Source organism: Campylobacter gracilis (genome assembly GCF_001190745.1).
GTDB lineage: Bacteria > Campylobacterota > Campylobacteria > Campylobacterales > Campylobacteraceae > Campylobacter_B > Campylobacter_B gracilis.
Map to the genome: position 1 here is coordinate 1136257 of NZ_CP012196.1, position 57671 is coordinate 1193927.

General features: G+C 47.3%; 50 protein-coding genes (1 of these 50 running past the window's edge). 17 read left to right on the forward strand and 33 right to left on the reverse strand.

Annotation, left to right across the window (positions count from 1 at the left end; genetic code table 11):
- Positions 1-105: 105 nt before the first annotated feature.
- Entirely contained in the window at positions 106-1374 is a 1269-nt protein-coding gene (gene murA / locus CGRAC_RS05720; protein ID WP_005870541.1) for a UDP-N-acetylglucosamine 1-carboxyvinyltransferase, read from the reverse strand.
- Positions 1375-1497: 123 nt separating this feature from the next.
- On the opposite strand from murA, the gene CGRAC_RS05725 reads away from it, so the two are divergent.
- The 4 genes from CGRAC_RS05725 to CGRAC_RS05740 all read left to right on the forward strand — a co-directional run bounded on the left by CGRAC_RS05725 (position 1498) and on the right by CGRAC_RS05740 (position 5222).
- Positions 1498-2133 carry an NlpC/P60 family protein gene (locus CGRAC_RS05725; RefSeq protein ID WP_005870540.1) on the forward strand — a complete coding sequence of 212 codons (636 nt, stop codon included), beginning with the start codon at positions 1498-1500 and terminating at the stop codon, positions 2131-2133.
- A gap of 757 nt (positions 2134-2890) precedes the next feature.
- Positions 2891-3448 carry a rhomboid family intramembrane serine protease gene (locus CGRAC_RS05730; RefSeq protein WP_005870539.1) on the forward strand — a complete coding sequence of 186 codons (558 nt, stop codon included), beginning with the start codon at positions 2891-2893 and terminating at the stop codon, positions 3446-3448.
- A gap of 44 nt (positions 3449-3492) precedes the next feature.
- Positions 3493-4167, forward strand: a complete 675-nt coding sequence (locus CGRAC_RS05735; RefSeq protein ID WP_005870538.1) for a SixA phosphatase family protein — start codon at positions 3493-3495, stop codon at positions 4165-4167.
- A 410-nt stretch (positions 4168-4577) separates the two neighbouring features.
- Positions 4578-5222, forward strand: a complete 645-nt coding sequence (locus CGRAC_RS05740) for a ferritin family protein (RefSeq protein ID WP_005870535.1) — start codon at positions 4578-4580, stop codon at positions 5220-5222.
- 803 nt (positions 5223-6025) lie between these two features.
- Here the strand turns inward: CGRAC_RS05740 and CGRAC_RS05750 are convergent.
- Positions 6026-7087, reverse strand: coding sequence for a tyrosine-type recombinase/integrase (locus CGRAC_RS05750; RefSeq protein WP_050346324.1), 1062 nt, complete (start codon positions 7085-7087; stop codon positions 6026-6028).
- Positions 7084-9672 carry a YhdP family protein gene (locus CGRAC_RS05755; protein WP_005870525.1) on the reverse strand — a complete coding sequence of 863 codons (2589 nt, stop codon included), beginning with the start codon at positions 9670-9672 and terminating at the stop codon, positions 7084-7086. Before CGRAC_RS05755 ends, CGRAC_RS05750 begins: the two co-directional genes overlap by 4 nt.
- A 129-nt stretch (positions 9673-9801) precedes the next feature.
- Between CGRAC_RS05755 and mltG the strand changes: the two genes are divergently transcribed.
- Both mltG and CGRAC_RS05765 read left to right on the forward strand, forming a co-directional pair.
- On the forward strand, positions 9802-10752 hold the full coding sequence (gene mltG, locus CGRAC_RS05760) for an endolytic transglycosylase MltG (RefSeq protein WP_005870522.1): 951 nt from the start codon (positions 9802-9804) through the stop codon (positions 10750-10752).
- A 108-nt stretch (positions 10753-10860) separates the two neighbouring features.
- Positions 10861-11742, forward strand: a complete 882-nt coding sequence (locus CGRAC_RS05765) for a lactate/malate family dehydrogenase (protein WP_005870521.1) — start codon at positions 10861-10863, stop codon at positions 11740-11742.
- Between the two features lie 15 nt (positions 11743-11757).
- On the opposite strand, the gene CGRAC_RS11885 is transcribed toward CGRAC_RS05765, so the two are convergent.
- Positions 11758-11895 carry a hypothetical protein gene (locus tag CGRAC_RS11885; protein WP_005870519.1) on the reverse strand — a complete coding sequence of 46 codons (138 nt, stop codon included), beginning with the start codon at positions 11893-11895 and terminating at the stop codon, positions 11758-11760.
- A 246-nt stretch (positions 11896-12141) separates the two neighbouring features.
- Here CGRAC_RS11885 and CGRAC_RS05770 point away from each other — a divergent pair, with 246 nt between their 5' ends.
- From CGRAC_RS05770 to CGRAC_RS05785, 4 genes are read left to right on the forward strand one after another with little or no spacing between them, the layout of a single operon-like run.
- Complete coding sequence (locus CGRAC_RS05770) at positions 12142-12453, forward strand: 4Fe-4S binding protein (RefSeq protein ID WP_005870517.1); 312 nt, start codon at positions 12142-12144, stop codon at positions 12451-12453.
- On the forward strand, positions 12453-13574 hold the full coding sequence (locus CGRAC_RS05775) for a 2-oxoglutarate synthase subunit alpha (RefSeq protein WP_005870516.1): 1122 nt from the start codon (positions 12453-12455) through the stop codon (positions 13572-13574). Before CGRAC_RS05770 ends, CGRAC_RS05775 begins: the two co-directional genes overlap by 1 nt.
- Positions 13575-14420: a 2-oxoglutarate ferredoxin oxidoreductase subunit beta gene (locus tag CGRAC_RS05780; RefSeq protein ID WP_005870515.1), complete on the forward strand. Its 846-nt coding sequence runs from the start codon at positions 13575-13577 to the stop codon at positions 14418-14420.
- Positions 14417-14971: a 2-oxoacid:acceptor oxidoreductase family protein gene (locus CGRAC_RS05785; protein ID WP_005870514.1), complete on the forward strand. Its 555-nt coding sequence runs from the start codon at positions 14417-14419 to the stop codon at positions 14969-14971. The genes CGRAC_RS05780 and CGRAC_RS05785 overlap by 4 nt, the downstream gene beginning before the upstream one ends.
- A 216-nt stretch (positions 14972-15187) precedes the next feature.
- Here CGRAC_RS05785 and CGRAC_RS05790 read toward each other — a convergent pair whose 3' ends face one another.
- The 3 genes from CGRAC_RS05790 to CGRAC_RS05800 form a co-directional block, all read right to left on the reverse strand.
- The gene (locus CGRAC_RS05790) at positions 15188-15688 is read right to left on the reverse strand and encodes a hypothetical protein (RefSeq protein WP_005870513.1); all 501 of its coding nucleotides are present in this window, start codon (positions 15686-15688) and stop codon (positions 15188-15190) included.
- A 2-nt stretch (positions 15689-15690) separates the two neighbouring features.
- Positions 15691-16203 carry a hypothetical protein gene (locus tag CGRAC_RS05795; RefSeq protein WP_005870512.1) on the reverse strand — a complete coding sequence of 171 codons (513 nt, stop codon included), beginning with the start codon at positions 16201-16203 and terminating at the stop codon, positions 15691-15693.
- A 229-nt stretch (positions 16204-16432) separates the two neighbouring features.
- Positions 16433-16930 (reverse strand): hypothetical protein, encoded by a 498-nt coding sequence (locus CGRAC_RS05800; protein WP_005870511.1) that lies wholly within the window; start codon positions 16928-16930, stop codon positions 16433-16435.
- 212 nt (positions 16931-17142) lie between these two features.
- Here CGRAC_RS05800 and CGRAC_RS05805 point away from each other — a divergent pair, with 212 nt between their 5' ends.
- A complete protein-coding gene (locus tag CGRAC_RS05805) occupies positions 17143-17625 on the forward strand; it encodes a flavodoxin domain-containing protein (RefSeq protein WP_005870510.1) in 483 nt (160 codons plus the stop codon).
- 94 nt (positions 17626-17719) lie between these two features.
- On the opposite strand, the gene CGRAC_RS05810 is transcribed toward CGRAC_RS05805, so the two are convergent.
- Positions 17720-17881 carry a hypothetical protein gene (locus CGRAC_RS05810; RefSeq protein WP_156187202.1) on the reverse strand — a complete coding sequence of 54 codons (162 nt, stop codon included), beginning with the start codon at positions 17879-17881 and terminating at the stop codon, positions 17720-17722.
- Between the two features lie 392 nt (positions 17882-18273).
- On the opposite strand from CGRAC_RS05810, the gene CGRAC_RS05815 reads away from it, so the two are divergent.
- The 6 genes from CGRAC_RS05815 to CGRAC_RS05850 all read left to right on the forward strand — a co-directional run bounded on the left by CGRAC_RS05815 (position 18274) and on the right by CGRAC_RS05850 (position 27145).
- Entirely contained in the window at positions 18274-19239 is a 966-nt protein-coding gene (locus tag CGRAC_RS05815) for an HlyD family efflux transporter periplasmic adaptor subunit (protein ID WP_005870508.1), read from the forward strand.
- A gap of 1320 nt (positions 19240-20559) precedes the next feature.
- On the forward strand, positions 20560-22425 hold the full coding sequence (locus CGRAC_RS05830) for an ATP-binding cassette domain-containing protein (RefSeq protein WP_040303698.1): 1866 nt from the start codon (positions 20560-20562) through the stop codon (positions 22423-22425).
- On the forward strand, positions 22412-23230 hold the full coding sequence (locus CGRAC_RS05835) for a hypothetical protein (protein WP_005870499.1): 819 nt from the start codon (positions 22412-22414) through the stop codon (positions 23228-23230). Before CGRAC_RS05830 ends, CGRAC_RS05835 begins: the two co-directional genes overlap by 14 nt.
- Positions 23227-24855, forward strand: coding sequence for an ABC transporter permease (locus CGRAC_RS05840; RefSeq protein ID WP_005870498.1), 1629 nt, complete (start codon positions 23227-23229; stop codon positions 24853-24855). The genes CGRAC_RS05835 and CGRAC_RS05840 overlap by 4 nt, the downstream gene beginning before the upstream one ends.
- The gene (locus CGRAC_RS05845; RefSeq protein ID WP_005870497.1) at positions 24852-26057 is read left to right on the forward strand and encodes a hypothetical protein; all 1206 of its coding nucleotides are present in this window, start codon (positions 24852-24854) and stop codon (positions 26055-26057) included. The genes CGRAC_RS05840 and CGRAC_RS05845 overlap by 4 nt, the downstream gene beginning before the upstream one ends.
- Positions 26054-27145: an ABC transporter permease gene (locus CGRAC_RS05850; RefSeq protein ID WP_005870496.1), complete on the forward strand. Its 1092-nt coding sequence runs from the start codon at positions 26054-26056 to the stop codon at positions 27143-27145. Before CGRAC_RS05845 ends, CGRAC_RS05850 begins: the two co-directional genes overlap by 4 nt.
- Before the next feature lie 266 nt (positions 27146-27411).
- On the opposite strand, the gene CGRAC_RS05855 is transcribed toward CGRAC_RS05850, so the two are convergent.
- The 25 genes from CGRAC_RS05855 to sdhE all read right to left on the reverse strand — a co-directional run.
- A complete protein-coding gene (locus CGRAC_RS05855) occupies positions 27412-28230 on the reverse strand; it encodes a hypothetical protein (RefSeq protein ID WP_005870491.1) in 819 nt (272 codons plus the stop codon).
- A gap of 143 nt (positions 28231-28373) precedes the next feature.
- Positions 28374-29036 carry a hypothetical protein gene (locus CGRAC_RS05860; protein ID WP_005870488.1) on the reverse strand — a complete coding sequence of 221 codons (663 nt, stop codon included), beginning with the start codon at positions 29034-29036 and terminating at the stop codon, positions 28374-28376.
- Between the two features lie 98 nt (positions 29037-29134).
- Positions 29135-29833: a hypothetical protein gene (locus CGRAC_RS05865; RefSeq protein ID WP_040303695.1), complete on the reverse strand. Its 699-nt coding sequence runs from the start codon at positions 29831-29833 to the stop codon at positions 29135-29137.
- Positions 29834-29941: 108 nt separating this feature from the next.
- Positions 29942-30535, reverse strand: coding sequence for a hypothetical protein (locus tag CGRAC_RS05870; protein WP_005870484.1), 594 nt, complete (start codon positions 30533-30535; stop codon positions 29942-29944).
- 491 nt (positions 30536-31026) lie between these two features.
- Complete coding sequence (locus tag CGRAC_RS05875) at positions 31027-31791, reverse strand: ABC transporter ATP-binding protein (protein ID WP_005870478.1); 765 nt, start codon at positions 31789-31791, stop codon at positions 31027-31029.
- Positions 31775-32755 (reverse strand): FecCD family ABC transporter permease, encoded by a 981-nt coding sequence (locus CGRAC_RS05880; RefSeq protein WP_005870476.1) that lies wholly within the window; start codon positions 32753-32755, stop codon positions 31775-31777. Before CGRAC_RS05880 ends, CGRAC_RS05875 begins: the two co-directional genes overlap by 17 nt.
- A complete protein-coding gene (locus tag CGRAC_RS05885) occupies positions 32755-33801 on the reverse strand; it encodes an ABC transporter substrate-binding protein (RefSeq protein WP_040303690.1) in 1047 nt (348 codons plus the stop codon). The genes CGRAC_RS05880 and CGRAC_RS05885 overlap by 1 nt, the downstream gene beginning before the upstream one ends.
- Before the next feature lie 145 nt (positions 33802-33946).
- Positions 33947-34069: a hypothetical protein gene (locus CGRAC_RS12740; RefSeq protein WP_005870471.1), complete on the reverse strand. Its 123-nt coding sequence runs from the start codon at positions 34067-34069 to the stop codon at positions 33947-33949.
- Positions 34066-35100, reverse strand: coding sequence for an ABC transporter substrate-binding protein (locus CGRAC_RS05890; RefSeq protein WP_005870469.1), 1035 nt, complete (start codon positions 35098-35100; stop codon positions 34066-34068). Before CGRAC_RS05890 ends, CGRAC_RS12740 begins: the two co-directional genes overlap by 4 nt.
- 272 nt (positions 35101-35372) lie before the next feature.
- Positions 35373-36140 (reverse strand): hypothetical protein, encoded by a 768-nt coding sequence (locus CGRAC_RS05895; protein WP_005870464.1) that lies wholly within the window; start codon positions 36138-36140, stop codon positions 35373-35375.
- A 384-nt stretch (positions 36141-36524) separates the two neighbouring features.
- Positions 36525-37271, reverse strand: coding sequence for a DUF4198 domain-containing protein (locus CGRAC_RS05900; RefSeq protein WP_005870462.1), 747 nt, complete (start codon positions 37269-37271; stop codon positions 36525-36527).
- 34 nt (positions 37272-37305) lie between these two features.
- Positions 37306-39378: a TonB-dependent receptor gene (locus tag CGRAC_RS05905; RefSeq protein ID WP_005870460.1), complete on the reverse strand. Its 2073-nt coding sequence runs from the start codon at positions 39376-39378 to the stop codon at positions 37306-37308.
- A 691-nt stretch (positions 39379-40069) separates the two neighbouring features.
- On the reverse strand, positions 40070-40627 hold the full coding sequence (locus CGRAC_RS11535; protein ID WP_005870456.1) for a hydrogenase maturation nickel metallochaperone HypA/HybF: 558 nt from the start codon (positions 40625-40627) through the stop codon (positions 40070-40072).
- A 108-nt stretch (positions 40628-40735) separates the two neighbouring features.
- Positions 40736-41923: a hydrogenase expression/formation protein HypE gene (hypE, locus tag CGRAC_RS05915; protein ID WP_005870454.1), complete on the reverse strand. Its 1188-nt coding sequence runs from the start codon at positions 41921-41923 to the stop codon at positions 40736-40738.
- A gap of 184 nt (positions 41924-42107) precedes the next feature.
- Positions 42108-43205 (reverse strand): hydrogenase formation protein HypD, encoded by a 1098-nt coding sequence (gene hypD / locus CGRAC_RS05920; protein ID WP_005870453.1) that lies wholly within the window; start codon positions 43203-43205, stop codon positions 42108-42110.
- A gap of 35 nt (positions 43206-43240) precedes the next feature.
- Complete coding sequence (locus tag CGRAC_RS05925) at positions 43241-43522, reverse strand: HypC/HybG/HupF family hydrogenase formation chaperone (RefSeq protein ID WP_005870452.1); 282 nt, start codon at positions 43520-43522, stop codon at positions 43241-43243.
- Positions 43522-44349: a hydrogenase nickel incorporation protein HypB gene (gene hypB, locus CGRAC_RS05930; protein ID WP_005870451.1), complete on the reverse strand. Its 828-nt coding sequence runs from the start codon at positions 44347-44349 to the stop codon at positions 43522-43524. Before hypB ends, CGRAC_RS05925 begins: the two co-directional genes overlap by 1 nt.
- A gap of 739 nt (positions 44350-45088) precedes the next feature.
- On the reverse strand, positions 45089-45520 hold the full coding sequence (nikR, locus tag CGRAC_RS05945; RefSeq protein ID WP_005870445.1) for a nickel-responsive transcriptional regulator NikR: 432 nt from the start codon (positions 45518-45520) through the stop codon (positions 45089-45091).
- Between the two features lie 591 nt (positions 45521-46111).
- A complete protein-coding gene (locus CGRAC_RS12845; RefSeq protein WP_005870444.1) occupies positions 46112-50560 on the reverse strand; it encodes a Kae1-like domain-containing protein in 4449 nt (1482 codons plus the stop codon).
- Between the two features lie 285 nt (positions 50561-50845).
- Positions 50846-52483 (reverse strand): hypothetical protein, encoded by a 1638-nt coding sequence (locus CGRAC_RS05960; RefSeq protein WP_040303685.1) that lies wholly within the window; start codon positions 52481-52483, stop codon positions 50846-50848.
- Entirely contained in the window at positions 52467-53339 is an 873-nt protein-coding gene (locus CGRAC_RS05965) for a hydrogenase maturation protease (protein WP_407637300.1), read from the reverse strand. The genes CGRAC_RS05960 and CGRAC_RS05965 overlap by 17 nt, the downstream gene beginning before the upstream one ends.
- 2 nt (positions 53340-53341) lie before the next feature.
- On the reverse strand, positions 53342-54016 hold the full coding sequence (cybH, locus tag CGRAC_RS05970) for a Ni/Fe-hydrogenase, b-type cytochrome subunit (RefSeq protein WP_005870440.1): 675 nt from the start codon (positions 54014-54016) through the stop codon (positions 53342-53344).
- A gap of 3 nt (positions 54017-54019) precedes the next feature.
- Positions 54020-55741 (reverse strand): nickel-dependent hydrogenase large subunit, encoded by a 1722-nt coding sequence (locus CGRAC_RS05975; protein ID WP_005870439.1) that lies wholly within the window; start codon positions 55739-55741, stop codon positions 54020-54022.
- A 2-nt stretch (positions 55742-55743) separates the two neighbouring features.
- Complete coding sequence (locus tag CGRAC_RS05980; protein ID WP_005870437.1) at positions 55744-56889, reverse strand: hydrogenase small subunit; 1146 nt, start codon at positions 56887-56889, stop codon at positions 55744-55746.
- A gap of 388 nt (positions 56890-57277) precedes the next feature.
- Positions 57278-57671 carry the 3' portion of an 8-methylmenaquinol:fumarate reductase membrane anchor subunit gene (sdhE, locus tag CGRAC_RS05985; protein ID WP_005870434.1) on the reverse strand. The gene runs 464 nt beyond the window's last position, so only the last 394 of its 858 coding nucleotides appear in the window; its start codon lies beyond the right edge, outside the window; its stop codon occupies positions 57278-57280.

The following is a 57671-nucleotide window of genomic DNA, read 5'->3' on the forward strand; positions in this document are numbered from 1 at the left end:
CTCAAACTTGCCTTATTTTAATGCGAGCGTTGCTTAAAATTTCAGAACGTATCACTAGTAAAATCCCGCATCGCTTGCTCGCACAAGATTTTTATTTCGAAGTCTTCATTCCTCCAGCCTCTGTATGTCCGCACCGAGCGCGCTAAGCTTTTCCTCGAGCTTTTCGTAGCCGCGATCTAGGTGGTAAATTCTATGTATTTTGCTCTCGCCGCGCGCCGCAAGGGCGGCTAAAACGAGTGCCGAACTAGCTCGCAGATCGGTTGCCATAACGTCCGCGCCGTTTAGCTTGCCGCCGCTGATCGTCGCGATATGTCCGTTTAAGCGGATATCTGCGCCCATTCTTGAGAGTTCACTAACGTGCATGAAGCGGTTTTCAAAAAGCCTCTCGTCGATAGTGCTGACGCCCGAGGAGATGCATGCTAGCGCCATAAACTGCGCCTGCATATCGGTAGGAAAGCCCGGATATTCGCTTGTGATAATCTCTACGGGTTTGATCTTTGAAGCGGGCAGGATCGTGATCTCGTCGCCGCCGTTTGAAATTTCAAATTTAAAACCCATATCCTCAAATTTTGCAAGCACGGCGCCAAGATGAGCCGCGCGAGCGTGCGTGATCTTGATACGAGAGCCGGTGATTGCGCCTGCGCACAGATAGGTGCCTGCTTCGATGCGATCGGGAATGATCGAAATTTCGTTCAAGCTTAAAAGCTCGCTGCCGCTTCCTTTGATGAGGATTTCGTTCGTGCCGATACCCTCTATGTCGATGCCTGCGTTTTTTAATGCGTTGCAAACGGCGATGACTTCGGGCTCTTTTGCCGCGTTTATGATATGAGTGGTACCGCTTGCTAAGGCCGCCGCCATTACGATATTTTCGGTGCCTGTGACGGTAATTTTATCAAAATTTATAGTCGCGCCCTTAAGCCCCTTTTTTGCGGTACAAACGACGTAACCTTGCTCGATTTTAACCTCCGCACCCATCTTTTCAAGCGCGCTAAGGTGTAGATCGATCGGTCTTGCGCCGATCGCGCAGCCTCCGGGAAGGCTTACCTCGCAATGCCTAAACCGCGCTAAAAGCGGCCCCAGCACCAAGATCGAAGCGCGCATTTTACGCACTATGTCGTAGATCGCCTTGGTTGAGTTTACATCGCGCGGATCGATTTTGGCGGTGTTGGCGTCGAGAAACTCGTACTTTGCGCCTAAATTTGAAAGCAGCTGAATTAGCGTGTGGATATCGGAAACTGCGGGTAAATTTTTAATTACGACTTCGTTTTTTGAAAGGATAGATAGAGCTATGAGCGGCAGTGCGGCGTTTTTTGCGCCGCTTATTTTGACGCTGCCGCTTAGTTTTTTGCCCCCGTTAATTCGTAGATAATGCATGATTTCTCCGTGTAAAATTTCGGCGATTATACAGAATTTAGCTTTAAAGTTACCATTTTGTTACCGCCAGGCGCTAAAATTGCGCATAAATTTAATCGCTACATAATTTTATAAGGATTTTATATGAAACAACTAATTATTTGCGCTTTGGGTGCGTTTTTGCTGGTCGGTTGCTCCTCAAAAGCCCCGTCTGCCGGCAGCCAGCAAGCGTATGTCTTAAACGATCATGAAGAAGGAATAACTTCGGTGCCGGGAAGCGAGTTTAACCGCCCGCTAATCGCATCGGTGGACGATTACACCGGCACTCGCGCAGGAGGAGACTGCAGCGGATTTATCACCGTGCTAAATGATAAATACGATGATCTGTTTTTTAACTCAAAAGATCTGCCGAAATACTTCACAAACGGACGTAAATCCCAAGCAATATATAATTATTATAGCCGTAAAAATTTACTCAGCAATACGCCGCGAGTGGGGGATTTGGTGTTTTTTCAAAACACCTTACGTTCTAACAAAGGCAAGGTCAATAACGAAATCAGTCATATCGGTATCGTGCGCGAGATATATGCCGATGGTCGCGTGAAATTCGTCCACAATACTCGTGGTAGAAATCAAGCGGACTTCGTAAATTTAAATAAGAAAAACGTCCATGTAGCGGGACAAAAGATGGAAAATAGCTATATCGTACGCTGCGGTAAAGACCGCATAAGCTGCCTAGCATCGAACCGCTTCGCAGGATACGGACGGGTGAATAACTAGAATTTTGAAAATTCTTTCGCCGTATTTTTTGAAAAATTTCTTATAACTTTTGGAATTTAGTTAGATTTTATGAAATTTCGTTAGACCTTTTAAAAATTCGCGGCGGTTTGATTTGTGCTCTAAAATTTCAAGTAAAATTTTGCAGATAATTTAGCTTGGAATTCTAGCTGCAACCTAGCTTTGCAGAATTTAATTGGATTCCTGGATTTCTAATCAAATTTTAAAATTTTTATGGCTTTTAAACTCCTGTAGCAAAAACTTATGAATAAAAACTCACTTTGATACTGTTATGACAAATAAAATTAGCATTTTTAACGCGCAATATAATAAGGATTTAAAATATTTACTCTAAAATTTATTTTGGAATTAATTTAAACTCAAATTTTTATTATTCTTAGTGGAATCATACATATAATTATACATAAAATTCTACGAAATAGCTTCATATAACTGAAATTTTATCGTTATTAATTTTAAAGCGTGCTTGTTTTTTAATTGATATCAGATAGACTTTATAAATTACATAAAACTTTCAAAAAAATTTATAACCTAAATTCTTATCGTAAAAATTTTACTTTAAAGCTATATATCTAAATTTTAGTTGCAAGCCCTTTTATTAAGGCACTTGCAACTAAAACTATTGCCAAAATTTTGATGCTAGCTTATTTATGAAATTTATCTCGAGCCTATAAAATCACACTACGCCTTTAATTTAATAAAAATTTTGCTACTATGCGTGAAAAATTTAAGGAGCTTCATGCAATCAGGCAAATTTACTCTCGCGATCATCGCGGTGAATATCCTATTTTTCGTGATTTCATTCGCATTGGAATATTTTTTCGGCTTTAAGTCCTACCTGTTTTTTGGGCTCAATCCATATTTTTTCGAGGGGATGCCGTGGCAGCTACTAAGTTCATTTTTTATGCATGGCGGAGTGATGCATCTAGCGATGAATATGGCAGTTTTGTATCAATTTGGTGGGATTTTAGAGCGAGCGTTCGGTGGGATAAAATTTACGCTGCTTTACATCGTAGGCGGGCTGCTGAGCGGCGCTTTGTGTCTGATTTATATCCGTTATGCCATGAGTATGGGAGAAATCGTCAATATCGTAGGCGCTAGTGGCGCTATTTGCGTGCTTTTAGGCGTGATTGCTTATTTTGATGAACGCAATGCGGGCGGAATTTTTGTCGCGATTTTGATAATGAGCTTTGCGCCGATGTTAATGGGCGTAAATGTGGCATGGTATGCGCACATAGCGGGATTTGTGGTTGGTTATGGCTTTGGAATGATCCAGAAAAAATTTAGAATTTTGTAGAATTTAACGCTGAATTATACATAAAATTTTATGAAAGGATGCAGATGAAACGGATATATTTTATAAGACATGCCGAGGCGCAAAGCGGCGGCAAAAGCGATTTTGAGCGGGCATTAAGCCGTGTGGGCGAACTTTGCGCAATTAAACTCGGAGAAAAGCTGCGTAGCTTGGGGCTTGCGCCTGATTTAATTATTACAAGCTCGGCTATGCGTGCACTCCATACGGCGCAAATTATCGCTAATGCGCTGGGCGCGACAAAAAGGGTAGTGCCATTGCGAGAGTTATACGACATAAGCTTATGGGATTTAGCAAAGTTTGTTCGCAGCTTGGATGAGAAACGATTTTTTGGGTGCGGTGTGAATGTGGAAAAATACAATGCGGTTGGTCTGAGTAGCGAAAAACATCGCGACGCAAACGCTGAAAATTCTGCTTTTAAGGGCACTAAAATTCCCGCTAGCATTGGCGAAAATAATGCGATATCTTGCAACAATGTGGAAATTTCTAGCACAGATGTTATGCAAAATTTTAATGCAGCTAGCGCAGAATGCGTATTTATTGTTGGACATAATCCAGCAATAGGCGGAATTTGCTCGCTTTTAGGCGAGAAGGAAGTCGATAAATTTCCTCCTTGCTCGATTTGTGGCTTAGAATTTGACGTTCATAAATTCTCATATATTACCGATCATAGCGGCAAAATAGTAATGCTACAAAGCTTTTAATTACGCTTTTAACGCTTTATAATTACAATCGGGCGGCTCGTTGGTGCATTTAAAGCTGCTTTTGCCGAGCATTGTTATATACTCGTAAACAAGACTGCGCGGCAAAATTAGCAAGTTATTTTTGTGATAACTTTAAATTCTAAAAAATTTCCAATGATGTGGCTCGCCTTGAAAATTGTAGATTAAATAAGTCAGAAAAGTAAATTCCATATTTTTAGATAATCGAGCGTTAGCGCTTTTGCTTCAAATTTCATTTGCTTTGAAAAATCTTAAGTTTAGATTTTGCGGATGGAAATTCCGTGCCAAAATTTTCTCAAAAACATAAATTTATTGAGAAGAATAAAATTTATTAAGTAAAATTTAATAGTAGCCGTGGTATCATTCCCCAAAAATTTTGATAGGGAATTAAAATGAGACAGTACGAAACTTACAGATGCGACAAATGCGGCGCGGAGGTCGAGGTGCAAAAAGTAGGCGGCGGCGCGCTTAGCTGCTGCGGCGAGCCGATGAAATGTATAACCGAGGATCTGACGCAGGTAAATTTGATGAAGGCGTTCGCAGGCGAGTCCCAGGCGCGCAATAAATACGATCTTTACGGCGATTTAGCCAAAGAAGCTGGCTTTCACGCCATTGCACGACATTTTTACGAGGCTGCCGAAAACGAAAAATGGCATGCCAGAGCCGAGCTAAAGGCACATCATGCGGCCGCAGGTATTCCGCTTGATAAAATGGATAAAAATCTGTTTGACGCTGCCGCCGGCGAGCGCTACGAGCACGAGAGCATGTATCCGAGCTTCGCTAAAATCGCGACCGAAGAGGGTAAAAAAGAAGTAGCGCGCCTTTTTAACGCTATCGGCAAGGTCGAGGAGGAGCACGAGCGCGAATACAACGAGCTTCAAAAGATCTTGCTAGAGGAGGGCTTTTTCGAGAGTTTCGACGAGGAAGTTTGGGTGTGCGAGGTCTGCGGGCATGTTCATCGCGGAAAGAAAGCTCCTGGCGCCTGTCCGCTCTGCAAGGCTCCACGTGAGTATTTCAAAAAACAAAGGCTTGTTTAATTTTGATGCTTGCGGCACGGCGTTTTTGCGATAGCTTTTGAGGCCGTCGCAAATTTCGTTTATTGTCGCGAGCCGATCGCTTAAATCTTGGCTTAAAATTTTGCGCGAGATTTCGTCTTTTTGCTCCTTTTTGCCGCGGGACTCCGTGGCTAGACGAAATCTCGGGCTAAATTTATTTAGCCTAAACTCCTTTTCTTATCCCCTAAGAAATGAAATCCTGCTCGCAAGAGCGGGATTTCTGTCGTAAAATAAATCTAAAAGTAGGTATGCCGATGATTTTATCTCTTTAAATTTTTAGTATAAATTCCTATATGATTCCTATGCTGTTTACGAAGCAAACTTCGCGTCGGTAAATTTTTGCAGCAAACTTTGGTGGCAAATCTTTTGCGTCTTTAAATTTTTAAGGCGCATTCGATGCGATGAGAATTTGGAAGCAAATCAAACTATAAATTTTGAGGGTTTAAATTTTAAATCAGAAATTCCATTCTTACGGAATTTGCAGATAAATTTTATATCCGCTACACCATTACCTTTTGCTTATAAAATCATTGGATGAAATCCCGTATCGTAAAAATTTAAATGAAATTTTATACTAAATTTATCTGGAATTTTAGGCAAAATCACAAGGTAAAATTTTAGGTTTTGTTATGCGAGTATGAAAAACAAATTTTAAGATTTTTCAAAATAAAATTCTAAACCTCTTGTAAAATAAATTCCATAAAAAACGATTTTAAAGCCGCCTCAAAACTAAATTCAAAAAATCTCGCTCAAGCAAGCCTCGCACCGCTGCAAATTTTAAAATTTCACTCCTCGAATTCCTCCGCGACCTTCGCCGCAAGGCGCAGTTTGTCGCTGTCAAAGTGGGTGTAGATGCGCGAAGTATTTAGGCTCGCGTGGCCGAGGGCTTCTTGGACGAGTACGAGGTCCTTTTGCTTTTTGTAAAGCATCGTTGCGAAGGTGTGGCGCAGCATGTGGGCGCCGTTTTTTTCCTTGCGTATGCCCGCGCTCATTAAAATTTTCTCCACGATGCCGCTGACGTATGCTTGCGTAAGCGGCGCGCCGTTTTTGGTGACGAAAAGATAGCCCTCTTTGTTGGCAAAGTTCGTCTCCAGCGCGTTTAGATGCTCCTCGATCAGGTGGCGTTTGATCATTACGATGCGATATTTGTTGCCCTTGCCGCGGATTCGGATGACGAAAAGATCGCCCTCGGGCGCGATATCTTTGCGCTTGAGATTTATCGCTTCGCCCACGCGGATGCCGGTGTAGACGATGATTTTTACGATCAGGCGGTTGCGATGCGCAAAGGAGCGAAACTCGCTTAGATTTATCGCGTCCAAAAATCGCTTCAGCTCCTCTTCGCTCATAAACTCCGGAAGCTTCGTGCCGCGGCTGCCGCTAACGCCGCCCCAGTGTTTAAGCTCGATGCCGAAGTTGTGCGAGGTGCCGTCCTGCTCATTTTGTCGGTCGATGAAGCCGAAAAAATTTATTAGCGCGATTCGGTAGTTTTTTTTGCTCGCATCGCTCAGCCCGCCCGTAATCGAGGCTAAAATTTCGCTCAAAAGCTCCTCGTCGATATTTCTCATGCTCTCGAGGTTGTATTCTACGATCGCTTCGTAAAATTTTTTAAGTGGATTAAAATAGGTGTTAATGCCGGTAAGGCCTGCATTTCGCGCGTCTTTTGCGAGCCGCTCGAGTTCATTGATATTTGCCACCTCGTGATTTAGCGCCAGGCTCGCGCGGCGAAATAACGCATCGTTTTTCAGCTCCTTATTCGATAGCGCGCTTAGCTTGTAGCGTACGAATTTTACGAGCCAAAACAGCAGCGATTTTTCAAAGCTATCCTTATAATCGAGCGGGAATTTCATTTGCTCTCCTCGTTGTCGCCAAAGATCACAAAAGGCAGCATCAGCGTGTTTTTGATGAGATTATACGGCGTTTTTAGCACGTCGGTCGCAACGGCGGTCGAGTAGGTGGGCTTTTTCGTCGTGCCGCGAATCTCGATGATCGTGGAGATTGTGTTGTTTTCGCCCAAGATGATATGATTTAGCAGCGGGATTTTTGAGATTATCGAGCTTGCGTCTTTGAGGTATTTAAGCTCCAGATCGATATTCAGTGCGCCGCTTTTCATATCCACTTCGCCGTTGCCCGCGATATCTGCGCTACTGCCGGTAAAATTCATCGCGTTTATGTAAATTTTATCGCCGCTGCGGCGAAAGTAAATTTTACCCTTCTGCACGCTAAAGCCGCGATCATTGAAATCGGGCGTCTTAAACGTAAGCAGCGACGGCACAGAGTTTATAAAGCTAAGCAGCCTTTGATAGATGATGTAGTCCTTCAGATAGGTGTTTTGCACGTTGATCTCGCCGCGATAGTTGCGCGGATCGATGCCGCTTGCTTTTAGCGTAAATACCCCTCCGTCGAAGCTCTGCGAGCCCAGAAATTGATTAAGCGCCTCGCCGCTGATGTTTTGCGCAAAAATTTGAAGCAAGCTCTTTTTAAAGATCAACTTCACGTCGCCGCGTTTAAAGCTTGCGTTTAAATTCATATTTTTGCCGTCCAGCACGCCGTTAAAGTGCGTAAATTTCAGCGTCTTATTAAGATCGGATAGCACGATGGAAGAGTTTTGCCCGCTGAAATTTATCGGCGAGCGCTCCTTTGTGCCGCTATTAAACTCGCTGGTTTGCACGCTCGTATTGATCGCGACGTCCACGTCTTTTAGAGCGACGAAGTTACCGCCTTTGTTGATTTTGAGAGAAATTTTACCGCTTCCGCTAGAGCCGTCCAGATCGCCGCCGCGCACTCGAAGCGCGAAAGAGTCGTTTTTATAATGGCTTCCGTCCTTGTTTAGCAGACCGAAATCAAAGATGAGATTGTTACTGCTGATATCTAAGTTTGTAAAATCGCTGGTTAAAATTTTAAGATCTCCGCCGCCAATGCCCGCGTTTTTAAGCGTCTTAGAAAAGGGCAAAATTCCGCTAATATCGGGCGAGCTGATCTCGATCCGCTCGCCGAAGCTCATCTTCGCGCCTAAAAATTGCGAGCTCAGCACTGGCGCTTTGCCGCTAAAATCAAGGCTTATATTATCTCGCGCGTCGCCAAATTTTAAAATTTCTTTGCCGTTCGGGGAGAGATTAAAGCTATGGATTATGCCGTTAAATTTGGCCTTGCGCGTGGCGATATCGATACTGCTGCTTGCCGTGGCGTTAAAAATTTCATTTTGCAGATTCGCGTCTTTGATGTCGATCTTTTTTTCTGTGATATGCACCCGCGCGGCTTTGGAGTGAAATTTCGCTTTAGAGATCATCAGATCGGCGTCTTTTAGCGTCACGTTCGCATCCACCTTGGCGCTTTCCTTTTCGACGTCTACGTCTATCAGCACGCGCGCATCGATCCCGCCGCTCAGCGGATATACGGGCTCGTCTATGCCGTAGCTTTGTAAAATATCCACAAGGTCCTTGCCCAAGCTCTCCTTGGTCCGCAGATCCAGATATACGACCGGCCTCTCTTCAAAGAGCCCGCCGATACGCACGCCGCTTCCCTCCAGGCTTTTGCCTTTAAATTTAGGCTCATTTAGCGTGAAGCTTAGAAAATCGTTTTTAAGCGTGATGTTGGCGTCTTTTACCGTTACGGCTTCGATTTGCGGTTGAAATTTTATCGTAAGATCCTGCGCGTAAGCCGTGGCGCTGACATTTTCGGCGATCGGGCGCGGATCTTTCAGATCGACTTTGGCATGCAGATTTTCGATATAGTAGTTTTGCGCGACCGCCTTGCCGTAGATCCACTCGTTCGCAAGAGGATTTAGCCCCGTAAGTGCGCCTAGCTCATTCATAAAATTTTTCAGACTCAAGGCCGAGGCGCGGTTTATCTCGATATTTAGCTCCGAGCCGATATTGTGCACGTCAAGCTCGCCCGCGATCTCGTGTGAAGCGAAGGTGCCGTTAAAATCATACGTATCGGCTCTGAAATTTGCCCGTGCCGTGCCGTGCAGAGTGAGATTAAAATCATTTAGTTCAAGCTCGATCGGATCGAAGTTCAGTCCGTTTGCGCTCGGCGTGATCTTCGAGTTTAGCCTAAAAAACCGCGTGTCGGCGTAAAAAACGTCGCTTTTATATTTTAGCTTTAGACTTTCGCCCTTGATCTTTAAATTTTGCACGTCGATCTCTTCGAAAAAGGAGTTGATGAGCGAGATTTTTTTGCTAAATTCCAAAATTTTCTCGCTTTGCGTGCGCAGATCGGTGGAATTTTGCTCTAAATTTTGTGTATTATTTTGCGTAATTTCAAGATTTTTGATACGCAGCACGAGACCTTTATTTAGCTTGAGATAAAACCCCTCAAGCTTTGCAAAGCCCACGTCCAGCTGCGAAATCGCAATACCGTGCTTTAGGCCTACCGCGCAGATTATAAAAAGTATAGTAAGAGTAAGAAAAAATCTAGCTAAAAATTTATACATCATTGTCCCATTAAAAAGCTACGCTCAAAATCAAATCGAGCGTGCCGAAAAACTGCGCTTATAATATGAAATTTATTCAAAATTTTGGCTTATTTGCCTATAATTTCAGTTAAATTTTGAAAGGAACGCATGAAATTTTTTATAAAGCTCATCAAAGCGGCGTGCGTTTGTATCGAGCTTGCGGCTATCGTTCTTTTGGCCGTGGGCTTTGATCTACACGAGCGCGTCGGCAACGCGAAAACCGTGCAGATAGGCCAGGGCAGCTCAACGAAAATTTTATCCGAACTCTCAAAGAGTTATCCTAAATTTAGCAAATTCGACGCGAGACTGCTTTCTTTTTACGGCGGCGCAAAAACCGGCGAGCTGGAGCTTAGCGGCGAAAATTTGCCCAAATATCAGTTTTTATATGAGCTAAGCATCGCAAAGCCCGTGATGAACGAGATTAAGCTGATCCCGGGCGAAACTACGATCGTGTTTTTAAAACAGCTTGCGAAAGATCGCGGACTAAGCTTTAGCGAACTTGAGCGCGAATACAACGCTACGGCGCCGTTTTACGAGGGCTTTTTGGTTCCCGAAACCTATAAAATAGGCAAAAACGAAAGCGAAAAAAATATCATCGACCACCTCATCTCAAGCGCGCAAAAATTCCACGAAGGATTGTCGCACGAGCTTATCGGCGAATATAACGCCACGGCGTGGAAGCAGGTGCTGATCAAAGCCTCAGTCATTCAAAAAGAGGCTGCAAACGCCGATGAAATGCCCCTCGTAGCCTCCGTCATCGACAACCGCTTAGCCAAAAATATGCGCCTTCAGATGGACGGCACGCTGAATTACGGCGAGTTTTCGCACGTCAAAATCACTCCGCAGCGCATCCGCACCGATACCAGCCACTACAATACCTACCTTAACGACGGACTTCCCAAAGAGCCCGTGTGTGTGGTCTCTCGCGATGCAATACGCGCAGCTTTGGCGCCTGCAAAGAGCGAGTATCTGTATTTTATGCGAAATAAAAAAACGGGGCTTCACGATTTTGCGCGCACGCAAGCCGAGCACGAGCGCAACGTAAAGGCGCAGAGGTAAAATTTAAGGTCGCTTCTGCTTAAATTTTAAAACGAAATTTCGTCTTTAAATTTTAAAATTTAAACTCCCGCAGTTATAAAAATGCGGGCTGATATTTGGGAGATAACAATGAAAATAGCGATATTCGGCGCAGGAAACATCGGCGCAGCGGTAGCGAACGATCTTATCGTAAGCGATTCTTTGAGCCAAAAGATAGATAGCATCGCGCTTGTGGATACGGTAGAGCAGATCGCGCGCGGCAAGGCGCTCGATCTTGCCCATGCGGCGGCGGTTTATGAGCGAGACCTGCGCATAAGCGGCAGCACGGAGCCTAGCGACATAGCGGATGCAGGCATTGTCGTGATCACGGCAGGGCGCGCAAGAAAGGCAGGACAGAGCAGGGAGGAGCTGTTTGGCAGCAACGCCGCCATCGTCGCGCAATGCGCGCGAGATGCCGCAAAATACGCGCCTAGCTCCATCATCATCGTCGTTACTAATCCGCTTGATATGATGGTTTATGCGGCGCTTAAAGCTAGCGGGTTTGCAAAAGAGCGCGTCATCGGCATGGCGGGCGAGCTAGACGGCGCGCGGCTTAAATTTGAACTCGCGCGCGAAAGCGGCAAGGAAATTTCATCAATGAGAAGCGCGATCGTGGGTCCGCATAGCGAAGAGATGATCGCGCTTAAAAACGAGCTGGGATTTGAAATTTCGGATGAAATTTTTGGTCGCGCGGTGCAAAATACCAAACGCGCCGGCGCGCAGATCGGCGAGCTACTGGGTACGTCGGCGTATTTGGCGCCCGCTGCGGGGATCGTAAAGATCATGAAATACATTCTTTGCGATACCTGCGGCACGCTTGCCTGCTGCGTTGCGGATAGATCGGGAGTGCCTTTGGGGCGCTTCGTAAGCGTCGGCAAAATGGGCGCGATAGAGAGAAATTTCGCCTACTCGGGCGAGTTTTACGAGCAGCTTGAGCGGATGCGTGAGCGGATAGCAGGGCTGAAGTTTTAGCGGATATAGGGCGAATTAGGCGCGATGCGGAAGCGGGATTCGTAGATTTAAAATTTCAAAGTATATAGAATTCTTGCGATAGAATTTTGCGGCATTAAATTTCACTTCGGCAAGAAATTTAAGCTCGCGGAATTCTGCAGCGTAAAATTTCATTCGCTGCGGAATTTTAAAATTTGCGCAATTTTCCGTTGTGAAATTTCGTAGATTAAAATTTTACTTTGGCTCAGAATTCTGCGCGACGTAAATTTTTGAGAGCCACAAAATTTTAAAATTTAAACTCTGCAAAATTTAAAAATGAGAGAAATTTAATGCGATCAAAGCAGGCTTGCGCCGCAAAATTTCAAATTTTAAATCGCGAAGCGAGATTTAGTGCGGATTTTGATAAATTAAGGAGAAAATATGAGCGAAAATGAGAGCCAGCGCGCTATCTGGACGGATGAGAGCCGCTGTAAGGCGTGCAACATCTGCGTAAGCGTCTGTCCTAGCGGCGCGATCGCGATGAGACAGGACGAGGGCGCCGTGCAAGGCATGATGATCGACGTGGTGGATGAGGGCGCCTGTATCGGCTGTAGGGAGTGCGAGTTGCACTGCCCTGATTTTGCGATTTTCGTTGCGCCCAAAGGCTTTAAATTCGCTCGTCTAAGCTCGCAGGCTAGAGAGATGGCTGAAAAAATCAAAAACAATAATTTTATGAAACCCAAGGACGCATAATGAGAGAAGTAATTTCCACAGGCAACGCCTTAATTGCGCGTGCGGCGATTGATTGCGGCTGTAATTTTTTTGGAGGCTACCCGATCACGCCGAGCAGCGAGATCGCGCACGAGATGAGTCGCTTGCTACCTAAGGTCGGAGGCAAATTTATCCAGATGGAGGATGAAATTTCGGGCATTTCGGTAGCTTTGGGCGCGTCGATGAGCGGTGCAAAGGCGATGACGGCAAGCTCCGGTCCTGGAATTTCGCTAAAATCAGAGCAGATTGGGCTTGGCTTTATCGCTGAAATTCCGCTTTTAATCGTAAACGTTATGCGCGGAGGTCCTAGCACCGGACTTCCTACGCGAGTGGCACAGGGCGATATTTTGCAAGCTCGCAACCCCACTCACGGTGATTTTCAAAGCATCGCGCTGTGCCCGGGCTCGCTAAAGGAGGCTTACACGCAGACCGTGCGCGCCTTCAATCTAGCCGAGCGGTTTATGACGCCAGTATTTTTGCTACTTGATGAGACGCTTGGGCATATGCAGGCTAAGGCGGTGCTGCCTGAAATTTCGGATCTAAAAATCGAGCGCAGGGCGGAATTTAAAGGTAGTCCGAAAGATTATGAGCCTTACGATGCTGCGCCCGATAAGCCTGCGGTGCTAAATCCATTTTTTAGGGGATACCACTATCACATAACGGGGCTTCATCACGGCGGGAAGGGCTTTCCGACCGAAAATGAGCAGATCGTAGATCACTCTATAAAAAGGCTTTTTAATAAAATTTCGGCGCATGAAGATGAGATCGTGCAATATGAGGAATTTATGCTAGATGACGCCGAAATCTGCATCATCGCCTACGGCAGCGTTAGCCTGGCAGCAAAAGACGCGATTTTAAAGCTACGAGGGCAAGGCGTGCGTGTGGGACTTTTTCGCCCGATTACGCTATGGCCAAGCCCTGAGCGCAAGCTAAGGGAGCTAGGGGAGAGATTTAATAAAATTTTGATCGCCGAGCTAAATTTAGGGCAGTATCTGCTAGAGGTGCAGCGCGCTTGCTTGAGGGATGATTTTAAGACGCTTCTTAAGGCAAACGGTAGACCGATCAGCCCTAGCGAGATTATCGAGAAAGTAAAGGAGCTTTAAATGGCGTTTGATTACGATAAATATCTAAGAACGGACAAGATGCCTACGCTTTGGTGCTGGGGCTGCGGCGACGGAGTGATTTTAAAAGCGATTATTCGCGCGATTGACCGCATAGGCTGGAGTATGGACGATGTGTGCGTGGTAAGCGGTATCGGCTGTAGTGGCAGGATGTCGAGTTACATAGACTGCAATACCGTCCATACGACGCACGGACGCGCGATAGCTTATGCTACGGGTATCAAGCTCGCAAATCCAGGTAAGCACGTAATAGTAGTCACTGGCGATGGCGATGGGCTTGCGATAGGGGGCAATCACACGATTCATGGATGCCGCCGCAATATCGATCTAAATCATATTTTAGTAAATAATTTCATCTACGGGCTTACAAACTCGCAGACGAGCCCTACGACGCCGCGCGGGTTTTGGACGGTTACGGCGCAATACGGCAATGTCGATCCCAGCTTTGATGCGGCGAAACTTGCAATCGCTGCCGGAGCAACTTTTGTTGGACGCGAGAGCGTGACAAATCCCGAAAAAATCGAGCGACTTCTAGCCAAGGGCTTTGAGCACGAGGGTTATAGTTTTTTTGATATTTTTAGCAACTGCCACGTAAATTTGGGTCGTAAAAATAAAATGAGCGAGGCGGTGCAAATGCTAAAGTGGCTTGATTCGCGCACGATTTCCAAGGCTAAATTTGACGCTCTTAGCGAGGATGAGCGAGTGGGGCTATTTCCGCTTGGGGTTTTACATGAAGATAATGAGCACACCGAATACACAAAGGCGTATCAAAAGGTGATAGACGCGGCACAAAGCGGCGAAGCGATAAATTTTGAAGGACTAAGATGAATCAGTTAAGATTTGTGGGAGTGGGCGGTCAAGGCGTAATCTTAGCGGGTGAAATTCTAGCTGCGGCAAAGATCGCGCACGGCGGCTATGGAATCAAGGCATCTACGTATACCTCTCAGGTACGTGGCGGACCTACGAAAGTGGATATTATCTTAAGCGATGAAGAAATTCTATATCCTTACGCGAGCGAGGGCGAGATCGATTTCATGCTTGCAACGGCGCAGAGTAGCTACGATGCTTTCAAAAATGGCGTGAAAAAAGGCGGCGTGATCGTAATCGAGCCGAATTTAGTAGTGCCGAGCGATGAGGATAGGATAAACTTTAAAATTTATGAAATTCCAATCATCACCATCGCAAAATACGAAGTTGGAAATGTCATCACTCAAAGTGTCGTGGCTCTAGCGATCGCAGTAGAGCTTAGCCGCTGCATGGACGCAGGGCTTGTAAAAGAGCAAATGCTCCGCTCTGTGCCAGAAAAAACCCGCGCGCTAAATGAAAAGGCTTATGATTTGGGGATGAAATACGCGAGAGAGGTTTTAGAGCAAATTTAAAGACTTCATATAGAATTTATGATTAACCGCAAGAGTAAAATTTAAAAATTTTTATAGGTAAGATATAAAGTTTCTAGATTAGAATTTCAAAATTATATAGCCAACTGCTTACATTATTTTTTGATGGGTTGTACTAATTCAAATTGCCCGCTGCAACCTTTTATCTTTTCAAACTTTATAAAATTATTGCCGTTCTTTTATCCTGTTAAATTAATCTTATTCCAAAAGTTCTTTGGCTTTTTTTACCGGATTGCATTCATCGTCATTTAAACATTGTTCCAAACCATAGCTCATCTTACAGGCCAATTTTTTCTTTGAAGGCTCTATCGCCGCATCGCATACCTTTTTAAGATTTACAAATGCTCTTTTTATATTGCCCGTATAGTACAAATCGTGCATACCTGCGTTTAGGCAAAAATTTAATAATTCGGCATCGCAAGCTTTGTTTAACGCTTCTGTTGCGTCTTCCTCTCTGCGCAAATATATTAATAAAATTCCTAATGCACCGCAGCTCTCAAAATTTTTTTCATCGCATTTTGCCGATAAAGTATCTTTTAGTATCGAGCAAGCTTCATAATCGCCTTTGCTCCAATCGCATTTATTCGCTAAATTTTTTAAGTTTGTATCGTTTATTGCGGCAGAGATATCAATGTCTATATCGTTTTTTGCCAGCAAAGGCATAGATAAAAGTAGTGCTAATGATAAAATTTTTCTCATGGTTATAGTCCTTTGATAATTTCTTTGGCTTTCATTAGCGGATCGCACTTTGCATCTTTAGAGCAGTCTTCAATCTCTTTCCTTATGCTGCAAGCAAGCCTTTTGTCCTCTGAAATTCCCTGTTTGCAAATTTTATCAAAAACCTTAGCAGCTCTTTCAAGATTTCCCGTAAAAAGTATATCGTTAATGGCAAGATAGGAGCAGTAAGACATGATATTTGCTTCACATGCCTTAATCAAAGGAGCGGATGAAAATTCGTATTGACCCAAATCCGTAAATATCATCCCGGCTGCCCCGCAGCTTTCATAATCTCCGCCGTCGCACTTTTTGGATAAAATTTCGACGAGTTTCGTGCATGCGCTGTATTTTCCATTGCCGCTATCGCAAGAGATCGCTAAATCTTTTTCCTCTTTGGTTTTTAATAAATAATCCAAGCCTTCCGCTGCCGCAGCAGGGATCGCTGCAAATGCCGCTATAAGCGCAAGTGCCCAAATTTTAAGATAGAATTTTTTCATCGCGCCCTCCGTTTTTAGGCAGCGATTATATATTAAAATATTTTAGCGGGCTCTTAAAATTTTGTAGAGTTAAAATTTCGATCGCTCGCTAAATTTAGCGGTGCTATTTTTGTAAGCCGCGCTGCTTCGGGATTTAAAACACCGCTTTTAAAATTTTAAACGTCGCGGTGAAATTTTAAAATTTCACCGCAAGCTTTGGGCGACTTTAAATTTAACATATCGAGTTCTGTTAGCATCCCGAGTTTGGCTGCACCCGCGTTTCGCTACCCGTGTGGATCAGCAGAGCTTTGCCGCGCTTAAATCTACACGGCGGGTCGGCTTGCACGGATGAGTACTCCTTGCCGTTTAGTTTGTAGATGATGTTGGAGCCCTGCACCGTCTTTTGGGAGTTTTGGATCGCATCTCCGGCGACCGCGCCTACTACCGCACCGCCCACGAGCCCCACGGTCTCAGCTAAGCGCCTGCTGCTGCTATGTTTGCCGAGCTTATGCCCGATGACCGCACCCGTAGTTCCGCCTGCGACGCCACCTAAAATTTTACCCGTATTGCCCTCGGAGCGCTCTACGTTGATTTTGGCGGGCAGGACATCTACGATCTCGATCCGATCGCTTTGCCTCATGTGGTTCGTTTCGCTCGCGTCATAAACATCTCCGCCGTATCGATCCTGTGGGGTCGCGCAGCCGCAAAGTGCTATCGCTGCGATCAAACATAATGTAAAATTCTTCATGTTTTCTCCTTCATAATGAGCTACGAGCGGCATTATACTACGGATTTTTATACGAGCGGTTAAGCGGCGGCGTTAAAATTTACCGGCTTGCTGCCGCTTAAAATTAGCCGGATACGAGGCATCGTGCCGTATCTAGGCGCCTTATAAAATTTTTATTTCATTCAAAATTTATCTTATTTTGTTAGAATCATTCTTATTTTTAAGGAGAGAAAATGAAAAAACTATTAGTTTACGCCACCAAAGGCGGTGACACGAAGGTCGTGAGCGAATACATCGCTTCAAAGCTCGGCTTTGAGATCAAGGAGGCTAAAGAGCTAAATGAAGAGGATTTGGCAGGCGCTAGCGCGTTTATTTTTGCGGCTTCGACGCACGGCGACGGACAGATCCAGGCTAAATTTGACGACAAATTGGAGCTTTTAAACAAAACCGATTTTGAGGGACGCAAGGTCGCGCTCATAGGCGTTGGCAACGTCGAGCGCCACGGCAGCGATTTTTGCAGCGGCATGAGCGCGTTTTTGCCGGTGCTTAAAAAGGCCGATCTCATCGGCGCTTGGGGCGCAGAGGGATATAAATTTAAACATTCGCGTGCCTTTATAAACGGCAAATTCGTGGGTCTTACGATCGATTTTAAAGGCGACGAGCACTGGCAGGCGAGGGCTGATAAATGGATCGCCGCAGTTGGAGGCGAGTTTTAAATATTTCAGCTTTTGCGCGACCGAGCGAGATTTGGGCTCATCAAGCCTAAATCTCGTTAAATTTCTCCATTAAATTCCACGCTCCGCTTCCGAGCTAAGCCCTCTTAAATTTCACTCGCTGCGCCGTTAGAATTTTCGTCGCATCCAAGCGTCGCCAGCTCATGCTGCGTAAAATTTTATCGCTAGCAGGAGCCGTAAATTCCAACTCGCCGCGCAGGTAGCTATGGGTGCCGCGATAAAATTTAGTTCGCGGCAACTTGCGCGCTATTCGTGCAATAAACGATAAATTTCGCCCGTGATGCTTGTATGCCGCTGATGCGATAAAATTTCGCTTTTGCGACAAAATTTCGCCCGCAGTGCTAGCGCGGCACCCGCACGTTAAAATTCCACGCTCCGCTTCCGAGCGGAGCTTCCTTGTTAAAATTTTTAGTTCAAAAAGTCGCTGTGTTTTACAAGCCTTACCGCTTGAAATCGCGCGGATAGGCTAAATTTTTCCGCCCAAACCTCAATTCAGCTCGCACGGCGGTCAATTCAATACGGCAAATTTAATGCTATCGATTTATAAAATCACCGTCCGAGCCTCAAATATCAGCGCCGCATTAGAAAAGTTATTTTATAATAACCGCATATCAAAATTTAAGGCGATCTATGAAAAGGCTTCTAATTTTCGTCGTTTTTGCGCTGGCCGCTCTCGCCGCGGCGATCTACTTCAATCTCGATAGGCGCGAAGAGGTCGCGCACAAGGCCTACGGCATCATCGACATCAGGCAGAGCTCGCTTAGCTTCGAGCGCAGCGGCCGCATTAGCGCGCTTTATCGCGACGAGGGCGATTTCGTGCAGGCTGGCGACGTCTTGGCGGCTCTGGATACGGCGGATCTGAGCTATCAAAGACGTATTCAGATCGCGAGGTGCGACGGGCTTAAATTTAGCTTGCAAAAGCTGCAAAGCGGCTTTCGTAGCGAGGAGATCGAGATGGCGGCGGCGAACGTAAGCGCGCTGCAAAACGCCCTACAGCTCGCTACTTTGACGAACGAGCGCCTTAAGAGCCTAGGCAAAAGCAACTCCGCGTCCAAGCAGCAGATTGACGAGGCGTTTTACTCGATGAAGCGCACGCAAGCCCAGCTGCAAAGCGCGCAGGCCAATCTGCGCCAGCTTCAAAGCGGCTATCGCGGCGAGGATGTCGGCGCCGCCCGCGCAAACTTGGCAAGCTGCGAAGAAAATCTGAAATATCTGAATTACCAAATCGAGACGCAAAGCGTGCTAAAAGCGCCCTTTAGCGGGCAGATCAGAGCGCGCCTTAAGGAGCTCGGCGACATTAGCATACCCAGCGTGGGCGTTTTTGAGCTCAGCGAAGTAAAAAACAAGCGCGCGAAATTTTATCTAAGCGAAAATCAGCTCCGCTTCCTGCGCGCCGGACAGAACGTGCGGATCATCGCCGCGGACGGCTCTAGCGCGAGCGCAAAGGTCGCCTACGTGAGCCAAACCGCGATGTACACGCCCCGCACGGTGCAGACCGAGGAGCTGCGCGCCGATCTCGTGTGGGAGGCGCGCGCCGATTTCAGCGACGAGGACGGCAGCTTTCGCCTAGGACAGCCGATCAGCGTGGAATTTTAACGCGCAAACGCTACGCGCAAAATTTTAATGCACGAGCGAAATTTAGCGCGCGGGCGGCACTTTGGAGACTGCGGGCAAAATTTGGATAGCAAAGATCGCCGCATGGCAAAATTTTACGCAACGCCGCGCGAGCCGTGCATACGGCGCGAGTTTGATGAAATTTTAAAAGCGCGCTTCGAGGCGGAATTTAAACAGCGTTTGCTCCGCAGAGTAGGGCGATGAATTTTTATCGCACCTAAAATATATCGTCTAGGCGCAGACGGCGATAAAATGCTGCGTGTTTAGAACGAGGCCGCACAAAGGCGAAAAGCGGCGAAAAATTTATCGCGCGGGTTTTGCGCGAGCTTGCGGGGGCTTTGGATAAAAGATCGGAATTTTACAGCGCAGCGAATAAAATTTTGGCGAAATTTTGGCGCAAAGCAGCGCGAGTTAAATTTAAAATTTGCGGCTCGGAAACGAGTACAAGCAGGGCGGCATAGCGGGTAACGGGCTTTGTTTTTAGCGGGCGTTTTGCGATAAACGAGCGGCGATCGAACCGAGCGCGGACGGCAGTAAAATTCACACTACGAAACAAGCGGCTCAATTAAATACAGGTTGCGCGTGACGGTAAATTTTACCCCAAAGGACGCGGTAGCCGAAGTCGTTACTATGCTAAGGAAAGCCGAGACTAGGTAAAATTTCGCCAAAAGACATGGTGGCGGTGAAATTTTACCCCGAAAAGCAGGCGGAAGTGAAATTTTGCCCAAAAGGCGCGGCAACGATAAAATTTCACCGCAAGAGGCGTAGCGCAGATAGAGAGCTCGGCGCTCATAGGTCGCCAGGTGTTTGAAAACTCGCTTTCGTTTGCGTTTTGAAGCAAATTTATCGCGGGTGCTCGCGGGTCGCTTCATGTTTTGGAGACCGCCCCGTTCGTGCGCGTTGTTAGCGGCGCGGCTAGCCGATGCGATATGCACGCGCTCAAGACGGATCGGGCGGCGCGCGGAATATTCGGCGCGAGCCGTAAGCAACGCCGATCGTGCGGGCACGCAAAATTCGAGTGGGCGATTGCAGGGCGCCCCGGCGTGATAGGGCTTGGTTTCGCGCGCTTGCGGTAAGTTGCGTCGAATTTATGCGAGGTTTGGGCGAAATTGTTCGATGCGCGTTGCTAAATTTATAAAGCGCGTGGCGGTCACAAAACTAAGACGCTGTAGCAGCCGCAAAACCAAGACGTCTCGGCGGCTGCAGAAGCAAGGCGTCGCGGCAAAGAGCGCCCTTAAACACGCGTAGGTCTCGTTCGTCGCGCCAAGCGACGGGTCGAGTAAATAAAATTTGGAGCTAGGCTTGGATCTACTAAATATCGTAAATTTGCAGAAATTTTACCTGCGCGAAGATCGCAGCAAAAACGTCGTTTTTGAAAATTTTGATTTGAGAATCGACGATGCGCCGCGACTCATCAGTCTCACGGGCCCAGACGGCGCGGGCAAATCCACGCTTTTAAAGCTCATCTGCGGCATCATCGCGCCCGATTGCGGCGAGATAAAATTCGCTGGCTTCATCCCTAGCGGCGAAAATAAAGAATTCGTCCGCGCAAACGGCTATATGTCGCAGAGCTTGGGGCTTTACGAGGAGCTTAGCGTCTGGCAAAATTTAAATATATTCGCAGGCCTAAAAGGGCTTGATCTAAAAGGCGGCGCGGAGTATCTGCGCGGGCTTTTGCGCCGCGTGGGGCTTTTAAGCTTTAAAGATTACGCCGTGGATTCGCTCTCCGGCGGGATGAAGCAAAAGCTAGGCGTTGCGTGCGCGATTGCAGCTCGTCCGCGGCTTTTAGTGCTCGATGAGCCCACCGTAGGCGTCGATCCGCTCTCACGCAGGGAGCTGTGGGCGATCGTGCGCGAGTATCTGGATCAAAGCGGCGCGAAATGCATATTTTCGACGGCGTATTTCGACGAGGCGGCGGATGCCGATCTGACGCTGATCTTACTCGGCGGCAAGATCATAGCGCAGGAGCGTGCCGCAAAGATCACCGCGGCGCTGCGGAACCGCACCTTTCGCATATGCAGCGAGGATTATCAGAGCCTGGCGCGCCGCTTGATGTTTAAGACGCAAAGATTTTTAAAAAACTCCCCGCTCATCGACATCTGCCCCAGAGACGGCAGCGTCGATCTGCTAAGCGAAGAGCCTATAAGCCTGCGCGATCTACAGGGGTTTTTAAACGCCAGCCTAAGCGGCAGCGACGAAAATGGAGGAGGCGAAAGCACGGCGCGCGAAAACGGGGGCAGCGAAAATTTTAAAATTTTAAATGAAAACGAGGGCATTAAATTTAACGAAAACGAAAGCGCTAAATTTAAACTGAGCCCGCGCGAGGCAAGCCTAGAGGATGCGTATATTTTTTTAAACAAAGCCGAAATCGGCGCGGCAAACTTCGGTTACGAAAAAAAGAGCTTCGATGCGGCTCAAACCGTAATTAAAGTGCGCGACGTGAGTAAAAAATTCGGCTCATTTACCGCCGTAGAAAATACGAGTTTCGAGGTCAAAAAGGGCGAAATTTTCGGCCTTCTGGGTCCAAACGGCGCGGGCAAGACGACGACTTTTCGCATGATCTGCGCGCTTTTGGGGATGAGCGGAGGCGAGATCTCGGTCATGGGCGAGGATCTGCGCTACGCCAAATCGGCGATCAGATCGCGTATCGGCTACGTTTCGCAGAAATTTTCGCTTTACAAAAAGCTAAGCTGCTATCAAAATTTAGAGTATTTCGGCCGCAGCTACGGCATCGGCGGCATGGCGTTGAAGCGGCGCATAGAGGAGCTTTTGAGCGAGTTTGGCTTGCAGCGGCTGCGAAACGAGACGTGGCAAAACCTGCCGTTCGGCGCGGGGCGCAACCTTTCGATGGCATGCGCGCTCATCCACCGTCCCGAGATTTTGTTTCTCGACGAAGCCACCAGCGGCGCCGATCCGCTCTCGCGCAGGCTCTTTTGGAACCGCATAAATGCGCTGGCGCGCACCGGCGTGAGCGTGGTCGTGACGACGCATTTTATGGAGGAGGCGGAGTATTGCGATCGGTTTTTGATCCAAGATCGCGGCAAAATCCTGGCGCTAGGCAGCCCCGATGAAGTCTGCGTGCAGGACGGGCGGCGGCTTAGCGTGCAGCAGGCCTTCATAAACGAGGTACAAAAATTTAGAAGCGAGGCGGGCGATGAGGGCTTTTGATCTAAATTTTGCGCGAGCCGCGAGGATTTTTGATTTGAATTTTATGTGGACTTGGCGAAAACCTGCGCGCCCGCGCGATAAAATTTTAAACGGCGAAAGGGTCTTGCGGGGCGATGAAATTTTAAGCGGCAGCGGAATTTTGAGCGACCGAGCTTTGAACGTCGGTGAAATTCTAAGCGGCGGCGGGATTTTAAGAGATTGCGAAATTTCAAGCGGCAGTGGAATTTTAAATCTGACGTCGCGCGGCGGGATACGGCGCGGATTTTGTAGACGGGTACTGCGCGAGCTCCGCGCCGAAGCGAGCCCGCTTCGTCTGCGCCGTAAATTTCAAAGCGCGAGCGGCTCGCAAACGGATTATAAATTTAAAAGGGCGGTTGTTCTGCAAACAGGTCGCAAATTTAAAAAGGCAGCCAGTCTGCGAACAGCTTGTAAATTTAAAGCCTCAATGCAAAAATTTCATCGCGGATCTTGCGCCGTCGTGGAGCTTTTGCGTCAGAAATTACGCAGCGAGACAATGCCGCACAACTGCTTAAAATTTCAAAGCTTGCCGTCTGTGCTCGCACGATCAAAATTTGGGGGCGCGATGAGCGAAATGGGCGCGGGCAGTTCGTCTGTGCCGTTAAAATTTCAAATCTCGGTCGCCACACTTTTGCAATTAAAATTTGGGAGCGCGCCAAATGCGATCCCGCGGCTAAAATTTCAAAGCGCGGTAGTCGCGGTCGCCGCACTTGCGCGATCAAAATTTAGAGGCTTGCTGCGAGCGGCGCAGCGGCGTAAAATCCGAGCACAGGGGCAGGGCGGATGAACTTTACCTTTTTAAAAATCCTCGTAAAAAAGGAGTTTGCGCAGATCGCAAAGGATCGATCGGCGCTTGTGATCGCATTTTTGATGCCGCTAATTTTGGTCATGATCTACGGATACGCGATGCGGATGGACATAAAGCCCGTCAAGGTGGGCTTCGTAAGCGATCTGGGCTCCAAAATCGAGCGCGATCTGCTCGGCGGATTTTTGGGCTCAAAATACCTGCAAACCCGCGTTTACACGGACTTAGAGAGCGCGAGGAGAGATTTTAGGGCGCACGAGATCGAGAGCATTTTGTATTTTGATCCGCGCTTTGCGGCTAAATTTCAAAACACCTTGAGCGGGCTCGGCGGCGCAAGCGGCGGCATAAATTTAAACCTCTCTATCGACGAAAGCTCCTTTGCGGGCGGCGCAAGCGATATTCAAAATATTAGCGGCGGCGAAAATGTCCGTCCGCTTGAGGATGGCGGCGCGGGCACCAGCACGGAAAGCCGCATAAACGCCTCTGCGGGCGGCGCAAGCGGCGAGAATTTGCATCGCAACGGCCCGGAAACGGGCGGCAACGCAAATTCTTTTGGCGGCGGCAGTGGAGTAGATTCCGGCGGCAGCGCAAGCGACATAGGCGCAGATCAAGGCAGCGTAAATTTAATCGGTGGCGTAGGCGATACGAATGCTGGTTTTATCGACGGCGCAAGCGGTATCGGAAATACGGGCGGCGGCGTCAATGCGAGCCCCTCCGCTAACGACGTGCATAGCGCAGGCAGTGCTACAAATAACGGCGGCAGCTTAAGTAATGTAGGCGGCTCAAATGGTCTAGGCGGCGCGAGTAACTCAGACAAAGACGGTGCCGAAATTTTTCTTATCCAAAACGCCACTCAGTCGCAGCTCGCGCTTCTTAGCTACGTTTACGTTGCAGGCGTGATCGAGCAGGTTTTGGCGCAAGATTACGGCTTTTTAAACGCAAATTTAAACGCCGCCGCAAAGCCCGTCAGAGTGAATTATCGCAGCTGGTTCAACGAAGCCAACGAATCGACGTGGTATCTCGTATCTGCCGAGTACGTGGGGATTTTGGGTCTCATCTGCCTATTTATGGTCGCGGTCGTGATCTCGCGCGAATGGGACCGCGGCACGATCGCCTCGCTTTACAACTCCAACGCAAGCGCGCTTGAGATCGTCACTGCCAAGGTCGGCGCGTATTATTTCCTAGCGCTTTTGGGCGGCGCGATGACGCTCGTTTACGGACAGGTGCTTTTGGGCATCCCGATCCGCGGCAGCGTGGCGATGCTGCTGGCGACGCTGTGCGTCTTCGTGCTGGAGATGACCTGCCTAGGCATGCTGATCTCGGCGATCTGCAAAAATCAATTCCTAGCGCAGGAATACGCCATCGTCATCGGCTACCTGCCCGTGACGCTGCTTAGCGGCATGATCTTCGATCTGCGCGGATTACCCGCGGCGATCAATTTCATCGGGCACCTGCTGCCGCCCACATACGCGGTCGAGTCCTTTCGCATCTGCTTCCTATCGGGCGGACAGAGTGCGACGCTGTGGGTAAACCTCGCCATTCAGGCGCTCGGAGCAGTTTTGTTTTTCAGCTTGTGCGTGCTTAGCGTAAAAAGGGGCGCACGATGAAAAATTTATTTTTGCTTTACGCTTGCGCGGAGAAATTTCGTGCCGCAAAAATCGGCGCAATTAACGTTTCGCTTTCGCCCAAGGCATCGATGGCGGAATTTCACGCCGCCAAAATAGAGGACGCGATGAAATTTTTAGAATTTTTTCGAAAGCGAGTAGAGCGTGGGCTTGAAATTTTAAAATTTCTTAGCGCGAGGTATTTTGGCTCGCATAAACAGGCGGCAGGGCGTAGATCTGAAATTTTAAAATTTGCGCCTGGGCGCGTGTATTATGCGCACATCGCGCAAAATTTCTCATCGCAGTATGGATTTAAAATTTTAAAGTTTATTCGCGAGCCGCCGCGCGCGGATGAAGCCGAAGCCGGGCGCGCGGCGCGGCTTACTTCGCGGTATACGTACGACGCGGTAGAAAAACGGCGTGCGGTTAAGTTTAATCATGCGGGCGGATATTTGAATTCTACGTGGCGCCGCGTAGTGCGACTTCGTAGTGCAGCTACACAGCACGGCTACGAAGTAGGGCGTGCAGAAAAGCTTAGCAAATTTGACCTCACGGGCGCACTTTTAAATTTTACATCGCGCTTTACGATGCAGCTTTGCAGCGCGGTTACACGGCGTAACTACGAAGCGTGGCGTAGCGAAATTTACGCCGTTTGCTTGCATAAATACTCCGCTTTGATCCGAGCCGCAAGCGGTAAAATTTCGCGCTATGAAGTAGGGCGAGCAACGAATGCTTTGCTTTCACAGGGAGTGCAAAGAATGAAATTTTACGCTCTAAATAGGCATACGATGAAATTTTTAAAATTTCTAGGCGCGAGACGCTTGGGCTTGCAAGCGGCGGTTGGGCGCGGGTTTAAAATTTTAAAATTTAGCGCCGCAGAGCGCTTAAAACGCCGCTTCGAGCCGCAAAAGCAAGCGGCAAAGCCTTTAAATTCTAGCTCCTTGTCGCCGTGCAGGTTTAAACTTGCGCTTTTAAAATTTACGCCCGCGCCTTCGCGCAATGGATTTAGAAATTTAAAATTTACGTCCGTGCCGCGCAATCGGTTTGAAATTTTAAAATTTACGCTCGCGCCGCATAAATTTAAACCCGCGCCCGCGGTGCGTTTAAATTTCGCTTTAAATTCCATTCCACCCGTCAGCGCCTCTAAATTTGAAAATGGCATTAAATTTAAAGGTGCCGCTAAATTTGAAAGGGGCGCGCGATGAACGCTCTGCGAAAATCCCTGCTTCGAATTCGCGCGCTGATAAAAAAGGAATTTTTGGCGATGTTTCGCGACAAGGGCACGCGTATGGTGCTGATCGTGCCGGTGCTGGTGCAGGCGATCATATTCGGCTACGGCGCGAATTTCACCCCCGAGCAGGTGCGCTACGCAATTTTGGACGACGCCCGCGATGCGACGTCCACTGCGCTGGTGCAGAGCATCGCCGCTACGCCGATGTTTAAGACCGAACTTGGCTGCAAAGACCTAACCTGTCTGCGCCGCGCGGTAAGCGAGGGCGAGGCGATCATCGGGATCTATTTCGGCGGTGATTTTGCGAGCACGCACGAGCTTTTGATCATCGCGGATTCGCGCAATACGACCTTGGCAAACACCGTCATCGGCTTCGTGCAGGCCATAGCGGGGGAATACAACTCGCAGCATTTTGTTAATTTAATCAGCATAAATCCGCGCTATGTTTTTAACGAAAACACGATCACGCGCTACACGATCATGACGGGAATGATTTTGGGGCTTTCGATGATTCAGGTGCTGATGCTATCGGCGTTTAGCGTCTCTCGCGAGCGCGAGGAGGGGAGCTTTGATATGATGCTGATGACTCCCGCGAACCCGCTTGAGATGCTGATCGGAAAAGCTGTGCCGCCCGTACTGATCGCGATTGCGCAGGGGCTCGCGCTGTTTTTGATCTGCGTGTTTTACTTCGAAATTCCATTCCGCGGGCGCTTTGCTCATCTTTTTGCGATCATCGCGATCTTTAGCGCCTGCAACGTAGGCATCGGCCTCGTGATCTCGACCGTCTGCAAAACCTCGCTACAATCGGTCGTGAGCTCGTTTTTGTTCCTGCTGCCGTGCATTATGATAAGCGGGCTGATAACGCCTGCGGACGCGATGCCGCGGTGGTTTTACTACATCGCGCACCTAGATCCGATGTATTATGCTAACAACTGCATGTGGCGGATCTATCTGGAGGGCGCGAGTCTCGGCGAGCTGTGGCATCTCATCGTGCCGCTGCTGCTGATCGGCGCGGGCACGTTGAGCTTTGCGGCGTCGCTTTTTAGAAATAAGCTGGATTAGGGATTTAGATCGGAATTTTAGTTTAGAATTTTAGATGGAATTTTGGCTTGGATTTTGCTTCGTCGGAATTTTTGGATTGAACCTCTGCTTAAAATTTTAAATTGATCGCGGAATTTCGGCTTGGAATTTTGCCCTAAATTTTGCGCGTTCGTAGCGGATAAAATTAAATCAAAATTCCGCGTTTCCGCCCGATGTGCCGCGCGTCGCGATAAAATTCCGCGCCTTAAATTTTAAAAATTTTGCGAAATTCCGTCTTGCGAGTAGAGTTAGAATTTAAATCCGGGGTTGCCCGGGCGTCTTGCGGCGGTCGTATCATCTGTGCTCACTGCTGAAGCAGGCATATTTGCGGTATCTGCGCTCGCCTTGGAAGCGGGCTTTTTCGCATCGTCCGCATCCGATTTCTTAAAAGCAGCGAATTTGCTGTAAATGCTCAGTTTTTCGCCGTCCGCACCTAGCTTGGCGCCGTCAAGCTCGCTAGAATTTTCCGCGCCGCATAACCTTGTGGGGTTGAATTTTATCCATGCTATGATTAGAAAAATCCCCGAAAACGCCGTTACCAGCGACGCTGTGATTAAATACGGCAGCGCGAGGATTACGCCTATTTTAGCTAGCGCGCCCAATACCGCTTCGCAGGGCCACGCCACGGACACCACTATGCCGTAGATTTTAAATAAATCCACGCCGCTAAGTGTGGCTAGGCGGCAGTTTAATACGCCCCAGATTATCACCGCTGCGCACGTCGAAAGGACGTAGAGCAGGGTGTAGAGCAGACCTAGCATCGCGCCCTCTTTTAGCGCTACTACCATGGCGCAGTAGCACAAAATCGCGACGATCGGGATACTTTCTATCAGCCTATAGGTCTTAACGAAGCGCGCGCCTAGCGCCTTTTCTAGGCAAACGAAGCAGTCGTAAAATATCGCTAGCGTCGCTAGTAGCGCTAAAACTCTAAAAATCGCGACCGCGTCCTCGTCTATGCTACTTACGCCCACCGTGCCGCTTACGCCGATGCCTAGCAAAATCACGGCGCCTAAAACTCCGCGGAATTTCGCCTTGCAAAGCAGACCTTGCTTTGAAATTTCTTTCATTTTTATCCTTTGAATTTTCTAAATTTACGCGCTATCTTGCGGCTTTGCTGCGTGCGGCGATGCTGCGCCGGATAGCGCGGCTTGGACGTTGCGGTTTAGACTTGCAAAAGCGCGCGGTCGCTGCAAAACGAAAGCGCTTCGGCTTAGGCGAGCTTTTCTATCTTGCTCCAAGCTAGTAGGTGCACGATGCTGGTTATTATAAGAGCGACAAACGGCAAAAATTCCTTAAACGATGTGATGACTAAAGCCGCAACCGTATCACCAATTTGCGGCTTGGAGGTAGCCAAACCGAAGGGCCCTGCGCCACATAGCCAATTTAGCGCGAAAAAGAAGGCGCAGAGCCACACATAGATCCGAAATATCATCACGCCGCTTACTCGCGCCAAAGAGAAATTTATGCGAAGCCACGCTACGATTATGTAGATTGCGGCTGCGGGCACCGCTAAATTCCATATCGTCTCTCCTATTGTCTCTCTAATCATCTCTTCTCTACAAGAACTTATCGGATGAAATAATGAAAACACCGCGAGGCAGATGAAAACAATTACGCAGTTGCGGTAAAGCGCCGCCGCTTTTATGCCACTAAACGCTGAAATTTTTCGGAGCGTTCTTAGCCTATAAATCACCGAGAAACAGATAAGAGCGATAAAAATTCCACCTATGATCACGATATTATATGGATACCCCGGTATGCCCTCAAAAACAAAGTCTATCGCCATCAAAACCACCGGTAGCGCCGCTAAAAACAGATCAATGCCAGTGCTGATCATCCCTTCTTTTCTTGCCTGAGATACGAGATCTTGCATACATAAGCCTTTTTGAAATTTATCCAGAAGTGTAAAACGCTAATCAAACCGAAAAGAGCGAAATTTTATCGTGACAAGAGATTTATGAAATTTAAAATTTAAACCTCCGCGCTTATCTTTTCTATCTTGCTCCAGGCTAGTAGGTGCACGATGCCGGTTATTATGAGAGCGGCAAACGGCAGGAGCAGTTTAAGCATTACGACAGCAATAGCTAAAGCCGAGACCTGCTCGGTCCGCGGCTCGGAGGAAATAGCTATAGCAATAATCGCTGCGTTACATAGTATATTTAGCACAAAAAGTCCCACGCAGAGCCACACATAAGTCCGAAAGGTACTCACGCCGCTTACGCGCGCTAAAGAAAAATTTATGCGAAACCATGCGACGATTATGTAAATAACGCCTACGAAAAGTGCTAGTCCAAATATCGCCGCAAATGGATTATCACTCTGCCCGCCGTCTGCGTCAGGCTCTCTCGGATAAAGGTAATTGAGCACGAGTGCTAGCGCGAAAAAGCAGACGCAGATTATTATGCAGTTGCGGTAAAGCGTCGCTGCTTTTATGCCGCTAAGCATTGAAATTTTTCGGAGCGCTCTTAGCCTGAAAAATGCCGAAATACAAATAAAAGCGATCAAAATTCCGCTAGCAATATAATTTATCATCTCGTCGTCAAGGCGCCATGGCTCGCTGAAAGAGACATAGCCTACTACGATAAAAACCGCGGGTAGCGCCGCCAAAAACAGATCGATGCCGGTGCTGATCATCCCCTCTTTTCTTGCCTGAGATACAATGAATTGCATATATAAACCCTTTTTAAAAATTTGACCCGAAGTATATATAAACAAACATAAAACACGGATTAAATCGCAAAAATCGGAATTCTATCGCGACAAGATATTTGCGAAATTTTAAACTTTTACGCTTATGTTTTTTATCTTGCTCCAGGCTAGCAGGTGCACGATGCTAGTTATTATGAGGACTATGGGTAATATCAAATGGTATAGTGCATTTAATGGAAAAAGGATGACACAGAGCCACACATATGTCTCAAAAATCCCTACGCCGCTTACGCGCGCTAGAGCAAAATTTATGCAAAACCACGCTACGATTATGTAGATTGCGCCTGCAAACGCTATCAAAATGCACAATATCATTGCCAAATGCTTGTGTGAGATCGATAAAGGAATCGATAAAAAGATGCTTGTTATGGCAATGACACAGATGCAGACAATTACGCAGTTGCGGTAAAGTGCCGCCGCCCTTATGCCGCTAAGCATTGAAATTTTGCGGAGCGCTCTTAGCCTGAAAAATACCGAAACACACAAAAGAGCAAAAATAATTCCGCCAATGATATAGGTAGCCGTCTTGTTGCCGCTAAGTCCTAGCATATCGCCCTTAGCAATATCTAGTGCAACCAAAGTCGCAGGCACTGCCGCTAAAAACAGATCAATGCCGGTGCTGATCATTCCCTCTTTTCTTGCCTGAGATACGAGATCTTGCATAATAAGCCTTTTTAAAATTTATCCCGAAGTATACACAAATCGATGTAAAGCAGGAATTAAATAGCTAAATTTAAAATTTTAAATTTCGTCGCGGTAAACTTGCAGACTGCGGAATTTCAGGAATTCTACCAGAGCGAGAATAAAATTCCGCCGCGGGATTTAAAACGGAATTCCATCTATGGATTTGCGGGGCAGAATTCTGCTATGAAATTCTAAATCTCAAGCGCGGCATGCTTTCATCACACGCTTCGAAAACCGGCAAGCCGCAGGTAGAATTCCGCTATGAGATTTCTGATCGGAATTCTGCGGTAAAATTACGCTATGGAATTTAGACTGGAATTCTAAGACAAAATCTCGATATAAAATTTTGATCGGAATTTCAAGATGAAATTTCAAGGTAAAATTCTGCGATTTAAATTTCGCCCAAGACAAAATCCCGCGATTTAAAATTTCACGTCGATTAATGAGTTGCTTTGTCGCGCCGCTCACGCTTACCTCACCTGCGTGCTGAAAATCTGCGTGATGCTGGGGATTTGTTCGCCCGCGACGTCAAATTCCGTCGTTTTGATCTGTACACCGTAGAGCGAGCTAAGCGCGGCTTCGGTTAAAATTTCGTTGCTTGCGCCGTAGTTGTAGCTAAGATCATTTCGCAAGATCAGTGTGCGATCGGCGACTGCGAGGGCGTGGTTAGGCTGGTGAGTAGTAAAAACTATGCTCGCATCGCTATTTGAGCGCAGATTCGCGATGAGGCTTAGCACGCGGTCTTGGTTTTTGATATCAAGCGCGCTGGCGGGCTCGTCCAAAAACAGCACGTCGCTGCCGCTAGCTAGGGCTCTAGCAAAGAGCACGAGCTGCCTCTGCCCGCCGCTAAGGGCGTTAAAGCTGCGCTTTTGCAGATGGGCGACGCCTAGCGTATCCAGAGCGTCAAGGCAGATTTGAATATCCTTTTTGCCCGGTTTTGAAAAGAGCGAGATCTCGCGTACTCGCCCCATCAGTACGATGTCAAGCACGCTGTAATCAAACGCGACGTTAAAGCTCTGCGGCAAGAAAGCAAATTTTGCTTTGCGCACGATCTCGCCTTCTTTAGGCTGCAAAATCCCCATCATACACGACATTAGCGTGCTTTTACCTTGCCCGTTTAAGCCCAAAATCGCTAATGTTTGAGAGCTGGCAAGCTCGAAGCTTAAGTTGCGAAAGCAGAATTTTTCCGCCTCGTAGTAAAAGCCCGCGTTTTTTACCTCAATTAGATTTTGCATTTTTGGCGCTCCTTTTTAGAAGTAGGGCAAAGATCGGGCTTCCTATGAGAGCGGATAGAATTCCTAAAGGAATTTCGGCGCTACTTAGCGAGCGAGATAGATCGTCGATTGCCAGCATAAAGATCGCTCCTGCGATGAAGCAGGCAGGCATTAGCTTCACGTGGTCGCTGCCCGCGATGAGCCTGGTGGCGTGTGGCACCACAAGACCTACCCAGCCGATATTTCCGCTGACGCTAACTTGTACGGCGATCAGAGCGGTGCAAAGCGCTAGGATCGTGCAGCGCAGAAATTTAACGTCCACGCCTAGCACGCGCAAATCATCATCATTTAGGCTGAGCAGATTAAACCGCCATCTCAGCGCGATCAAGACTGCAGAAGCGGGCAGGGCGATCGCGCACATCAAAATTACCTTATCGTATCCTGCGCTTACGAAGCTTCCCAGTAGCCAAAAGACGATATTAGGTAGCACTTCCTCATCGTCTGCTAGATACTGCACTAAGCTCGTAAGTGCAGCAAATACGCCGTTAATGACTATACCTGCCAAAATGAGTGAGAAAATATCGGCGCGTGCTACGAATTTTGCCAAAAGATAGAGCAAAAATAGTGCCGCAAGCCCGAAGCAAAATGCAAACCCCGCAAGCCATAAGCCGCTCAATCCTAGCAAAATACAAAGCGCGCCGCCGAATGCCGCTGCGGTGCTAACGCCTACGATGTGCGGACCAACGAGCGGGTTTTTAAATACCGCCTGTAAGCTCAAACCCGCGATAGCAAGCGCTCCACCGCAAAGGCTGGAGAGTAGAATGCGTGGAATTCTAACATCCATCATCACACTTTTGGCGGCTTCATCGCCGCCTCCGCTAAAGAGAATTTTAAAAATTTCTTCTAACGGTATATGAAACTGCCCGCTAGCGAGCGAGATTAGCGCCAGCACTACCCAAAGGAGAAGTAGGATTAGGTTCAGCATTATTTTTGATATTTGACGCGGTAAAATTTCTCGTAGAATTCCTCTACTTTTTTATCAAAGTCTGCGTCCTTAAAATTTTGCGGATAAAGCTTCATCGCAAGCCATTCCTCACCAAGCGCCATCGCTTCAGCAGTCGGATGACCCCAGGCTTTAACGAATTCGGGCATTAGATAAATTTTATCCTCTTTCACGGCGCTAAGACCTTTTAATGCAGGGTTTGCTTTAAGCTCGGCAGGTACTTGAGGATAGCGGTTTTGTACTAAGATAATCTGCGGATTCCATGCTAAAATTTGCTCCGGCGAAACCTGCTTGTAGCCCTTTATATCCGCAGCGGCGACGTTCGTCGCGCCCGCTCTTGCTAACATTACGCCAGTATATTTGCCGCTACCGTAGGTCGTAAGATCGGGATTTGCCATATAAACTCTAGGTCTTTTATCTACGATAAAATTGCTAAATTTGGCATTTAAATCAGCTTGTGATTTTTTAACGAAATCTATTAATTCAGCGGCATCCTTTTCGTGATTGCTTAGTTCGCCTAGAATTTTAACTCCCTCGTAAAAGCCCTCATCGTAAGCAGCAAAGCTATCGCGCTCATCTTTAAAGGTCGGATTTAGCTTGGCTTTTTCCTCTTGTGCAGAGCTAAAAAATGAAATGCCTATGACTGGGATTTTCAACTCCTCCATTTTAGCGATATATTCTTTAGGGAAGTAGTTTACCACTACGACCGCATCAGGCTTTAGACTAAGCAGAGCTTCGTAATTGACATCTTTGATATCGCCCGGATTAGGTAGGTTTTTAAAACTCGGCGCCAAGCGATTATACTCTTTGCCTAGGCGTTGCTCCCAGCTTTTTAGGATGCCTACGACCTTATCTTGGGCGTTGATTTCGTTTAAGACATTGAGTGCTTCGTGGTGTAGCACGACGATACGATTTACTTGATCCGGGATCGTGACCTTGCGACCGAGCTGATCGGTAATCGTGCGATCTGCAAAAGCCAGGCTAGCGCAAAGCGCTGCGCCAAGAAGGATTGAGTGAAGTTTAAGCATTTTTTCTCCTTGAAAATTCCGCAAAATATGCGAGGTTAGAATAGCGAAATTATAGCCGATCGGCATAAAATCCAGATAAATTTTTATATAAATTCCATTTTGTCGTGGGAATTTCAAATGCTTTTGCAAGGCGGAATTTGCGATTTTACGCAGAATCTTGCTGGCAAAAATTTTTACCCGTCTCCTCTAGGCTCACAGGATACTGCCCGATACCCAGCGATACCGCAAATAGCAGAACCCAGAGCAGCAGTAGGGCGGAAAATTTCATTTATAGCTCGTGCGGTAGAATTTTTGATAAAATTCCTCCACTTTTTTGTCAAATTCCGCCTCGTCAAAGTGCTCCGGATAGAGCTTCATCGCTAGCCACCACTCGCCAAGCGCCATGGCTTCGGCGGTCGGATAGCCCCACGCTTTGGCGTATTCGGGCATCATGTAAATTTTATCTTCTTTAACCGCGCTTAAATTTGCAAGCTGCGGGTTGGATTTAAGCTCGGCGGGCACCTGCGGGTAGCGATCCTGCACGAAGATCATCTGCGGCGCCCACGCTAAAATTTGCTCGGCAGAGACCTGCTTGTAGCCCTTGATACTCTCTGCTGCGACGTTTTGTGCGCCTGCACGCATAAACATTATACCCGTGTACTTGCCGCTGCCGTAGGTCGTAAGATCGGGATTTGCCATGTAAATTTTAGGTCTTTTATCCACGATGAAGTCGCTAAATTTAGCCTTTAGCTGCTCTTGCGAGGTTTTGACGAAGCTTATTAGCTCGGCGGCCTCTTTCTCGCGGTTTGCGACCTTGCCAAGAAGCTCGATCCCGTCGTAAAAGCCCTCGGTGTAGGCGGCTTCATCGTCTTTGAAGGTCGGATTTAGCTTGCTTTTATCGGCGGCGTCGCTACGCTGAAAGCTAACGGCGACGACGGGGATTTTGAGCTCCGTCATTTTATCGATGTATTCTTGCGGGATGTAGTTCGTGACGATCACGACGTCGGGCTTTAGCTTAAGCACCGCCTCGTAGTTGATGACCTTTAGATCGCCAGGAGTCGGCATGTCTTTTAGGCTCGGCGCTAGGCGGATGTAGTTTTTGCCGAGCGACTTTTCCCACGATTCCTGCACGCCGACGATCTTATCCATCGCGTTTAGCTCGTTGAGCGCGTTTAGGCTTTGGTGCTGAAGCACGACTATGCGCTTAACCTCGTCGGGCAGCGTGACGTCGCGGCCTAGCTGATCGGTTACGACGCGGTCTGCAAAAAGCGAACTCGCGCACAGCGCAAGGGCCAGCGCGAAAGAGTGGAGCTTACTCATTTTCTATCCTTTAATTTAGATTATATACTTTTTAATACGCCCGATTTTGTGTGCTTTATAGGCGGTTGCGTTTAGAAAATATATTTTGGAATATTATAGATTTTTAATGATAAATTTTAGGTAAAAGATGAAATTTTAAAGTAGGGCGAATTTTAAAATTTACATCGTGCATATGAATTTCGCGTAGAATTTGCGGTGCGATATGGAATTTGTGAAGCAAATTTATGAAATTTTAAGCGGCTTGCGCATAATTTCAGATTAGTTTTTTTGATTTATTTTATAGGCGTCGTCCATAAGTTTTTATTCCAAAGCTCCGCGCCCAAAATCCCTTTAATCCTAATCCAAGCGATAAGTTCTAAAATTTCAGATAAAAAAATCGCTATAAGTATGATACATACCGCTGTTACATTGCTTATTTTCGGAAGATTAACGAATACATTCATAATATTTAGAAGTATCCAATACATAAAATATAATCCTCCACAGAAGTAAAAAATCTTATTTGTAGCAGCTTTGCCTAGTTTATAATACACTAGTATCAACACTACGTAATTAATAGTTTTAAGTGCTGGAATTACAACAAGAAAGATATTGCTCCATATGGCAATCAGCGTCGCTTCGTTTTGATAACTAAACCCTATATTTTGAGTTGTTCTAATAACAGAATAGAATGTATCTACAAAAGATTCTCTGTGGCTATGAAAGAAGTAATTGAGAGTTTCCGAGCTCGCGATATTTATAGCATACAATAAAAATGCGATAACCATAATAGCCCAAAGCACTCGGGCGATAAAGGTAATTAAATACGTCCTAAAAACCTTACTATCGGAGATATCAGAGATAATTTTGGTTGCCGAGAGTTTAAAAATCATCGAAGCGAAAATTATGGCAACAATTACGGCGGCAACGCCTAAAAATTTGCTTATTTCAACGTCATGCCAAAACTCGCAACAAGCCCAAATGATCAGATAAGTGCAGATTGCCAAAACGCTAGAGGTTATGCCGCGAAATTTTATGGCGCTTAAAATTTTAGGGTTCATAAAGTTGTGCCTTTGGAATTTTAAAATCTATGGCGGATTATACTTGCGGGGTTTGAAATTTAGATAAATTTTAGGGCGCAAGTGGAATTTAAATAGAGCAAAATTTGAATTAAATTTAATCTTTTGGTTTTGAACGAGGATTGTTTTAGGCGAATAGGCACTAGAAGCTGAATTTTAAAAATATGCGAGCATTTATGAAAAAGTGAGCATTCAAGCTAAAATTGAAATTTTGCCAGGAAGGCTTATCGTAGCATAATGCGCAAATCGCGACGAGTTAAAAGCGTAGCCTACGCGCGGTAATTACAAAGTTCGCGAAAGTTCTCACATAGCGTAATCCGGCTTTTAAATTTAAAAGCCGGAGTAAAATTTAGAGTAAATTTAAACTTATTTCACTTCAAAGGCAAAGGACGCGATAATCGTCTCTTCGTCGCATTTCTTTGGATCCGAAAATGCGAGTTTATTTCTTGCTTTTAGTATCCAAGGACCCGGCTTTAGCGCCATTACCTCGATTTCGCCCTTATCGTCGGTCATACCATAAAATGCGCTCATATCTTCCAGAAATCCATCCGGCGCACCTTCAACCGCGGCATTTGCAAGCGGCTTGCCTTCAAATAGCACTTTAATTTTAAACGGCTTATTGGCTTTGAAATTTACCGGATTTTCTAAAGGTACGAGCTCGAGTCGCTCGCCCACGGGCTTAGTTATGAGATCGCCTGCTTGTGTGTTGATTACGCCCTTTGCGAGCATGGTGGCGCGGCGGCAAAATTTAGCGTCTTTGATCGTATCTTTCGTGCCGCCCATATGCCATTTGCCGCTTTTATCCTCAGTCCAAAAGGTCGGTTTATATTGCCCGGTAATGATATAGACGCCTTCCGGCTGCTTTTCGCCCTCAAATTTATAGTTTTCGCTCGTGCGCTTTAGCTCGATTTTTTTGCCGTTTTTATCTATGACTACGGGGATTTCAAAATTATTCTCCCTCTGCTTATCGATCGGCTCGCACGTGGCAAATCCATCTCCAAATCCGATCTGAACCCTCAGTTTGTCGTCATTTTGACCCGCAAGCCAAAAATCATGCGCGCCTGCTACGCTAAATGCACCTAAAACTGCCAATACAGCTAAACTTTTCCTCATTTTTCATCCTTTCTTTTAGTAAAATTTACTAAATTTAAAAACTATATCTTACGCCGACGCCGAGCGTTCTGCCTTTGCCATAGGTAACTAAGACATTACTCGCTCTGTCGCGTATGTGCGAGAAATACTCTTTGTCGGTCAAATTTTTGACGTAAAAATACACGTCAAAGCCATCTTTTAGGTAGCCTACTTTTGCATCCGCCGTAAAATAGCTCTTTTGAGCTAGCTTATTTTGAGCATCGAAGTAGGTCTTGCCTATCATATTTCCGTCCAGTCTCGTATAAATTCCCATCGGAGCGTAGTACGACGCGCCCAAAGAGAGTTTATACTCGGGGTTTTTCTCGATTTTATTGCCTTTATTATTCGTGCCATCTTTGTTGATATAATCTCCGTATTTGGTCTTTAGCAGACTCGCGGCTAAATTTATATCAAGCTCTTTGCTTGCTTTTGCGACGCCTTCAAATTCCACGCCCATAGATTTTGATTTATCAGCGTTTGCGGTCGAGTAGATGTTGGGGTTATTGGGGTCGGTGTAAAATATATGCGTGCCCTTGATGTCCATATAAAATAGCGCGGTAGAAAATCTAAAGCTCTCATATGAACCCTTTACGCCGATCTCGTAGTCATCGCTCGTCTGTGCGTCAAATTTATTATCCTCCCTGCTGCCGCCGGTGGTGTAAAAATTAAAGCCGCCGGCTAGATAGCCCTTCGAATACATCGCATAAATATTTAGCTCGTCGGTGATATCGTATCCAAGTGCGATTTTTGGCAAAAACGTCCTAAATGTCGCTTTTTCGTCCATCGAAAACGCGGGCGCACCGGGATCGCGCCCTAGCTCGTATGAAAAGTAATCGACCTTTGTGTGTTTTCTGATCTGCTGATACCTGCCACCAAGCGTAGCATCAAATTTGCTCGTGATCTGATAGATGATCTGACCAAATACCGATGCCGTCTGCGCGCGATTGACCGAAGGCCAATCCTCGACTATCGTCCTACCGCCGCCGTCGCCGTATTGATCGCCGATCGGGCCGAAGACTTGTTTTTCGTTTTCGTAATAAAGCCCGCCGACCCATTTGAAGCTTTGTTCGTCATTGCTACTAAATCTAAGCTCCTCGGAGAAGGTATCATTTTTAGAATTTAAAAATGTAACTAGCCCATAGTGATCGGGGTCGAGATAGGTTATTTTACTACCGAAATCCTCGTCGTAGAGCCCGTCTTTTTTAGCTCTACGAAAGGTCGTAGCCGAAGTCGCGTCAAATTTGTCAAATTCATATTTTAGATCTAACGCTCCCGAGCTAGAGGTTTGCTTTACGCGGGCGGGAGTTTCTAAGTTTATATGCTTGGCTTCGCTTTTTGAGATATTGCCAAATCTCGATTTTGGGATAAAAAGCTCGTCGAGCGAGTTGTCCTGGCGGTGAAAAAGATCGCCGTAAATTTTAATCGTAAAACGATCAGTCGGCACTATCTTTAAATTTAGTCCGAAATTGTAATTTTTCTTGTCGTTGGCTTTATCGCCGTTTAGATCGTTGATGATCCAGCCATCCTCTTTGGACGCCGAGCCGTTTAAACCTAAAAATAGTTTATCATCAATCAGCGCGCCGCTGGTTTCAAAAAGACCTAACATGTATTTGTGCGAGCCGTATTCGGCGCCGACGCTGCCGCTCCACTCGTTAGTCGGCTCTTTCAAAACGATATTGATGATGCCGCCGATTGAGTCTTTGCCGTAGATCGCGCTGCTAGGACCTCGTAAAACCTCGACGTGATCGATATTTGTAACGGGGATATAGGCTGCGTCTTTGTTGCTTTGCGCTACGCCGCCGACATAGACCGTAACGGGGTTGGAACTCGTATATATCGAAGGATTGAGTCCTCTAGTACTGATGCCCTCGTACATCCCGCCCACACCGGTAATGTTCGGCATAGTTTTTACCAGCTCCTCGACGTTTTTGACATCGCGCTCTTGTAACTCAGTATCACTTACGACGCTGATACTTTGTGGCACATCCTTTAAATTTTCACTTATTTTGTTTGCGGTAACTTCTACTTCACCGAGATTTATGCTTTGCTTAGTTTGCTCGTCGGCTATGGCTGGATTTGCGGCGCTCAATAAAAGTAGGGTAGCTGCAGCTTCAGAGAGAGAGAGAGAGAGTAAAAACTTTCAAAATTTAACTCCTAAAATCTGATAAAATTTTCGCGTTATTATATCAGATGAGATAATCATTGTCAATACTACTGCAATATTAAATTAATGTAGAATATAAGCATGATTTATATTAAATTTAATGTTGTAAATATTAGATACAAAATAGGGCGATACAATAAGCTTATTATAATTTAAATAAATACGTTCATAAAATTTATAGAAATGATGCCAAATTAATAAAATCAAAAAATTCATTTTTATAAATCGTTTACTACATAGAAATCATTAATATGAAAATATATATCAGTAGTTCATCATTTTTCAATTTTTTGGAGCAAAAGCACCATATTTCTAGATATTCTATATTGAAAACTATAATTTTCAAGTAAAAATTCAATACGAAATTAACGTATAATTATATGAATAATTTCATGTATTTTTAACGCATTTGTTGTTTTTATTAATAGTTTTTATTAGAAGAATTTTTATATTTCATAATTTTGTGATTTCAAATGAAATCAGCAGGATAATGGATAGTATTATTGCAAGAATGAAATAGAGGTAAATATCTAAATTAGGCGGAAATGAAATTTTGCTTATGGCAAGGAGTTAAATTCAAAATATGGAAAGTTTTGCACCCAGAAAACGCCCTCTTTTATTCAATAACCAGGCGCATTAGATACATATCCTCGCCGTCGATTACGCTGATTTCGGAGCTTTTGCAGTGCGGGCAAAAAAAGTCGTTCTGCGTCAAATCTCCGCTAAAACCGCAGTTTTTGCATTTTACGACGATTTCTTGGGTATGGATGATGAGATCCGCATTTTCGCAGACGGTGCCTGCGCGAAAGACCTCATAGCAGTTTTGCAGATAATGCGCTTCCACGCCGCTTAGTCGCCCTATTTTTACGTGCAGCTCCCTTATCTGTGGACTTTTCGAACTAAATGTATCGTAAGACGCCTGTGGTTTCGCATCTAAATTTTTATAAAAATCGCCGCTTTTGTCGTTTGGGTTCGTATCTGCAACGCCCGTATTTTCGGTATTTTTAGGGCCTATGTTGGTATTTGCGGAATTCGTATTTTCATTGGCTGTATCGGCGATGTCGCAGCTATTTTTACCGCCCTGCTCGGCCGCGCCTTTTTTCTTTGCTTTTTCGGCGTTTAACGCCTTTTCACATAGCGCCACAAGATCCGCTACAATCGATAGTTCATGCATTTTTCCCTCTAAATTTTACGGCCGCGCCGTATTCTATACGAAATTTTGCTGTAAATTTAAAACATGCTCTGAAATTTAGGCTTAAATTTGCTAAATTTGCACGCAAATTTAGCAAATCCGCGGCAATAGTTCGCCTTTCGGAAGCTCTAAAAATCGCTGCGAGCCGTAGGCATTTTGCAAGATCACTCGCCCTTTTGTCGCATGCGGAGTTTGAAATTGTCCCGCCCTATTTTCTGATACCGTGCCCGCGTCGCTCGCGCCCGTAGATTCGTCCCACGTACCAAGTTTGGGTGCCAAAGAGCCCTTAAATTCGCCTTTGTCGTGCCCTACTTCGCGTACCTCGCCGATGATTGCGGCATTTGCGTCAAATTCGCGCAGTATCTCAAGCGCTCTGTTCGCCTCGGCGTCATCTTCTACGATCGCTACGAACGTGCCTTCGTTTGCGAGCTCGTACGGCTCGAAGCCCAGCAGCTCGCACACGCCCACTACTTCGTCGCTGATTTTGATATCCTCTTCGCGCACTAAAAATTCAAGCCCGCTGGAGCTTGCAAATTCGTTCAAAACCGCGCTGAGCCCGCCGCGCGTCGCATCTCGCATCGCTTGGATTTTCACGCCTTGCAAGATCAGCTCTTCTACCGCAGCGCAAAGCGGTTTGCAGTCGCTTTGCAGCTCGCTGCTTAGAGCGATCTCGTCGCGCACCGCGAGTATCACTGCCCCGTGCCGCCCGATGTCTCCGCTAAGCAGGATTTTTGCGCCCGCTTTGATGTTTTGCACGCGCGCAGGTCGCAAAACACGGCCGATGCCGCTAGTGTTGATGAAAATTTTATCGCATTTGCCGCGCGGCACGACCTTTGTATCGCCGCAAACGACACGAACGCCGCAACTTCGCGCGGTGCTAGCCATCGAGTCCAAAATGCGTCGCAGCTCGCTTAGGCTAAGCCCCTCCTCGATGATGAGCGCGCAGCTTAAAAACAGCGGCTTTGCGCCCACCATCGCAAGGTCGTTGACGGTGCCGCAAACGGCAATTTTACCGATGTCGCCGCCGTTAAAAAACAGAGGCGTAACGACGAAGCTATCGGTGCTGAAAGCTAGCTCGCCGCCGAAACTAGCCGCCGAATTCAAAGCAGAACTCGGCGCCGTGCGGTCAAAACCCGCCCCGGCGTCTAAATTTAGTATCGCGCTGTCGTTGTTGGCGCGCAAAATTTCATTATCAAACGCCGCAAAGATCATCTCGTTGATGAGCCTATTCATCTCCTCGCCGCCGCCGCCGTGGCTTAAAAGTATAGTTTCGTTCAAATTTTTCCTTTTCGCTCGGTTTTAAAATTTAAAGCCCGTATTCCGGAGTCGAACGAGCCGTGCCGCTACGACGCCGCGCAAAATTTTAAAGTAAAATTTAGCGCGGCGATTTCGCTTTGGTTAAAATTTTAAAGCATGACTTATTTTTAAAATTTACGCTCTGCTAGCCGGATACCGCGCGCATTTAGCCCGCGTTTTTGATGTCGCCGTATTTATAGTACGCCGCACACGCCCCTTCGCTTGAAACCATGCACGATCCTATCGGGTTTTGAGGCGTGCAGTGTTTGCCGAAAACTTTGCAATCATACGGGCTTTTTTTGCCGCGTAAAATTTCGCCGCAGATACAGGCCTTGCTCTCGGGAGCGCTCTGTACGCTGCAATCAAACTGCACCCTGGCATCTAGCGCCGCGTACTGCGGGCGCAACTTCATGCCGCTTTTTGGAATTTCGCCGAGCCCTCGCCACGGAAAATCGCAAATTTCAAAATATTTATCTATTAAATTTTGCGCTTTTTGGTTGCCGTCCTCTTTTACGACGCGCTCGTATTCGTTGAAAACTTCGTAGGTGCCGGCGTTTTGCTGCTCCACCAAATTTAACACGCCCGCCATTATATCAAGCGGCTCAAATCCGCTTACGGCGATCGGTTTTTTGTAATCCCGCGCAATGCTTTCGTAGGCCTTCGCGCCGGTGATCACGCTTACGTGGCTAGGCCCCAAAAACGCATCGATCTGCACATCCGCGTCGTCTAAGATTGCTCGCACGGGAGCGGGCACTGTGACGTGGTTGATGTGAAAAAAGAGATTTTTTAGCCCCAAGCTTAGCGCTTTATCGATAAGCACGGCGCTCATCGGCGTCGTCGTCTCAAAGCCGATCGCAAAGAATATCACCGTTTTTTGCGGATTTTCCTGCGCGATCCTTATGCAATCAAGCGGACTATAAAGCGCTCTGATGTCGTGCCCCTCGCTGCGCAGCTTCTGCAAGCTGGTGCGAGAGCCGGGCACGCGCAGCATGTCTGCTAGAGTGCAAAAAATACTCTGCGGCATCGCGGCGAGCTTGATCGCCTCGTCGATGCGACTGCGCGGCATCACGCACACCGGACAGCCGGGGCCGTGGATAAATTTGATATTTTCGCCGACCAGGCTAGGAAGGCCGAATTTCATGATCGAGTGCGTGTGTCCGCCGCAAATCTCCATGATGTTTAGCGGCTTTTTGCTTTTGGAAATTATCAGCTTGCTAAGCGCTAAAATCAGCTCCTTATCCCTAAAATCCTTGATTAGATCCATTATTTACCTTAAATTTTACGGGTTTGCAAGTCGCTTTAATTCTCTGCGCCGGCTCTCGGCTCTATGCTTTCATACACGGAACCCTCTTCCGCCCTCATCTGCTTTGCAATCTGCTCGTAAATTTCGATACTCTCCTTCGCTCGCTGCGTATCGATCTTCTCCATCGCAAAGCCCACGTGGATCAGCACGTACTCCCCGACCGCCGCGGGCTCGGGGAGCAGATCCAAGCTCACGCCGCGGCGCACGCCCAGAGTCTCCACGGTCGCGAAATTATTTTCGTCGATTGAGATGATTTTTGAAGGGATTGAAAGGCACATTAACGAAATTCCTTCTTGTATTGTAGGAATTTCAGCCATTTCTCCACGCCCTCGCCGCTTTTGCTATCAAGCGCGATGACGTCGGCTTTTGGGTTGAGTTTATGCACTTCGCGCACTACTTCATCCATATCGAAGTCAAAATGCGGTAGCAGCGCGGTTTTAGTGATTACGACGCAGTCTGCGCGACGAAATATCACGGGGTATTTTGCGATTTTATCGCTGCCCTCGGGCACGCTTAGAAGCACCACGTTCAGGTGCGCGCCCACGTCGAATGCCGCCGGGCAGACGAGGTTTCCAACGTTTTCTATGAAAACCAGATCCAAATTTTTAGTATCGATATGATGAAGCCCCTCGTGAACCATAAAGGCGTCCAGATGGCAGGTCTCGCCGGTGCTGATCTGATGGGCCTGCGCGCCCGCTTTTATGATGCGATCGGCGTCGCGGTTAGTCTCTAGATCGCCCTCGATGACGCCGATTTTAAATTTGCCACTTTTGATAGTGGTCTCAAGTAGCGTCGTCTTGCCGCTACCGGGGCTACTCATCAAATTTAGACATAAAATTTTATCCTCGTCAAAATGAGCTCTGTTGTGAGCGGCCTCCTCGTCGTTGGCGCTTAAAATTTTACTCATCACCTCGATTGTCTTGGCGTCGCTAATAGCGACATTTGCGTGGACGTGATCGTGCGCGTCGTGCTCGTGATCGATCCCCGCCTCGTGCATATGAGCGTGGGAGTGGACGGTGCCGTCCGCGTGGGTATGGAGATGCTCGTGCGAATGAGCACCCGTCTCGTGAGTATGGCCTACTGAACAGCCGCAATCTTTACACATTTTTTATCCTTGGAAAATAAATTTTGCGCGTAAAATACCACGTTTTTGCTTTAAACGGCGTAAATTTGATAAATTTTATATCAAGATGCAAAATTTTATGAAATTTAATGAGGCTTGAAATTTACGCGCTTTGTTTTCGTCTAAATTTCGTGCGCTGTTTGCGAAGGCTCGACACAAAATTTTAAAGCTCACGGCAAAGGCGCTACTTTAAATTTTATCGCCTGCTCGCAGATTGTAAAGCCGCACTCTCTAAATTTAGACCTCGCAGCTCGCAATGGCTCAAAATAAACCAGAGATTGCCGTAGATAGAAGCACGAAATTCAGGGCTTGCGAGTGGATTTTATCCCGGTACTCTACAATCTCGCGCGTGCTCTCCGGCGTGCCGAATACCAGCGGCGACCATTTTAATATCGATTTTGCGCTAACTCGGGCTTTACAAATACGACACAAAAGCGGCGCCTATAAAATTTAGTCGCGAGCTGCTGCGCCAGTTTCGTGCCTGTGCGTAAATTTAAACCCGCGGCAAGAATACTTTTTGATTAAAATTTCAAAATTTCATACTCGCCGCGTAAATTTAAACAAATTTTATTTGCACGCCTTGCGCAGCCGCGTCGCCCAAATTCGCTACTCGATCGAGAATCGCGCTGCACAACTCGCAAAAGTCGTGCCGCAGCTGCGTTTAAATTTAAAGGCGCATAAATTTAGCACGACGCGCTGTTTTTAAAAACGTGCAAACGCCCTACGCTTCGGTGATGACCGCCTTTACGAGCTTGGAAAATTTCACCCCTTTTAGCGCGCCGATTTTGGCGCTGAGCCGCTCGATCTTTGAAATTTTATCCCGCATCGTGATCTCCTCGAAGCAGTGGCGCTCGTCGATGTGGAAGTGGCTGGTGCTGACGATGGTGACGTTTGCGTGGTGCTCGATCTCTACGAGCTGCTCGATCAGATCGCTTTGGTGATGATCGTAAGCGATGCAAAGCACGCCCACGCAGTCATCCTCGCCATCTCCGTGAAGCACGCCCTCGACCATCTTTTCGCGTATGAGATCGCGGATAAACTCGCTGCGGCTTAGGTACTGCTTGGCGCGCACCATTTCATCGAGATCCTCAAAAAGCTTCGTCGGCAGCGAAATGCTAAATCTTACGGCGCTCTCTTTTTCCTCTTTTTTCATAGCTCCCCTTATTTCGCGTATTTTAAACGTAATTTTACCGAAATTCCGCTCAAATAGTAAGAATTTCGCGCTAATTTGGCTTATTCTTTAAAATTTAAAGCTCCAAAGCATCGTGCGTATTTTGAAATTTTACTCGCGATTTCGCGTTGTATTTTAGTGCTAGCGCGATGAAATTTACCGGTGCTACGTTATTTTAATTCTACCGCGAGCTTGCGTCCAAATTTTAAGAGTCAGGCGCTAAATAGCGTCTTAGCTTGGGATTTGCGCAGTTATTTAGCCATGCGCCGCGGTAGAATTTTGCATCGGTTGCCATAGTGGTGCGCCGTGATGCCATGGCGGTCAACGGCGCGCCGTTAAATTTTAAAATTTTAACGTTTCAGCTGCGACATATAAAGACAGCAAGGCGTAAATTTATTCGCTGATTTTGCGATTTTAGAAAAGCTAGCCGCAGTGATTTTATCGTCCGTAGCGTTAGAATTTACGCAAAGAGCAGGTAGGGCGCAGAGCCATCAAATTTAGCGGCGAGATGAGACTAATAAATTTTACAAAGAGCGAGCTTAACGGCTATAATTGCGTTTTTTGCGGACGAGTTTAGCGCGAAATTTCGCTTAGATATGCCGCGAGCTGCCCGTATGCGATGCCGCTGTCGTTGCAAGGAACGGCGCGATTTAGATGAAATTTTATCCCTCGCTCGCGCAGCTTTTCGCACGTAAGATTTAGAAGCGTGGCGTTTTGAAAGACCCCGCCGCTTAGCACGACCTCGAGCCCGAAGCCCTCCGCAAACTCCGCGATGAAGTTTGCCAGGCCGTTGATAAATTTCGTCGCAGCCAAGCGCGGCTCATCGCTCAAAGCCTGCAAAAATGCCTCTTCGTAATCGATCACATAGCATTCGCCCTCAAAGCTCGGCGCGCAAGCTCTATTTTGCGGGGTTTGATCCGCATCAGTGGCGTTTTTGCTTTCCAAATTTATTAAATTCAGGGCGGACGCTTGGTTTATAGAATTTGCGGCGGAACTTTCATTCTTTTTGCCGCTGCCTTCGGCGATGTTTTGAGCCGCTAGTCCAAGCTCATTTTTACTTGCCGTATCATCCGCAAGCTCTTTAAAATCGCTTTGCAACGTGCAGCCATCTTTCACGCCGCTACGATTTTGCGCATTTAAACCGCCCTGCCCCGCTTCGCGCGCCAAATCATCGGCGCTTTGCTGCTGCAAAGCGGGTTGCGGCGCGTTTTGGGTAAAATTTTCGCCCTCCTTTCGCAGCGTAAATTCGTAACTCTGCTCGCAGCCGTCGATATATAGATTCTCAAGTCGCATACCCGCTTCGCCGTCGAAGCTTACGGTTCGCAGGCCGCAAATGACCGCAGCAAACGCGTCGAATAGCCGCCCTAGCGAGCTTGAGCGGATGGCACGCGGCGCGATTTTTTCTAAATTTGCTACTTCGCTCGCGTTAAATTTTGCCAAAAACTCGCGCGCAGCGTCCTTTGCATTGAATTTAAATATGAGCGCGAGCGCGAGCTTGTAGATGTTTTTGATTGCATTCTCGCCGCCGATAAGCGCGATCTCGTCGAATTTCGCTACGCGATTAAAGCCGAACTCGTTAAAAATCATCATTTCGCCGCCCCAGATCGTGCCGTCCGTGCCGTAGCCGGTGCCGTCGAAGCAGAAGCCGAGGTATTTTTTGCCGCTGCCTAGCAGCTCATTTTGCGCCAGATTCGACACCAGATGCGCGAAATGGTGTTGGTAGCGGATCATGGGGTATCCGCGCTGCTCGAAAAAACGCGTGTGTGAAAACTGCGGGTGCAAATCCGCGATGACGGCATCGAACTTCAGCTCGTAGGCGCGCACGAACATATCCAAAAGCGCGAAAAATCGCTCATTCGTGGCGACGTTTTTAAGATCGCCGATGTAGGGCGAGATGAAAATTTGCCCGTCTTTGTAGATCGCAAACTCATTTTTAAGCTCTGCTCCGAGCGCCAGGAAAGTGCCTTTGAGCTGGAATTTGCTAGGGAAAATTTTTGGATTCATTCCGCGAGATGTTCGCAAAAACAACGCGCGATTTAGAGCGTCCGCTTCGGCGGAAAAATTTGTGTATCTCGCCAAATTCGCGGTATTTGTCGGTTTTGCGGCATTTGCGAAATTTACGAGGCTTGTGGGATTTGCAACGTTTTTTAAATTTGCGAAACCTGTGGCGCAGGCGGATTTCGTTTCGCAAACAGGTTTCGCTTTGGCGACAGAATTTGCGTCATCTTGGTTTTTTTGAGGCGCCGAATTTGCGGAGTCGCGGCTGTTTTTTGAAGTGAAATCTGCGACGTCGCAACTTGTATCCGTATCGGAAGGTCTTTGCGAGTTCTCGAAATTTCGCCTATCTGCGAAATTTTCCTTAAAATTTTGCGGCGCGATAAGGGTTTGTGCGGTTGCGGAATTCTGCGTTAGAATGGAATTTTGCGCAGAGTTTTCCGTCTGAGCGCAGATCGGAAGCGGCTCGGAAATTTTACTAGAATTGCAAGCCATTTTTAAATCAGGCGATAAAGTTCGCGCTTCAAACTGCGGTAAAAACGCGATACTATCGTCGCTCGGCGTTAAAATTTCGCGGTCGTTATCCAGATAAAACGAGATGACGCTGCCCAGCTTCGCGCGCAACTCCTCGTTGCTAAAAATAATGGGCTCGCCGCTAATGTTGGCGCTTGTGGCGACGATCGGGCGATCAAAGTATTCAAAAAGCAGCAGATGCACGCCGGTGTTGGCTAGGAAAATGCCGATTTTATTAAGGTTTGGCGCCACGCTCGGAGCGATGAAAATCATTCCTGCCCTAAAAATCGCCGAAAAACTCGCGGGCAAACGCACGAAATCGTCCCCGTTATCGGAATATGCGCCACGCACGTCCGCCACACACGCCTGCGCAGAGCATGAGCCTTGCGAATTTATCGTCTGTTGCGAACTTAGCTCGCTCACCGCACATTGCAAAGCCGCCTTATCTGCAGCGTTTTGCAAGTCCTGCTCACACGCCCCATATCGCGAGTTTGCCCTATCCGCGGCATATTGCAAACTTGAAATATTCGCGGATCTTTGCGAAACGGGCTCGCTCGCTGCAGGCTGCAAATCAGATATCTTCGTTGAGAGTTGTAAATTTTGCTCGTCCGCATGCCAAGAATCGGGCGATACGTATCGCAGTTCTCTGCTATTTGCCGCAAATTGCGATTTTAACTCGTTAATCGTAACTTGCGCCTCGCTTACTGCTTGCGGTGAGCTCAAATTTTTAACCGCGCGTTGCAAATCAGACCGATCGTATGCGCGCTCTAGCTCGTTTGCCGCTAGCGTATCACAGGCGAAATTACGGTGCGCCGTTTTACTGAAAATTTGCGCACTCTGTAATTCGCCCTGCTCCGTGTAATTCTCAGCGCCTTGCGTGCTAAAATTTAGCGCCGCGGAATTGCGTAAATTTTGTAACGCAGAGCCCCGCCCTTGCGCCGCCTCTTCTTGCTCGCCCGCAAATCTCGGCGATATAGGATTTTTGCCTTGCGCCTTTAAATTTTGTGTGCCGAAATCCGCCGCAAAGCCCGTCAGCGTGCGCCAAGAAAACTCACGCTTTTTTAAAATCACGATCGGCTTGACGTTACAGTCTATCAGCGCCTTTTCCTCTGCGCTTAAGCTTGCCGCGCGCCCTGCCTGCGCTGCGTCGCGGCACATGATTGCAAAGGGCTTACTCGGGCGCTTTTTGAGCGTTCGCAGCATGCGTACTGCGCGCTCGTTCGTCGCATCGCAGACGATGTGAAAGCCGCCCATTCCCTTGATCGCGCCGATCTGTCCGCGCCACAAAAGCTCCGCCGTGCGCGCTATCGCCTCCTCGCCGCTTGATAAAATTTCGCCGCCCGCGCCGCATAAAAACAGCTGCGGACCGCAGTGCGGGCAAGAGATCGGCTCGGCGTGATAGCGGCGCGTGAGCGGGTCCGTGTATTCGCCGCGGCAGAACTCGCACATCTCAAACGCCCTCATCGTGGTGTTTACGCGGTCGTACGGCAGCGCGGCGATGATGCTAAGGCGCGGGCCGCAATCAGTGCAGTTGATAAAAGGATAGTGGAAGCGCGGATTTTGCGGGTCGTAAAACTCTTTTTTGCACTGATCGCAGATCGCAAAATCGGGCAAAATCGGGTTAAATTTACGCCCCTCCTTGGATTGCGTGATCTTAAAATCAGTAAAATTCTGCGTAAAATCTTGTGTATTTAGATCGGTGCGAGTAATTTTATCGATACGACAAAGCGGCGGCGCTTCGCTGCGGAGGCGCTGCTCGAAAATTTTTAAAATTTCTTCTTCGCACAGATATTGCCCTGCGCTTTGCGAATCGTGTTTAAAGCCGTCCAAATCTCCCTTCGCACCTTGCAAGTCCTCTTTCGCATCTTGCAAGTCGCGCTTAGTATTTTGTAAATATTGCGACGATTCATTCTGCGACATACCGCCCTGCTGCGACGAATTTTGCACGATAAAATTTTGATCCGACGAAGCGGGCAAAATGGAGCCCTGCTTGTTTAGATCGGTCTTGAATAGGTTTGGTAAAAATTTCTCGCTCGCTGCGGCTTGCGAATAGCTCGTCAAATCATGAGGCAAGCTCGTCAAATCTGAATCGGGCAGGCTTACTAAATCATTCAATAAATCGCGCGACGAGCCGGTCAAATCATTTGGCGAGTTCGGTGCGTTCTGCGACGAAAAGGAGCTCTCGTTTAAATTTGAACTTGCAAAATTTCGTAATGAGTTTGCGGCTTCGTTAGAATCCGACTCGGCAGAATTTAAAGACCGAGCAGCTGATAACGATACTTTCTGTGCTTGAATTTCGTTAGAATTTGGCTCATCTAAATTTAAAGGTGCAAAATTTTTATCGACTGAGTTCTGTTGCGCCCCAAAAATGTCTGCGCAAACGATGATTTTAACGCCTTCGCCGTCGTTATAAACCTCGCCTTTTAGCCCCAAATCCACGGCGAGCTTGTAGACGAACGGGCGAAACCCGACCCCCTGTACTGCTCCGAAAACCTCAAATTTAGCCGCTTTCATGCACGTGCTTTCATAAATTGCGCGCCGCAGGAGCTGTTTTGCAAGCAAGTTGCGCTCGCAGCGGGCGGATAAAACGTACCGGGCGGTGCAAAATATGCTCTAAATTTAATAAAATTCGATCCTTCACGCCCGCGCCCTTTGCCGCTTTTTTTAAATTTTTCGAGGTCTCATTTGCGCTAAGCTTAGCCCGTATGGCGCAGCTATCGGCACCGCAATGCCAGCTCGACTTGCTGTTTCGAGAATATAGCTTTGAAGCTTTGCTAAAAATTAGCATATACACCCGATCTATCGAGCTTGAAGCGCGAAGCTGTCGCTAAAGCTCGCGTCAAAATTTTTGCAAAGCTTAAGCATCAAATCCGCAAATTTGCGCCCGCTAAACATCGCTCCGCCGAAGATCAAAACGTCAAAATCCTCTTTGCGCTCATCCGCCAGATCGCTTAAAAAATAGCCTAAACTATCAAAAAATCCGAACGCAAACAGCTTTTCATTGGCGCCTGCGAGCGCATAGCTCATCGCCGAGCGCAAAATTTTATCCGCTTGCACGCAGCCGCGCTCATCGGTGCAAAAATCGAGTCGTACCCCTTTACCGCCCGCAAAATCCTCCGCGCTCGCTATCAAAAACGCCGCATCGCGCCCCCAGATAAGCTGCGCGGCGATGCTAAAGATGGTGTGAAATCCCGCGTTTGCGCTTTTTAAAATTTCATCGATTTTTGCGGCGTTTACGTTAAATTTGGAGCTGAAATTTTCAAGCAGCTTCGCGCCCGTCTCATCCGCGCAAATTTGAGCCTTAAGTTCGTCAAAACTGCGCGGCAGATTAAATTTAAGTAGAATTTTTTTAGAGCTTTCGCCATAAATTGCGATCTCGTCGTCCGCGCCCACTCCCAAAAAGCAGCGCAAAACGCGTTTTTTGGAGTCGTTGAAAATCCCTTTTTCGCGGCACGTAAGCGCAAAAAGAGCGGAGTTTTTGTCGTTTGAGTTTTTCAGATAAGAGCTTGCGCTGTCGCTTAAAAAATCCTCGTTTTGCACGATCAAAAAGCCGTTTTGAAGCGGCGCGACTTTAAAAATTTTATCTTTTTGCGCCGCATTTTCGCATTTTGCGCTTAAAAAATAGATCCCATCGCTTGCCAAAGCGCGCACCAGCGCAAACACGAATATGCCACCCGCAAGCTTTACGTCAAAAAATTTAGGCGCGCTCTCGTGATTTTTTCTAAAGATCGCATTGGTTTTTAGGCTTATGAGCGGCTTTTCGAAGGCTGCGAGCGCGATTTTGCTCTTTTCATCGCTCACAAAAATCCCATCCAACGCGCTCACTCCTGCAGCAATCAGAAAATCGGCGCTAAAATCCACGTCCGCCTTGAGCGTGAAAATTGCGTCGCCGCGCTTAATCTGCACCTGCTGAGCATGAAATAAGTTTATGCGGCAAAACTCCAGTAAGCCGGCGAAATTCTCCCTGCATACCGCTTCAAATTTTCCCTCATAAAGCACGCTAGCACCGCTTATTATTCCGAATTCATTTTGAGACAGCTCGGCGTGAGCGAGGTATTCCTTCATCACTCGCGGAGTGAAATTATTAAATTTAGCCTGACTAGCCGCGTTTGAAATTTCATCCTCGAAAAATTTATTTAAATCGCTCGAAGAGGCATCTTTAAACGTGCAGTTAAATTTCAGCGCTTTCGCTTCGGCGCCGCCCTCGTCTACCACGCGCACGGAGGATTTTGCCAAAAATATGGAGTTTGGAATTAGCGGCATCGCTTCGTCGCTAAATTTTAAAATTTCATCCTCGCCGCCGCGCACGAAAAGGCTTATTAAGCTCACCTCTTTTTTTAGGCAAAACTCAAGTACGCTTTTGCGAGCATAAAACAGCAAGAAGTGCGCTATCAGCGCGTTTTCATTAAGGTAGTTAAACTCATATGCTACTATCATCTCGCCCCCTTTTTGCAAATCGATCCGCGATATCTTGGGCGCTAAGATCGGCGATTTTTTCATGCGCAAAACCAAGATCCGATAGGTACTTAAGCGCCGTTTTTTCCATGATTTTTGAGGACTCTAAAATCACGGAACTTAGCTTAAAGCTCGCCTCCTCGATGCGCTGCGGCACGACCGCTAGAATTTTAACGTGAGGCAGATCGCCGCAAAGATCCATCATTTGCAGGGTTTGAAGCATTTCGACCTCGTGCGCCGAACCACTCCAGCTGATCTGCTTAGGCATCGCGTTGTAGTCGAAAAAATACACCTCGCCGCCCTTTGCGCCATCCGCGTTTATGCAATCTACGAGCAAAATTTCATCAAATTCCGCCATCGTAGGCATCAAAAAGCTAGCCAGCGTCCCGCCGTCGATAAAGCTGATCTGATCCGCACTATCGCTCGGCACGGCGAGATTTTTGGCAACGAGGTTCGCATTGATAGAGCTTTGCGCTGCGGAATTTATGGCGGAATTCTGCGAAGTAGAATTTGAAGCGAAATTCTGCTTTGCGGAATTTTCTGAAGTAGAATTTCGGTCTAAATTCGCTGTCGCGAAATTTTGCTTAAAGATAGAATTCTCATCTGCAAAATTTTGCAAGGAGTTGCGCTCTATGGAATTTTGCGAGGTAGAATTTTGTATCGCAGAGACTTGGGCGGAATTTTGCATGAAATTCTGCGCCGCGAAATCCTCGCTCGCCATAGAATTTCGTGCGGCGGCTTTAGGATAAAATTTATAGTTCTGCGCGAGCGCGCGGACGAAGTGCACGCCTATGCCCTCGTCCGCGTAGATGACGTTGCCGATACCCAGTACCAGCACCCTCAAGCGTGCTCTTCCTTTTTAAATTTATAGCCGCTTACGATCGCATCCATCGCGCCATCCCTGCCCTTGACGGCGTTAAAGACCGCCATATAGACGTGGATCGGCACGAAGATTATGATGATATTCATGCAAAGATGGTGAATCATTCGCACCTCGCTTAGACCGCCCATCGCAGCTTCCAGCGGGCGCAAGAGCCCGTATAGCGCACCGCCTAACCCCTCGTGATAGACGTGAACGTATAGAATCATTCCAGTTAGGCAGATTACGAACAGCACTAGATAAAAGCCCAGATAGGAGATGAACTGCAGCGGGTTATAAACGCCGCGAAGATGCGGGTGCTCGCCCAAAAAGATATAGTATTTGATCTGAGCGATCCAGACACGCGGGCTAAAAAAATCCTTGATGCTTAAAAGCTCTTTTCTGCTCTTTTTATCGAAGAAGAAAAGATAAGTTTTAAAGATCGCCGCGCCAATCATCGCAAAGCCGAAGATCAGATGCACGAATCTAAATTTAGCCTGCATAAAAAGCACCGGCTCGGGACTCACCTCGGGCGCGGTGAAAACAAAGGCGATGTAATATCCGGTAATCACCAAAATCGTAATGCAAAGCGCACGCAGCCAGTGCGTGAGCCTAAGACCGATTGAGAACTCGTATTCCGCAAATCTTTTTTTCATGATCTATCCTTTGCTGGGATCTACCCTATAGCAGCCAAGCTCCGCCCCTTTAGCGTCCATTACGTGCACGGCGCAGGCTATGCAAGGATCGAATGAATGGATGCGGCGGATGATCTCTAGCGGCTTGGAAAGATCGGCAAGCTTAAGTCCGATCAAGCAGGATTCATAAGCGCCCATAGCGCCGTCCTTATCCTTCGGCGTGGCGTTCCAAGTAGACGGCACGACCGCCTGCCAGTTTTTGATAACGCCCTTTTCGATCCTGCACCAGTGGCTAAGTGCGCCACGCGGCACATGACCGATATAGCGACCTTTGTACTCTTTGGAGTTATCAATTACATATTTTGCGCAGGTCTGCGTATCGCCGCTTTTGATGTTTGCGATCAAATTTTCTAGCGCAATCAGTCCGTTGTCGGCTACGACTTTAGCCTCAATCATACGGCACGCCGTTCGTCCAAGCGTCGAAAATACCGCCTCAAGCGGCAAGCCGGCGTCTTTTAGGAATTGATCCACGACCTTTACTACGCGCTCGTTTTTCTTAGCATAATTTACCACGATATTTGCAAGCGGTCCTACCTGAAGCGGCTTGCCGTCGTATCGCGGAGCCTTGATCCAGGTGTATTTGCCCTGGGTATCGAGCACCTTCGTATGCGCTTCTTTGCCGTGCGCGTCGATGCTCTGCCCGTCCTGAAGACCCGTATAATTCGGCTCCTGCTCGCCGTCGTAAGGATGAAGCGCCGCATCGTTTTTATACCACGCATGCGTTGCCTCCTCGGTAATCTTGTTCTCATCGAGCTCTAAAACCTTGCTAATATCGCCGTTCATAATCATGCCGCTTTGAAATAGCCATTCGTTCTTTGAAAGCTGAAATTCTTGATGAGTCCATAAATTTGCCACGCCGATATCATTTAGCACGCTAGGCTCGTTGCCGTAAGCCTTCGCAACCATTACTAGATCAGGATAATAGGCGCGATTTACGAAGTCTGCGACCTCTTTAAATTTAGACATATATTCGCCCAGTCTCGCAGGACTTAGGATATCCATTACACAGGTGACGCCGCCTACGGTAAGGCTTTGCGGATGAGGCTGCTTCGCACCAAATATCGCCATCATCTGAGCCGCCGTGCGCTGAATGCGCAAACACTCAAGATAGTGCGAAAGAGCGATCAAATTTTGCTCCGGGCTAAGCTTGTATGTAGGATGGCCGAAGTAGGCATTGGCAAAAGGCCCCAAAGCGCCTTTTTTAACAAAAGCGCCCACGCGATCTTGCACCTCTTTTAGCTTATCCGCACCGCACGCATAAGGGGTGTCGCAGTATTTAAACGCCTCCTCGCTTGCTTTTTTAGGATCAGCGCTAAGCGCGCTTACTACATCTACGAAATCAAGCCCGTGGAGTTGATAAAAATGCACCGGATGATCGTGCAAAAACAGCGCGTTAGCCATCAGCGTGCGCGTTAGCAAGGCATTTAGCGGCGGAGTTATGCCGAGAGCGTTTTCTACCGCGACGATACCCGCTTTGTAGTGCGAGAAGGTGCAGACGCCGCAAATTCTTTGCATAAAAAATCCCGCGTCGCGCGGATCTCTGTTTTTTACTATAGTCTCAAGTCCGCGCCATAGCGTCGAGCTACTATAAGCCTCGCGGACGACGTTTTCATCATCCACTACGACCTCTATTCTTAAATGTCCCTCTATTCTGGTTATCGGATCTATTACGATTCTTTGCGACATGATTATTCCCCTTTATCTTTCTTAAATGACGCAATCGCCGCGTGTGCCGCTACCGCAACACCCGTGATCGCTAAAATTCCGACACCTATTTTATCTGCGGTAGCATCAGCGCCGAGCCCGCCAAAAACGCTTTCGTAAAGACGATCCGCCAAAGGCTCTTCAAAAGGTCCCATATGATCCCAAAAATCAGGCTCTGAGCAGCCTATGCAGCCGTGACCCGCCTGTACCGGCCAGCTAGTGTGGGAGTTGAAACGCTCGCGCGAGCAGTTGTTAAACGTGTAAGGACCCTTGCAGCCTACTTTATAAAGGCAGTATCCGTCCTTCGCGCCCGCATCGCCGAAGCTTTCTACAAACTCGCCCGCATCGAAATGTCCGCGGCGCTCGCACAGATCATGTATTCGCAGCCCGTAAGCCCATTTAGGCCTGTTATAAACGTCCAAGCTCGGAAGCGTGCCGAAAAGGATAAAATTTAGCACATTGCCGACGATATTTTTTTCGCTAGGCGGACAGCCCGGGATGTTGACGACAGGCTTACTTATGATCTTTTCTAGACCTACTGCGCCGGTCGGATTCGGAGCTGCGGCTTGGATACCGCCGAAGCTCGAACAGGTGCCGATCGCAAATATCGCCGCAGCTCCTTCGGCAGCGTGCTTGCAGTGCTGAGCTCCGCTCTTGCCCTCAGGACCCACGGTTAGGAAAAATTCATTCTCGCCGCTTGGAATTCCACCCTCTACCATCAAGATATAGCGCCCCTTGTATTTTTCGATCGCGCCCTCTAAATTTTCCTCGGCTTGCCAGCCTGCGGCAGCCATTATCGTCTCGTGGTATTCTAGGCTGATGTAATCGAATATGAGGCTGTCGATAGTAGGCGTATCGGTGCGAAGTAAGCTCTCGCTACAGCCCGTGCACTCCGCCATATGAAGCCAGATCACCGGCAAGCGATCAGCAAGCTCCGCAGCTCGAGCCACGCTAGGCGCAAATGCGGCTGGAAGCCCTAGCATCGCGGTCATCGCTCCGCTCCATTTCATAAAATCGCGGCGCGAAAAACCCTTGCTTTTAAGCCTTTCTTGTATGCTTTCCTCCGTTTTTATTCGCGGCAAACGCTCAACGGCATCAAGTCTAGCCGAAATTTGAGCCAAATCAACCATATCGTCCTCCTGAAATTTAGGATACTTTTAAATGGCATTCTATCAAAATTTAGAATTCATGCACCTTAAATTTCGTTAGATTTAATTAAAATTTTATATTTATTCGTTGTCTAATTGGTTTTAAATTTAAAAATAAAAGGCGGATTAAAATTTAGCGCTGCGGGCGAAACTTTAAATTACAGCGGAGAAAGCATTAAATTTTATGAAGCATTAAAATTTACGAGGCAATGAAATTTTATCCAAGAATTTTATAGCTGCGAAAAGTATTTTAGGATAAAGTAGGCATAGGTTGGATGATTTTGTGCGATACTAGCGGGCGCACTATTTGTGCGCCACAGCGAAGTATTTTTGCAAAATCATCCGTTAAATTTTAGAAAATTTCCAAAGATCAGCTTACCAATCTCGTTGCATCTTGGATATTGATGTTTAGTCCAAGCTGCTCGTTGCTTAGCCCAAGAGCAAGACCTACCAGCTGAGATAGGTGGATGATCGGCTTTCTTGCCTTGGAGTTCATCGCTTCTTGGTATCGCTCCTGATAGATATCAAGCTGCATCTGGCATAGCGGACAAGGCGTAACTACGACGTCTGCTCCATGCTCGGCAGCGTCATTTACGATCTCGCTTGACATTTTAGATACCGATTTTACCGCTGGATAGCTAGCGTGAAAGCCGCAGCAATCAAGGCGTTTTTCAAAAGGCACTATCTGAGCACCAAGTGCGCTAACTACCGCTTCAAAGCTTTTCGGATTGGTCGAGCTCTCTTTCTTAAGCTCGCGCTCCGGT

Excerpts from the sequence above, each read along its gene's own strand:
- murA (WP_005870541.1), bottom strand. The coding sequence starts at position 1,374 with ATGCATTATCTACGAATTAACGGGGGCAAAAAACTAAGCGGCAGCGTC.
- CGRAC_RS05725 (WP_005870540.1), top strand. The coding sequence starts at position 1,498 with ATGAAACAACTAATTATTTGCGCTTTGGGTGCGTTTTTGCTGGTCGGT.
- CGRAC_RS05730 (WP_005870539.1), top strand. The coding sequence starts at position 2,891 with ATGCAATCAGGCAAATTTACTCTCGCGATCATCGCGGTGAATATCCTA.
- CGRAC_RS05735 (WP_005870538.1), top strand. The coding sequence starts at position 3,493 with ATGAAACGGATATATTTTATAAGACATGCCGAGGCGCAAAGCGGCGGC.
- CGRAC_RS05740 (WP_005870535.1), top strand. The coding sequence starts at position 4,578 with ATGAGACAGTACGAAACTTACAGATGCGACAAATGCGGCGCGGAGGTC.
- CGRAC_RS05750 (WP_050346324.1), bottom strand. The coding sequence starts at position 7,087 with ATGAAATTCCCGCTCGATTATAAGGATAGCTTTGAAAAATCGCTGCTG.
- CGRAC_RS05755 (WP_005870525.1), bottom strand. The coding sequence starts at position 9,672 with ATGTATAAATTTTTAGCTAGATTTTTTCTTACTCTTACTATACTTTTT.
- mltG (WP_005870522.1), top strand. The coding sequence starts at position 9,802 with ATGAAATTTTTTATAAAGCTCATCAAAGCGGCGTGCGTTTGTATCGAG.
- CGRAC_RS05765 (WP_005870521.1), top strand. The coding sequence starts at position 10,861 with ATGAAAATAGCGATATTCGGCGCAGGAAACATCGGCGCAGCGGTAGCG.
- CGRAC_RS11885 (WP_005870519.1), bottom strand. The coding sequence starts at position 11,895 with ATGAAATTTTACGCTGCAGAATTCCGCGAGCTTAAATTTCTTGCCGAA.
- CGRAC_RS05770 (WP_005870517.1), top strand. The coding sequence starts at position 12,142 with ATGAGCGAAAATGAGAGCCAGCGCGCTATCTGGACGGATGAGAGCCGC.
- CGRAC_RS05775 (WP_005870516.1), top strand. The coding sequence starts at position 12,453 with ATGAGAGAAGTAATTTCCACAGGCAACGCCTTAATTGCGCGTGCGGCG.
- CGRAC_RS05780 (WP_005870515.1), top strand. The coding sequence starts at position 13,575 with ATGGCGTTTGATTACGATAAATATCTAAGAACGGACAAGATGCCTACG.
- CGRAC_RS05785 (WP_005870514.1), top strand. The coding sequence starts at position 14,417 with ATGAATCAGTTAAGATTTGTGGGAGTGGGCGGTCAAGGCGTAATCTTA.
- CGRAC_RS05790 (WP_005870513.1), bottom strand. The coding sequence starts at position 15,688 with ATGAGAAAAATTTTATCATTAGCACTACTTTTATCTATGCCTTTGCTG.
- CGRAC_RS05795 (WP_005870512.1), bottom strand. The coding sequence starts at position 16,203 with ATGAAAAAATTCTATCTTAAAATTTGGGCACTTGCGCTTATAGCGGCA.
- CGRAC_RS05800 (WP_005870511.1), bottom strand. The coding sequence starts at position 16,930 with ATGAAGAATTTTACATTATGTTTGATCGCAGCGATAGCACTTTGCGGC.
- CGRAC_RS05805 (WP_005870510.1), top strand. The coding sequence starts at position 17,143 with ATGAAAAAACTATTAGTTTACGCCACCAAAGGCGGTGACACGAAGGTC.
- CGRAC_RS05815 (WP_005870508.1), top strand. The coding sequence starts at position 18,274 with ATGAAAAGGCTTCTAATTTTCGTCGTTTTTGCGCTGGCCGCTCTCGCC.
- CGRAC_RS05835 (WP_005870499.1), top strand. The coding sequence starts at position 22,412 with ATGAGGGCTTTTGATCTAAATTTTGCGCGAGCCGCGAGGATTTTTGAT.
- CGRAC_RS05840 (WP_005870498.1), top strand. The coding sequence starts at position 23,227 with ATGAACTTTACCTTTTTAAAAATCCTCGTAAAAAAGGAGTTTGCGCAG.
- CGRAC_RS05845 (WP_005870497.1), top strand. The coding sequence starts at position 24,852 with ATGAAAAATTTATTTTTGCTTTACGCTTGCGCGGAGAAATTTCGTGCC.
- CGRAC_RS05850 (WP_005870496.1), top strand. The coding sequence starts at position 26,054 with ATGAACGCTCTGCGAAAATCCCTGCTTCGAATTCGCGCGCTGATAAAA.
- CGRAC_RS05855 (WP_005870491.1), bottom strand. The coding sequence starts at position 28,230 with ATGAAAGAAATTTCAAAGCAAGGTCTGCTTTGCAAGGCGAAATTCCGC.
- CGRAC_RS05860 (WP_005870488.1), bottom strand. The coding sequence starts at position 29,036 with ATGCAAGATCTCGTATCTCAGGCAAGAAAAGAAGGGATGATCAGCACT.
- CGRAC_RS05865 (WP_040303695.1), bottom strand. The coding sequence starts at position 29,833 with ATGCAATTCATTGTATCTCAGGCAAGAAAAGAGGGGATGATCAGCACC.
- CGRAC_RS05870 (WP_005870484.1), bottom strand. The coding sequence starts at position 30,535 with ATGCAAGATCTCGTATCTCAGGCAAGAAAAGAGGGAATGATCAGCACC.
- CGRAC_RS05875 (WP_005870478.1), bottom strand. The coding sequence starts at position 31,791 with ATGCAAAATCTAATTGAGGTAAAAAACGCGGGCTTTTACTACGAGGCG.
- CGRAC_RS05880 (WP_005870476.1), bottom strand. The coding sequence starts at position 32,755 with ATGCTGAACCTAATCCTACTTCTCCTTTGGGTAGTGCTGGCGCTAATC.
- CGRAC_RS05885 (WP_040303690.1), bottom strand. The coding sequence starts at position 33,801 with ATGCTTAAACTTCACTCAATCCTTCTTGGCGCAGCGCTTTGCGCTAGC.
- CGRAC_RS12740 (WP_005870471.1), bottom strand. The coding sequence starts at position 34,069 with ATGAAATTTTCCGCCCTACTGCTGCTCTGGGTTCTGCTATTTGCGGTA.
- CGRAC_RS05890 (WP_005870469.1), bottom strand. The coding sequence starts at position 35,100 with ATGAGTAAGCTCCACTCTTTCGCGCTGGCCCTTGCGCTGTGCGCGAGT.
- CGRAC_RS05895 (WP_005870464.1), bottom strand. The coding sequence starts at position 36,140 with ATGAACCCTAAAATTTTAAGCGCCATAAAATTTCGCGGCATAACCTCT.
- CGRAC_RS05900 (WP_005870462.1), bottom strand. The coding sequence starts at position 37,271 with ATGAGGAAAAGTTTAGCTGTATTGGCAGTTTTAGGTGCATTTAGCGTA.
- CGRAC_RS11535 (WP_005870456.1), bottom strand. The coding sequence starts at position 40,627 with ATGCATGAACTATCGATTGTAGCGGATCTTGTGGCGCTATGTGAAAAG.
- hypD (WP_005870453.1), bottom strand. The coding sequence starts at position 43,205 with ATGGATCTAATCAAGGATTTTAGGGATAAGGAGCTGATTTTAGCGCTT.
- CGRAC_RS05925 (WP_005870452.1), bottom strand. The coding sequence starts at position 43,522 with ATGTGCCTTTCAATCCCTTCAAAAATCATCTCAATCGACGAAAATAAT.
- hypB (WP_005870451.1), bottom strand. The coding sequence starts at position 44,349 with ATGTGTAAAGATTGCGGCTGTTCAGTAGGCCATACTCACGAGACGGGT.
- nikR (WP_005870445.1), bottom strand. The coding sequence starts at position 45,520 with ATGAAAAAAGAGGAAAAAGAGAGCGCCGTAAGATTTAGCATTTCGCTG.
- CGRAC_RS12845 (WP_005870444.1), bottom strand. The coding sequence starts at position 50,560 with ATGAAAGCGGCTAAATTTGAGGTTTTCGGAGCAGTACAGGGGGTCGGG.
- CGRAC_RS05960 (WP_040303685.1), bottom strand. The coding sequence starts at position 52,483 with ATGATAGTAGCATATGAGTTTAACTACCTTAATGAAAACGCGCTGATA.
- cybH (WP_005870440.1), bottom strand. The coding sequence starts at position 54,016 with ATGAAAAAAAGATTTGCGGAATACGAGTTCTCAATCGGTCTTAGGCTC.
- CGRAC_RS05975 (WP_005870439.1), bottom strand. The coding sequence starts at position 55,741 with ATGTCGCAAAGAATCGTAATAGATCCGATAACCAGAATAGAGGGACAT.
- CGRAC_RS05980 (WP_005870437.1), bottom strand. The coding sequence starts at position 56,889 with ATGGTTGATTTGGCTCAAATTTCGGCTAGACTTGATGCCGTTGAGCGT.